The organism is Oxalobacteraceae sp. CFBP 8761 (assembly GCA_014841595.1).
GTDB lineage: Bacteria > Pseudomonadota > Gammaproteobacteria > Burkholderiales > Burkholderiaceae_D > Telluria.
The window spans coordinates 2701056-2758726 of sequence record JACYUE010000001.1; the positions used below are offsets into that span (position 1 = coordinate 2701056).

General features: G+C 65.4%; 53 protein-coding genes and 4 tRNA genes (2 of these 57 cut by a window edge). 32 read left to right on the top strand and 25 right to left on the bottom strand.

Annotation, left to right across the window (positions count from 1 at the left end):
- Positions 1-190, bottom strand: the 5' end (the start) of a protein-coding gene (locus tag IFU00_11685) for a S9 family peptidase (protein ID MBD8542945.1). Its footprint begins 1745 nt before the window's first position; only the first 190 of its 1935 coding nucleotides appear in the window; the start codon lies at positions 188-190; the stop codon falls past the left edge of the window.
- Positions 191-277: 87 nt separating this feature from the next.
- Between IFU00_11685 and IFU00_11690 the strand changes: the two genes are divergently transcribed.
- The 3 genes from IFU00_11690 (at position 278) to IFU00_11700 (ending at position 2950) form a co-directional block, all read left to right on the top strand.
- A complete protein-coding gene (locus IFU00_11690; GenBank protein MBD8542946.1) occupies positions 278-946 on the top strand; it encodes a ribonuclease HI family protein in 669 nt (222 codons plus the stop codon).
- Complete coding sequence (locus tag IFU00_11695; GenBank protein ID MBD8542947.1) at positions 940-1599, top strand: HD domain-containing protein; 660 nt, start codon at positions 940-942, stop codon at positions 1597-1599. Before IFU00_11690 ends, IFU00_11695 begins: the two co-directional genes overlap by 7 nt.
- Positions 1600-1687: 88 nt before the next feature.
- The gene (locus IFU00_11700; protein ID MBD8542948.1) at positions 1688-2950 is read left to right on the top strand and encodes a TCR/Tet family MFS transporter; all 1263 of its coding nucleotides are present in this window, start codon (positions 1688-1690) and stop codon (positions 2948-2950) included.
- A gap of 263 nt (positions 2951-3213) precedes the next feature.
- Here the strand turns inward: IFU00_11700 and IFU00_11705 are convergent, their stop codons facing one another.
- A complete protein-coding gene (locus IFU00_11705; protein MBD8542949.1) occupies positions 3214-3786 on the bottom strand; it encodes a TonB-dependent receptor in 573 nt (190 codons plus the stop codon).
- Positions 3696-5369, bottom strand: a complete 1674-nt coding sequence (locus tag IFU00_11710; protein MBD8542950.1) for a TonB-dependent receptor — start codon at positions 5367-5369, stop codon at positions 3696-3698. Before IFU00_11710 ends, IFU00_11705 begins: the two co-directional genes overlap by 91 nt.
- Positions 5370-5676: 307 nt before the next feature.
- Between IFU00_11710 and psd the strand changes: the two genes are divergently transcribed.
- Positions 5677-6495 (top strand): phosphatidylserine decarboxylase, encoded by an 819-nt coding sequence (gene psd / locus IFU00_11715; GenBank protein ID MBD8542951.1) that lies wholly within the window; start codon positions 5677-5679, stop codon positions 6493-6495.
- Positions 6496-6505: 10 nt separating this feature from the next.
- Here the strand turns inward: psd and IFU00_11720 are convergent, their stop codons facing one another.
- Positions 6506-7477, bottom strand: coding sequence for a LysR family transcriptional regulator (locus IFU00_11720; GenBank protein ID MBD8542952.1), 972 nt, complete (start codon positions 7475-7477; stop codon positions 6506-6508).
- 108 nt (positions 7478-7585) lie between these two features.
- On the opposite strand from IFU00_11720, the gene IFU00_11725 reads away from it, so the two are divergent.
- The 9 genes from IFU00_11725 (at position 7586) to IFU00_11765 (ending at position 16489) form a co-directional block, all read left to right on the top strand.
- Positions 7586-8182, top strand: a complete 597-nt coding sequence (locus tag IFU00_11725; GenBank protein MBD8542953.1) for an NAD(P)H-dependent oxidoreductase — start codon at positions 7586-7588, stop codon at positions 8180-8182.
- 51 nt (positions 8183-8233) lie between these two features.
- On the top strand, positions 8234-9115 hold the full coding sequence (locus IFU00_11730) for a pirin family protein (GenBank protein ID MBD8542954.1): 882 nt from the start codon (positions 8234-8236) through the stop codon (positions 9113-9115).
- A gap of 81 nt (positions 9116-9196) precedes the next feature.
- Positions 9197-9667 carry a hypothetical protein gene (locus IFU00_11735; GenBank protein MBD8542955.1) on the top strand — a complete coding sequence of 157 codons (471 nt, stop codon included), beginning with the start codon at positions 9197-9199 and terminating at the stop codon, positions 9665-9667.
- Positions 9668-9742: 75 nt separating this feature from the next.
- Positions 9743-10717, top strand: coding sequence for a succinylglutamate desuccinylase/aspartoacylase family protein (locus IFU00_11740; GenBank protein ID MBD8542956.1), 975 nt, complete (start codon positions 9743-9745; stop codon positions 10715-10717).
- 173 nt (positions 10718-10890) lie between these two features.
- Positions 10891-11187, top strand: a complete 297-nt coding sequence (locus IFU00_11745) for a helix-turn-helix transcriptional regulator (GenBank protein MBD8542957.1) — start codon at positions 10891-10893, stop codon at positions 11185-11187.
- Between the two features lie 9 nt (positions 11188-11196).
- A complete protein-coding gene (locus IFU00_11750; protein ID MBD8542958.1) occupies positions 11197-12258 on the top strand; it encodes an alkene reductase in 1062 nt (353 codons plus the stop codon).
- A gap of 269 nt (positions 12259-12527) precedes the next feature.
- On the top strand, positions 12528-15158 hold the full coding sequence (pepN, locus tag IFU00_11755; GenBank protein ID MBD8542959.1) for an aminopeptidase N: 2631 nt from the start codon (positions 12528-12530) through the stop codon (positions 15156-15158).
- Positions 15159-15165: 7 nt separating this feature from the next.
- Entirely contained in the window at positions 15166-15942 is a 777-nt protein-coding gene (locus IFU00_11760; GenBank protein ID MBD8542960.1) for a hypothetical protein, read from the top strand.
- Between the two features lie 94 nt (positions 15943-16036).
- Entirely contained in the window at positions 16037-16489 is a 453-nt protein-coding gene (locus tag IFU00_11765; GenBank protein MBD8542961.1) for an acyl-CoA thioesterase, read from the top strand.
- Here IFU00_11765 and arsC read toward each other — a convergent pair.
- On the bottom strand, positions 16473-16820 hold the full coding sequence (gene arsC, locus IFU00_11770; GenBank protein ID MBD8542962.1) for an arsenate reductase (glutaredoxin): 348 nt from the start codon (positions 16818-16820) through the stop codon (positions 16473-16475). The two genes, IFU00_11765 and arsC, sit on opposite strands and share 17 nt — an antisense overlap.
- Positions 16821-17011: 191 nt before the next feature.
- Between arsC and IFU00_11775 the strand changes: the two genes are divergently transcribed.
- Positions 17012-17644 (top strand): 1-acyl-sn-glycerol-3-phosphate acyltransferase, encoded by a 633-nt coding sequence (locus IFU00_11775; GenBank protein MBD8542963.1) that lies wholly within the window; start codon positions 17012-17014, stop codon positions 17642-17644.
- 11 nt (positions 17645-17655) lie between these two features.
- Here IFU00_11775 and sulP read toward each other — a convergent pair whose 3' ends face one another.
- The 10 genes from sulP to IFU00_11825 all read right to left on the bottom strand — a co-directional run bounded on the left by sulP (position 17656) and on the right by IFU00_11825 (position 26645).
- Positions 17656-19314, bottom strand: a complete 1659-nt coding sequence (sulP, locus tag IFU00_11780) for a sulfate permease (GenBank protein ID MBD8542964.1) — start codon at positions 19312-19314, stop codon at positions 17656-17658.
- An 87-nt stretch (positions 19315-19401) separates the two neighbouring features.
- Positions 19402-19980, bottom strand: a complete 579-nt coding sequence (locus IFU00_11785; protein ID MBD8542965.1) for a HupE/UreJ family protein — start codon at positions 19978-19980, stop codon at positions 19402-19404.
- Between the two features lie 16 nt (positions 19981-19996).
- Positions 19997-20620, bottom strand: coding sequence for an urease accessory protein UreG (gene ureG / locus IFU00_11790; protein ID MBD8542966.1), 624 nt, complete (start codon positions 20618-20620; stop codon positions 19997-19999).
- Positions 20621-20643: 23 nt separating this feature from the next.
- Positions 20644-21309, bottom strand: a complete 666-nt coding sequence (locus IFU00_11795) for an urease accessory protein UreF (GenBank protein MBD8542967.1) — start codon at positions 21307-21309, stop codon at positions 20644-20646.
- A complete protein-coding gene (ureE, locus tag IFU00_11800; protein MBD8542968.1) occupies positions 21306-21839 on the bottom strand; it encodes an urease accessory protein UreE in 534 nt (177 codons plus the stop codon). The genes IFU00_11795 and ureE overlap by 4 nt, the downstream gene beginning before the upstream one ends.
- Positions 21840-21848: 9 nt before the next feature.
- The gene (gene ureC, locus IFU00_11805; protein MBD8542969.1) at positions 21849-23549 is read right to left on the bottom strand and encodes an urease subunit alpha; all 1701 of its coding nucleotides are present in this window, start codon (positions 23547-23549) and stop codon (positions 21849-21851) included.
- Entirely contained in the window at positions 23549-23887 is a 339-nt protein-coding gene (locus IFU00_11810; GenBank protein MBD8542970.1) for an urease subunit beta, read from the bottom strand. Before IFU00_11810 ends, ureC begins: the two co-directional genes overlap by 1 nt.
- Positions 23888-23899: 12 nt before the next feature.
- On the bottom strand, positions 23900-24202 hold the full coding sequence (locus IFU00_11815; GenBank protein MBD8542971.1) for an urease subunit gamma: 303 nt from the start codon (positions 24200-24202) through the stop codon (positions 23900-23902).
- A gap of 27 nt (positions 24203-24229) precedes the next feature.
- Complete coding sequence (locus IFU00_11820) at positions 24230-25069, bottom strand: urease accessory protein UreD (protein MBD8542972.1); 840 nt, start codon at positions 25067-25069, stop codon at positions 24230-24232.
- A gap of 103 nt (positions 25070-25172) precedes the next feature.
- The gene (locus IFU00_11825; GenBank protein MBD8542973.1) at positions 25173-26645 is read right to left on the bottom strand and encodes a diguanylate cyclase; all 1473 of its coding nucleotides are present in this window, start codon (positions 26643-26645) and stop codon (positions 25173-25175) included.
- Between the two features lie 177 nt (positions 26646-26822).
- On the opposite strand from IFU00_11825, the gene IFU00_11830 reads away from it, so the two are divergent.
- The 3 genes from IFU00_11830 to IFU00_11840 are packed head-to-tail and all read left to right on the top strand — an operon-like array spanning position 26823 to position 29086.
- Positions 26823-27788, top strand: a complete 966-nt coding sequence (locus tag IFU00_11830) for an SDR family oxidoreductase (GenBank protein MBD8542974.1) — start codon at positions 26823-26825, stop codon at positions 27786-27788.
- A 24-nt stretch (positions 27789-27812) separates the two neighbouring features.
- Positions 27813-28850: a Ku protein gene (locus IFU00_11835; GenBank protein ID MBD8542975.1), complete on the top strand. Its 1038-nt coding sequence runs from the start codon at positions 27813-27815 to the stop codon at positions 28848-28850.
- Between the two features lie 2 nt (positions 28851-28852).
- Complete coding sequence (locus IFU00_11840; GenBank protein ID MBD8542976.1) at positions 28853-29086, top strand: hypothetical protein; 234 nt, start codon at positions 28853-28855, stop codon at positions 29084-29086.
- 22 nt (positions 29087-29108) lie between these two features.
- Here IFU00_11840 and ligD read toward each other — a convergent pair whose 3' ends face one another.
- Positions 29109-31679: a DNA ligase D gene (ligD, locus tag IFU00_11845; protein MBD8542977.1), complete on the bottom strand. Its 2571-nt coding sequence runs from the start codon at positions 31677-31679 to the stop codon at positions 29109-29111.
- 122 nt (positions 31680-31801) lie between these two features.
- Between ligD and IFU00_11850 the strand changes: the two genes are divergently transcribed.
- Positions 31802-32743 (top strand): D-2-hydroxyacid dehydrogenase, encoded by a 942-nt coding sequence (locus IFU00_11850; protein ID MBD8542978.1) that lies wholly within the window; start codon positions 31802-31804, stop codon positions 32741-32743.
- Here IFU00_11850 and IFU00_11855 read toward each other — a convergent pair.
- The gene (locus tag IFU00_11855) at positions 32740-36630 is read right to left on the bottom strand and encodes an SMP-30/gluconolactonase/LRE family protein (GenBank protein ID MBD8542979.1); all 3891 of its coding nucleotides are present in this window, start codon (positions 36628-36630) and stop codon (positions 32740-32742) included. The two genes, IFU00_11850 and IFU00_11855, sit on opposite strands and share 4 nt — an antisense overlap.
- A 103-nt stretch (positions 36631-36733) precedes the next feature.
- Between IFU00_11855 and IFU00_11860 the strand changes: the two genes are divergently transcribed.
- From IFU00_11860 to IFU00_11885, 6 genes are all read left to right on the top strand, one after another.
- Positions 36734-36810, top strand: a tRNA-Arg gene (locus IFU00_11860).
- Positions 36811-37001: 191 nt separating this feature from the next.
- Positions 37002-37078, top strand: a tRNA-Arg gene (locus IFU00_11865).
- An 89-nt stretch (positions 37079-37167) separates the two neighbouring features.
- A complete protein-coding gene (locus IFU00_11870) occupies positions 37168-37797 on the top strand; it encodes an NUDIX hydrolase (GenBank protein ID MBD8542980.1) in 630 nt (209 codons plus the stop codon).
- 80 nt (positions 37798-37877) lie between these two features.
- A tRNA-Arg gene (locus tag IFU00_11875) sits at positions 37878-37954 on the top strand.
- 162 nt (positions 37955-38116) lie between these two features.
- Positions 38117-38193 (top strand) — tRNA-Arg (locus IFU00_11880).
- A gap of 153 nt (positions 38194-38346) precedes the next feature.
- Positions 38347-39315 (top strand): IS1595 family transposase, encoded by a 969-nt coding sequence (locus IFU00_11885; GenBank protein MBD8542981.1) that lies wholly within the window; start codon positions 38347-38349, stop codon positions 39313-39315.
- Between the two features lie 87 nt (positions 39316-39402).
- On the opposite strand, the gene IFU00_11890 is transcribed toward IFU00_11885, so the two are convergent.
- Genes IFU00_11890 through IFU00_11900 form a run of 3 tightly spaced genes read right to left on the bottom strand, consistent with a single transcriptional unit; the run spans position 39403 to position 43821 of the window.
- Complete coding sequence (locus IFU00_11890) at positions 39403-41295, bottom strand: response regulator (GenBank protein ID MBD8542982.1); 1893 nt, start codon at positions 41293-41295, stop codon at positions 39403-39405.
- On the bottom strand, positions 41295-41882 hold the full coding sequence (locus tag IFU00_11895; protein MBD8542983.1) for a YfiR family protein: 588 nt from the start codon (positions 41880-41882) through the stop codon (positions 41295-41297). The genes IFU00_11890 and IFU00_11895 overlap by 1 nt, the downstream gene beginning before the upstream one ends.
- 16 nt (positions 41883-41898) lie before the next feature.
- A complete protein-coding gene (locus tag IFU00_11900) occupies positions 41899-43821 on the bottom strand; it encodes a TonB-dependent receptor (protein MBD8542984.1) in 1923 nt (640 codons plus the stop codon).
- Positions 43822-44113: 292 nt separating this feature from the next.
- Here IFU00_11900 and IFU00_11905 point away from each other — a divergent pair, with 292 nt between their 5' ends.
- The 3 genes from IFU00_11905 (at position 44114) to IFU00_11915 (ending at position 49270) form a co-directional block, all read left to right on the top strand.
- Complete coding sequence (locus tag IFU00_11905; protein MBD8542985.1) at positions 44114-44947, top strand: response regulator; 834 nt, start codon at positions 44114-44116, stop codon at positions 44945-44947.
- 161 nt (positions 44948-45108) lie between these two features.
- Positions 45109-48135, top strand: a complete 3027-nt coding sequence (locus tag IFU00_11910) for a response regulator (GenBank protein ID MBD8542986.1) — start codon at positions 45109-45111, stop codon at positions 48133-48135.
- A 130-nt stretch (positions 48136-48265) separates the two neighbouring features.
- Positions 48266-49270, top strand: a complete 1005-nt coding sequence (locus tag IFU00_11915; GenBank protein MBD8542987.1) for a diguanylate cyclase — start codon at positions 48266-48268, stop codon at positions 49268-49270.
- 145 nt (positions 49271-49415) lie between these two features.
- Here the strand turns inward: IFU00_11915 and IFU00_11920 are convergent, their stop codons facing one another.
- Positions 49416-49835 (bottom strand): hypothetical protein, encoded by a 420-nt coding sequence (locus IFU00_11920; GenBank protein ID MBD8542988.1) that lies wholly within the window; start codon positions 49833-49835, stop codon positions 49416-49418.
- Between the two features lie 189 nt (positions 49836-50024).
- The gene (locus IFU00_11925; GenBank protein ID MBD8542989.1) at positions 50025-50504 is read right to left on the bottom strand and encodes a hemerythrin domain-containing protein; all 480 of its coding nucleotides are present in this window, start codon (positions 50502-50504) and stop codon (positions 50025-50027) included.
- A gap of 192 nt (positions 50505-50696) precedes the next feature.
- On the opposite strand from IFU00_11925, the gene IFU00_11930 reads away from it, so the two are divergent.
- The gene (locus IFU00_11930; GenBank protein ID MBD8542990.1) at positions 50697-51416 is read left to right on the top strand and encodes a histidine kinase; all 720 of its coding nucleotides are present in this window, start codon (positions 50697-50699) and stop codon (positions 51414-51416) included.
- Between the two features lie 76 nt (positions 51417-51492).
- Here the strand turns inward: IFU00_11930 and IFU00_11935 are convergent, their stop codons facing one another.
- The 3 genes from IFU00_11935 to IFU00_11945 all read right to left on the bottom strand — a co-directional run bounded on the left by IFU00_11935 (position 51493) and on the right by IFU00_11945 (position 54931).
- Positions 51493-52794: an NAD(P)/FAD-dependent oxidoreductase gene (locus tag IFU00_11935; GenBank protein MBD8542991.1), complete on the bottom strand. Its 1302-nt coding sequence runs from the start codon at positions 52792-52794 to the stop codon at positions 51493-51495.
- A gap of 95 nt (positions 52795-52889) precedes the next feature.
- Positions 52890-53660 carry a response regulator transcription factor gene (locus IFU00_11940; GenBank protein ID MBD8542992.1) on the bottom strand — a complete coding sequence of 257 codons (771 nt, stop codon included), beginning with the start codon at positions 53658-53660 and terminating at the stop codon, positions 52890-52892.
- A complete protein-coding gene (locus tag IFU00_11945; protein ID MBD8542993.1) occupies positions 53657-54931 on the bottom strand; it encodes a histidine kinase in 1275 nt (424 codons plus the stop codon). Before IFU00_11945 ends, IFU00_11940 begins: the two co-directional genes overlap by 4 nt.
- A gap of 230 nt (positions 54932-55161) precedes the next feature.
- On the opposite strand from IFU00_11945, the gene IFU00_11950 reads away from it, so the two are divergent.
- The 4 genes from IFU00_11950 to IFU00_11965 all read left to right on the top strand — a co-directional run.
- Positions 55162-55851, top strand: coding sequence for a hypothetical protein (locus tag IFU00_11950; protein ID MBD8542994.1), 690 nt, complete (start codon positions 55162-55164; stop codon positions 55849-55851).
- Positions 55852-56078: 227 nt separating this feature from the next.
- Positions 56079-56810 carry a glycosyltransferase family 2 protein gene (locus tag IFU00_11955; GenBank protein MBD8542995.1) on the top strand — a complete coding sequence of 244 codons (732 nt, stop codon included), beginning with the start codon at positions 56079-56081 and terminating at the stop codon, positions 56808-56810.
- Entirely contained in the window at positions 56807-57511 is a 705-nt protein-coding gene (locus IFU00_11960; protein ID MBD8542996.1) for a VTT domain-containing protein, read from the top strand. Before IFU00_11955 ends, IFU00_11960 begins: the two co-directional genes overlap by 4 nt.
- A protein-coding gene (locus IFU00_11965; protein MBD8542997.1) for a glycosyltransferase family 39 protein crosses the window boundary here: on the top strand, positions 57483-57671 show its beginning. Its footprint extends 1539 nt past the window's final position; only the first 189 of its 1728 coding nucleotides appear in the window; it begins with the start codon at positions 57483-57485; its stop codon lies beyond the right edge, outside the window. Before IFU00_11960 ends, IFU00_11965 begins: the two co-directional genes overlap by 29 nt.

A 57671-nucleotide genomic window follows, 5' to 3' on the forward strand; every position in this document is an offset into this window, starting at 1 on the left:
CCTTGCTGAACGAGGCGCCGGTCACGGACGTCGTCGCCATGAACTGCTCGATCGTGTAGCGCTTGACGTGCTTGACCTGTTTCAGCGACGCTTTCGCCGCAACCTGTGCGCTGACCTGCAACGGCATCGATACGGCGCCGACCAGCACGGCGAACAGGGACAATCGGACTGCATGACGGGACGGACGCATCGCTTCTCCTCAGGTTGGACAGCACCGATCCAGTGTTTCAAAAGTCTTAACTTCTGTCAACGAATCAAGATCGGTTATGCTCTCGCCATGAACGACCTGAGCCTTCTGCGCGCTGCCGCATTCAAGACCGAACTGGCGGCCAGCGGGCGCCTGATGGCACGCGCCGGCCTGAGCGAGCTTGAGGCCCTCACCCGCACACTCACGCACAGCGCTGGTGTGGCTGGCCTGGCGCACCTGCTGGCCGAACGCGCGGCGCTGCGCCTGCATGCGGCGCAGCAGTCAGACCGACGCGCAGCGCTGGCCAGCGCAGCGCGCACGCGGGGCGCGGGAGCTGGCAAGACGGCATGGCGGGCCTGGTTCGACGGCTCGGCGCGCCCGAATCCCGGTCGCTGCGGCATCGGCGCCGTGCTCGAAGGCCCTGGCGGCGTGCGCGTCGCCATTTCGCACGACGCCGGCTACGGTAACAGCAGCGAAGCGGAGTACCTGGCCCTGATCGCCGTGCTGGACGCCGCCGTCTCGCACGGCGCGCACGATGTGCTGGTGGTCGGCGACAGCCAGGTCGTCATCGACGACGTGAATGGCCCCGCCAGCGCAAGTGCCCCGAGCCTGCGCGACTACCGCGACCGCGCCTGCGCCCTGCTCGCGCGCCTGCCACAGGCGCAATTGCGCTGGATCCCGCGCCACAAGAATATCGAGGCCGATGCGCTCTCGCAGCGCGCCGTGCCGCCTCTTTTACCGGAAACATCAACATGCTAGAACGTACTCCGACCGATTTCGCCGCCTGGCGCACACGACTCATTGCGCTGGCGGCGCAGGATGCCGGCACCGACGGCGCCCACGATGGCGCCCACCTCGACCGCGTCTGGCGCAACGCCCAGGCGCTGCTCGCGCACTACCCGGAAGCCGACCGTCTGGTGGTGCTGGCGGCCAGCTATCTGCACGACCTGGTGAACCTGCCGAAGAACGACCCCGCGCGTAACCAGGCGTCGCGCCAATCGGCCGAACTGGCGCGCGCGTTGCTCGCGCTGCTGGGCTTCCCGCCCGAGAAACTCGATGCGGTCGCCCATGCCATCGAAGCGCACAGCTTTTCGGCGGCGATTCCCGCCACCACGATCGAGGCCAAGATCGTGCAGGATGCCGACCGCCTCGACGGCCTGGGCCTGGTCGGATTGGCGCGCATGTTCTACATCGCGGGGCGCATGGAAAGCGGCCTGGCGCATCCGACCGATCCGCTGGGCGACCAGCGCGCGCACGACGATCGCCGCTATGCACTCGACCACATCGTCGTCAAGCTCGACAAGCTGCCGGACCTGATGCAGACGGAAGCTGCGCGCGCCGTGGGCCGCGAACGCCTCGAACAGCTGATGACGTTCCGCGCGCAGTTCGCGGCCGAGTGGAGCGGTGTCTAGCGGTTGCTATCGGTTGCTATCGGTTGCTATCGGCATGCAGGCGTTGCCGCAATGCTAAGATAGGCGACAGCCAACCGCCGAGGTGTCCATGACCAGTACGACCACCGTGCCGCAAGCGTCCAGCGGCAACCTCAATTTCGTGCTGGTCTGCGTGTTCATCGACATGCTCGGCATTGGCCTGATCGTGCCCGTGCTGCCGCTGCTGGTCGGGCAGTTTGTCGAAGGCGCCGACATGCGCGCCCTCTGGTACGGCGTGCTGGCCACCGTGTTCGGGCTGCTGCAATTTCTGTTCATGCCGGCGCTCGGTGCGCTGAGCGACCGCGTCGGCCGCCGCCCCGTGCTGCTGTATTCAATGGGCGGCATGTGCCTGAACTTTCTCGTCACCGCCTGGGCGCCCAGCCTGGCCTGGTTGTTCCTGGGCCGCGTCATCGGCGGCATGTCGTCGGCCAGCATGTCGGTGGCGTCAGCCTACGCATCCGACATCTCGACCCGCGAAAACCGCGCCAAGAGCTTCGGCAAGATCGGCGCCGCCTTCGGCCTGGGCTTCATCTGCGGCCCCATGCTTGGCGGCGTGCTGGGCGAAACCAACCTGCACCTGCCGTTCTACGTCGCCGCCGCGCTGTCCGGCGCGAACCTCGTGTACGGCTACTTCTTCGTGCCCGAGTCGCTGGCACCCGGCGCCCGCCCGCCCTTCGCGTGGGCGCGCCTGAACCCGTTCACGGCGCTGATGCGCCTCGTGCGGCGCCAGGACATCCGCGGCCTCGTCGTCGCGGTATTCCTGGCCACCTTCGCGCAGATGATGCTGCAATCGACCTGGGTGCTGTACACCACCTTCCGCTTCGACTGGACGCCGCGCGACAACGGCATCGCCCTGTTCTGCGTGGGCCTGACGTCGGTCATCGTGCAGGCCGGGCTGCTGGGCATCCTGATCCGGCGCTTTGGCGAGCCGCGCCTGGCCCTCCTGGGCCTGGGCTCGGGCGCCATGGCGTATGCCGCCTACGGCCTGGCGACCGAAGGCTGGATGATGTACGTCTTCATCATGTGCAACGTCCTCGCCTACGCCGCCGGCCCGGCGCTGCAAGGGCTCGTCTCGAAATCCTCGCCGCCCGACCAGCAGGGCGAGTTGATGGGCTCCCTGCAGTCGATCGGCAGTCTAGCCGTCATCATCACGCCGCTGCTCGGCACAGGCATCCTCAGCGCGGTCAGCCACCTGCCGCAATCGGACTGGCGCGTCGGCAGCAGCTTCTACCTGTGCGCATTCATGCAACTGCTGGCGCTGATCGTCGCGTGGCGCTACTTCCGCCACCATAATATGGACCCGGACCAGGCCAAAAGCCGGGGTCAGGTCTGACATTTGGACACGACCCCAGCATTACAAAGCCGGGGTCAGGTCTGACATTCAGACACGACCTCAGCTTTAAGCAGTTGATTGAATGATGATCGTGCAATTTTGACGTGCCTTGAGATACCAGTGCGAAACTTATTGTCTTTTTCAAGAACAGTGCTGAGCTCGTGTACGAATGTCAGACCTGACCCCCGGCTTTATGCTGAGCTCGTGTCCGAATGTCAGACCTGACCCCCGCTTTTTTTGGCGCTACTTCAGGGATTTCAGCATCAAAACGCCAGCTGATACGTAAGCGTGGCGCGCAGCGGGCCGGCGAAATAGAAGCGGCGTCTTTCCAGGCCTGTCACCGGGTCGGCGTACGACGGCTCGAATCCTTCATTTTCGCGCAGCAGATTGGCCAGCGACAGCCGCAGCAAGCGCTTGGCGTCGATGCGCCATGCGGCGTACGCGTCCAGGTCAGTGCGCGGCGCGGTGTAGTAACCGCGATTGGCCGTCACGCGAACCAGCCCGTCGCGCTTGTGCGCCACGCTGCTGCCAAGCGTCAGCGCGCCCCGGCGGTAATCGATCCCAAAGTTGGCCGACAAGGGCGTTTGCCGTTCGAGACGGTTATCGGGGCCCGGTACCGATTCGACGCGCGACCAGTGACGTGCCACGCCCGCCCGCACGTCGATCTCCGGCGCGTCCGCGAACAGGGACTTGAGCGGAAACTTCGTTTCGAGCTCCGCTGAGCGGGTCTCGGCGCGGCCGTCGTTCACCGGCGTGAAGATCCAGCGGTAACCGTCAAAGTAGATGCGGTTGCTCGTGTAGTCATCGATCCGGCGCAGCGAAGTGGCGATCGACACCATCGCGTTCTCGGCCCAGTAGTGTTCGTAAGCGGCGTCGACGCCCCACGCCAGTTCGGGCCTGAGGTTCGATTGCCCTGGAAGTCGGCTTCGGTGGCGCTGTTGTTCTCAAAGGCTTGCCGACGCGGCAGCAGGTTCCACAACGCCGGCTCCTTGTAGGTGCGCGTGAGTGCGAAGCGCACCTGGTCGCCCTTGCGGCCCGGGATCTTCCATAAGGTCTGCATGACCGGGCTCCAGACGCCGGAGCCCGTGCGGGTCGAGGCAAACGAATTGCCGGATGCGCGCGTGCGGATGCCCTCCCAGCGCAGTCCCAGGTACATCGACCAGTGCGGCGTGATGTCCCACTCGTCCTGGGCGTACATGGCCAACCGGGTCACGCGCGCCTCGAACGTTTCGTCCAGCGCCAGCCCGGACGGAAACGCGCGCACGCGATCCTGTTCGATGCGCGTCTCGTCGCTCCACGTGACGCTGCCGTCCCAGCCAGTGGCAAGCGCGTGACCGCTGCCGAGTTTGCGCATCGCCTTGCCGGTCGAATTGATGCCGCGGTCACGCCGCGCACCATTGATGCGGCCATCGGTCTCGGGATTGCCGGCAGCGTCGCGCCCATCGCGCAATCCCACATTCTCGCTGCGCTCACCCGTCAGGCCAAGCTTGGCTTCGATGCTGGCGCCGGACGGAAAGCCCCTGCTCCAGCGCAGGTCGGTGCGCGCCGTTTCGTCATCGGCGCGGTAGTGCGTGACCAGATCGGGCGCAGGTGGCGGGCCGCCGATCAGCGTGGTGACAAGGGCATGGCCGCGGTTGCGAAACCGGGTCACGTTCACGAACGTCTCGGACGTGATCTTGTCGCCGCCAGCCAGTGTCCACTCCAGGCGCGGCGTCAGGTTCAGGCGTCGCATGCGGCCACGTTCATCGGTCGCCGTCGTGCGCAGCAGGTCGAGGGCGCCGTCGGTTCCCGTGTTCTCCAGCACCATCCCATTGACGCGATCGAACCGTTCGCTCACGCCATCGCCGGCCAGCGACCAGGCGAAGCCCTCGCGCCGGTCGCTCAGTTGCAGGGACGCAGTCGGCCCCTTGAACACATCCGAACCGAGCATGCCCAGCTTGAGCTCGCGCTCCCTGGTCTTGGCCACGTGGCGCAGGACGATGTTGACCGTGCCGGCCACCGCCTGCGTCGACAGGTCTGCCGTCGCGGCGCGCAGCACCTCGATGCGCTCGACCACCTCGGGCGACAGCGTGTCGAAGCTGAAGTTGCCGGGGGCCCGTTCGCCGTTGATCAGTACCTGCGTGTAGCCGGCGCCCAGTCCACGTAGCTGGATCGTCCCGCCCTGGCCACTGCTGCCGTCGATCGTCACCCCGGGTACGCGCCGCAGCGCATCCAGGATCGAGCGGTCGCCGTAGCGCGTGAGTTGGTCGCGCTTGATGATGATGCGGGTGGCGGTGTCGTCGCGACGCGCATCGTAGCCGGCAGCGCTGCCCCGGATGTCCACCTGCGGGATGCCAGGTTCAGTCTGGGCAGCTGCCGGTAGCGGCAGACTTGCAGCGATCAACAGGGACACGGTGTAGTGCGTTGGCAGATTCGTCACGGCGGCTTCTCCAGGTTATTGAACAGACCGGGCCAGAATATGCCACTTCGTAGCAGAGTGTAAACGTAAATATAGAAGTTTTTATTCGACTGCAGCGCATCCCATATTGCTAGCTAATGGAACTTATAAATAACAGGGAAGCGCATGCTTGCACTGTCCGCCATCCCCCGGCGACCTGCGGTACACTCGTCTCAACAGTGTTAAAAGCGGCAACAGAATTTCCGTCTGACATGCCCAGCTATAATGCGCACTTTTCCGCGAAAGGCGATCGACCGTGTCCAGACTCAAAGTCCTGCCCCAATATGTGATGCCGAAGCAGGCAATGACCAACCTCGCCGGCCGCGTTGCCGGCCACCGTGGTGGGTCGATGACGACTGGCCTGATCCGTTGGTTCGTGGGCAAATACGGCGTCGACATGAGCGAAGCAGCCAATCCGGACATCGCCAGCTACCCGAGTTTCAACGAGTTTTTCACCCGCGCCCTGCGCGATGGCGTGCGCCCTTTGGCACAGGCCGATTACGTGTGCCCGGTCGACGGCGCGATCAGCCAGTTCGGCGACATCGATGACCATCAGATTTTCCAGGCCAAGGGCCACAAATTCACCACGGCCGAACTGGTCGGCGGCGACCAGACGCTGGCGGCGCACTTCCAGCACGGCCACTTCGCCAACGTCTACCTGAGCCCGAAGGATTACCACCGCATCCACATGCCCTGCGACGGCCGTCTGACGCGCATGATCTATGTGCCGGGCAAGCTGTTCTCGGTGAACCCGACGACGGCGCGGGGCGTGCCGGGGCTGTTCGCGCGTAACGAGCGCGTCGTGTGCGTGTTCGACAGCGACGAATTCGGGCCATTCGTGATGACGCTCGTGGGCGCGACCATCGTCGGCAGCATGGCGACTGTCTGGCATGGCGTCGTCAATCCGCCGCGCATGGCGCGCATCTGCGACTGGCAGTACGAGCCGGGCCAGGTCACGCTGAAAAAAGGCGATGAGATGGGCCGCTTCCTGCTCGGCTCCACCGTCGTGATGCTGTTCCAGAAAGGCGCGATCCGCTTCAATCCGGCCTGGGCGCCCGAAGGCAAGGTGCGCCTGGGTGACGTGATGGGCAACCGGCCCCTGCGCTGATCGTTCGCGCTCAGGCAACGTCCGGCGCACCCTTCTCCAATGCGGCCTTCGCCCTGAAGGCCGCAGCGATCTGCTCCGGCCCATGGCCGTGGGCCGTACAGGTCTCTTCCATCATCGCCAGGAATGCGCGCGTCTTGGCCGGCATCAGCTTGCGGCTCGGGAACACGGCCCAGCCATTCGCGGTTGGCATCTCCCACTCCGGCAGCACCCGCACCAGTTCCCCCGTCTGCATATACGGTTCGGCAAACAGCGTCGAGCTGAGCGCGATCCCGGCGCCGCGCGCAGCGATGCGCGCCAGCAGGTCGGGTGAATTGGCTGTCAGCCGGCTTGACAGCGCGCGCTGCCAGCGCACTTTCCCGCGAATCAGCGTCCATGGCATCGGGCCGCCGCTGCGGCTCAGGATGCACAGCACGTCGTGCGTGGCCAGGTCGTCCGGATGCTCGGGAATGCCGTGCCGCGCCAGGTAGGCGGGCGATGCGAACAGGCCCGGCTGCTCGAGGATGAACGGGCGCGCGCTGAGCGTGGCGTCGTCCGGCAAATCGCCCATGCGGATGGCAATGTCGAAATTCTCGGCCACCAGGTCGACCCGGCGCGGCGTCAGGTCCATCTCGAGCGTCACGGCCGGGTAGCGCTCGAGAAAGCGCGCGATCACGTGATTCAGGGTGCTATTGGCGAAGTCGCCCGGCGCCGAGATGCGCAGCTTGCCGCTCGGCTCGCCCTGGCGGTGCTGGGCCAGCGCGCCAGCCGCCTCCACTTCGTCGGCCAGGCGCCGCGCGTGCTCATACAGGCTGGCGCCGAATTCCGTCACCACCAGCTTGCGCGTCGTGCGTTGCAGCAGCCGCTCGCCCAGGGTCGTCTCGAGCAGCGCCAGGCGGCGCGACACGGTCGACTTCGGCAAATTGACGCGATCGGCTGCGCGCGTGAAGCTTCCCGCCTCGACGATACGTGCAAACAGCAGCAGGTCATTCGGTTCGACGTCCATGATTGTCCCATCAGCAGAATAATGTTATCCATTTTACGAGCTTTCGCATTGTTTTTGGAAAGACTAAAGTAGACCCATCGCTACTCCAACCACGAAGGGACCACCACCATGAACATCCTGCACATCACCTCGAGCATCCGCGGCGACGCCTCCGAATCGACCCGCGTCACGCAACAGATCGTCGACAAGCTCGTCGCCGCCAACCCGGGCGCGACCGTCGTGCGCCGCGACCTGGGCGCCGCCCCGGTCCCGCTGCTCGACGGCGCCGCACTGGGCGCGCTGTTCACGCCGGGTGACCAGCGCAGCGCGGCGCAACTGGCGCGCGTGGAGCAGGACGACGCGCTGATCCTCGAAGCGCAGGCGGCCGACGTGATCGTGCTGGGTGCGCCGATGTACAACTTCTCGATGCCGGCGCAGCTGAAAAGCTGGTTCGACGCCATCGCCCGCGCTGGCGTGACGTTCCGCTATACCGAGACCGGTCCGGAAGGCCTGCTCAAGAACAAGAAGGTCTACGTGGCTGCAGCGCGCGGTGGTGTCTACGAAGAGGCACAGGATCCGCAAGTGCCGCAGATGCGCGCGCTGCTGGGCTTTTTGGGCCTGGTCGACCAGACCTATATCTACTCGTCGGGCATGGCAATGGGGCCGGACGCCGTCGCTGCGGGCCAGGCAGCGGCCAATGCCGCCGTTGAAGCGGCGCTGGCGTAATACCGGTAAAACCCGGCCGCCATCAGGCGGTCCAACCACCAGGAGAACAGATTGACCACTACCGTCACGCAGCCAGTCACCACGGCGCCCCTCGCAAAAAGCCGTGGCGTCGAGCGCCTCATCAACGGCCAGTTCGTGATGGACGGCGCGGGCGTACGCATCAACCGCATCCTGACTGGTCCCCTGCAGCGCCGCCTGGACCCGTTCCTGATGCTCGATGCCTTCGGCAGCGACAAGCCGGGCGACTACATCGCTGGCTTTCCCGAGCACCCGCACCGGGGCTTCGAGACCATCACCTACATGCTGGCCGGGCGCATGCGTCACCGCGACAGCGCCGGCAACGAAGGCCTGGTCACCGATGGCGGCGTGCAGTGGATGACGGCCGGCCGCGGGGTGATTCACTCCGAGATGCCGGAGCAGAACGCCGGCCTGATGGAAGGCTTCCAGCTCTGGCTCAACCTGCCCGCGAGCGACAAGATGACGGCGCCGTGGTATCGCGACATCCCGCTCGAGGAAGTGCCGCGCCTGACAACGCCTGACGGCGTGACCGTGCAGGTGATCGCCGGCCGCACGCATGGCGTCGAGGGCGCAGTGCAGCGGGCGCATACCGAGCCGCTGTATCTCGACCTCGAGATCCCGGCCGGGGTGACGTTCGAGCAGCCGATTCCGGCCGGACACAATGCGTTCGTCTATGTGTTTCGCGGTGAAGCCGTCATCGACGGAAAAGGCGTGCCGCAAACGCGCATGGCGATCCTCGACAATGCCGCCGGCGCCGACGGCGTGCGGATCAAGGCGATCGCACCCACGCGCCTGCTGGTACTGGCCGGCCGCCCTTTGAGCGAACCCATTGCGCAGTACGGACCGTTCGTGATGAATACCCAGGCCGAGCTGCATCAGGCGGTCGAGGATTTTCGGGCCGGGCGTTTCGCATAAGCGCGTTGTCAGCGGCCACCCTACGTACCTGGCAGGCATGCGCTACACTCTCGGGATGACACAAGCGCAACACAGCCTGCCATGGCACTGCTAGACACCCTGGGCGACCTGCTCGCCCGCGCCAGCTATGCGCTGGGGCTGGAAAACGCCGACCGCTTCCCGCGCGGGCACGCTTCCCCGTACACCCGCTGGAACAAGGCGTACTTCGACATCCCGTCCGACCTCAAGGCTGAGCGGATGGAAACCATCATCTGCGCGGCCATCACCAACACGCCCTATGTGTTCGGCGAGATCCGCAATCCGACGCCGCGCATGCAGCGCGCGTTACTTGCCATCATCGAAGCGCGCCTGCGCCGCGCCGACGCGCCGGCCGATCTGGTGGCGCTGCTGATCAGGGCATACCGTCAGCCGCACACACCCGACATCGTGCCGGGCCTGCGCGCGACGATCGCGGCCAATGCGCAGTTCGATGCAAATATCCAGGCGCATGCGGTGCTGGCGTATCTGGGCGATGCGCCGGCGGGGTTTGGCGTGATCGAGGCGCGGGGCTGATGCAGCCAGCATGCGTCAATGCTGGCATTTACCGATAAAATACCGCCACCCATTTTCTCTTCACTCACACCGCCCATGACTTCGCCCCGCCAGTTCCAGTTCAAATCGATCAACTACACCGGCCTGCAGCCAGGCCCGCGCGTCATCATCATGGGCGCGACCCACGGCAACGAGGTATGCGGCACCAAAGCCATCCGGCGCGTGATGGACGAGATCGACAGCGGCGCGCTGCACATTGCTGCCGGCAGCGTGACATTCGTGCCAATCGTCAATCCGCTGGCGTACCAGCAGGTCACGCGCAATGGCGACCGCAACCTGAACCGCGACCTGTTCCCGAAAGCCAATCCACAGGATTTCGAAGACCAGATCGCGAACTGGCTGTGCCCCCTGCTCGGCCAGCACGACGTGCTGCTCGATATCCATTCGTTTGCCGCCACGGGCGAGCCGTTCGTGATGGTTGGTCCGCTCGACAATGACGGCACGCTGCAGCCGTTCCGCCACGCCGAAAAAGAACGCGCGTGGGCGCGCCGCCTGGGCGTGCGTCGCTTTGTCGATGGCTGGCTGGCGACCTATGGCGACGGCGTGCAGCGCCGCAGCCGCAGTGCCGACGAACTGGAAACGGTGTTGCGTTATGGCGTGGGCACCACCGAATACATGCGCAGCACGGGTGGCTACGCGCTGACGCTCGAAGCCGGCCAGCACGACGATCCGGCCGCGCCCGATGTGGCATACCGCGCGATCATGAATACGCTGGCGCACCTGGGTTTGATTGCGGCGCCCGACCCGGTGCCCGTGGATTTCGATGCCATGGAAGCGCTGTCGATGGTGGTCGTGCACGACAAGCTGCACGCGGATGACGCGTTCGTGCGTCCCTGGAAAAGCTTCGATCCGGTTGAAGAAGGTGAACTGATCGGCACCCGCGCCGACGGCACGCCCGTCACCGCCGAATTCGGCGGCCGTATCCTGTTCCCGGCCGCCAGCGCTGCCGCCAACACCGAGTGGTATTACCTCACCCGCACAAACCCGCTGTTCGGACGCGAACAGGGCTGAGCTTCACGATGCCGCTGATGATCAGCGCGTTCGGCAACAGTCGCAGCGCGCCGGTCCAGATGGCGTAGGCAGCACCCGGCAGCAAAAATCGGACCCCCGCCAGCAGACTTTTTTTGAATATCGTAAGATGACGATATTCGGATCGAAAGATCCCGATATAAAGGAACCACCCGATGGATATCGACGCGATCCACAAGGCCCTGGCCAACCCGGTGCGGCGCCAGATCCTGCACTGGCTGAAAGATCCGCAGTTGCACTTCAGCGAGCAGGAACACCCGCTCGAGATGGGTGTGTGCTGCAAGCTGATCGACCAGCGCACCGGCCTGTCGCAATCGACCGTGTCGGCGCACCTGGCCACGCTGCAGCGCACGGGCCTGGTGGGCACGCGCCGGGTCGGCCAGTGGGTTTTTTATCATCGCAACGAGGAAGCCATTGCGGCCTTCCTCGCCCAATTGAACGACGCAATTTAGGAAAACCAGATGACTACCATGTTTGATCCGATCAAGGTCGGCGCCCTCGAATGGCCAAACCGCATTGTCATGGCGCCGCTGACCCGCTCGCGCGCCGATGCCGGCCGTGTCCCCAATGCCCTGATGGCCGAATACTATGTGCAGCGCGCTTCGGCGGGCCTGATCCTGTCCGAAGCCACGTCGGTCACCCCGATGGGTGTCGGTTACGCCGACACGCCAGGCATCTGGTCCGATGAGCAGGTCGAAGGCTGGAAGCTCGTGACTGACGCCGTGCACGCTGCCGGCGGCCGCATCTTTCTGCAGCTGTGGCACGTCGGCCGCATCTCCGACCCGTCGTTCCTGGACGGCCAACTGCCGGTGGCGCCATCGGCGATCAAGCCAGACGGCCACGTGAGCCTGCTGCGCCCGAAGCGTGAATATGTCACCCCGCGCGCGCTGGACATCGAAGAAATTCCGGGCATCGTATCGGCCTACCGCAAGGGCGCCGAGAATGCCAAGCTGGCCGGCTTCGACGGCGTGGAAATCCACGGCGCCAATGGCTACCTGCTCGACCAGTTTCTGCAAGACTCGACCAACCAGCGCACCGACGCGTACGGCGGTTCGATCGAGAACCGCGCGCGCCTGCTGCTGGAAGTAACCGATGCCTGCATCGACGTCTGGGGCGCCGACCGCGTCGGCATGCACCTGGCGCCGGCACGCGACTCGCACGATATGGGCGACTCGACGCCGGCTGAGACCTTCGGCTACGTCGCGCGTGAACTGGGTCGCCGCAAGATCGCGTTCATCTTCACCCGCGAAGGCCAGAGCCCGGATGAACTGGGCCCGATGATCAAGAAAGAATTCGGCGGCGTCTGGATCGCGAACCAGCAGCTGAGCAAGGAAAAGGCCGAGGAACTGATCGCCAGCGGCACGGCCGATGCCGTCTCGTGGGGCCAGCTGTACATCGCCAACCCGGACCTGGTGGAACGCCTGCAGCTGAACGCACCGCTCAACAAGCCGAACCCGGACACGTTCTACTATCCGGGCGCGACCGGCTACACCGATTATCCGGCGCTGCCGGCCACGGTGTAAGCATCCCTTTCTCCGCGCCCTCGCCCGCTATCGCCGGCGAGGGGCGGCGCTTCTTCGAACAGGACCTGCGGGTCCTGTTTTTTTTCGTATTGACGCTTGAATGGAGCATATGTATGCCATATGCATGCGTGGAAAAAGGATCATCATAATGAGTGTCCAGCCACGAACGTTAGTGATATTCTTGCGCGATTGTTAGATTGTTACTGCGCGCACGTGTCGATGCGCCTACCGAGAGAGGATTTTCAGTGAACGTTCCAGCACACCGCGCCATGGCGCTTGCCATCGCTTCCGCCATCTCCTTCAGCGGCGCCGTCCACGCTGCGCCGGCGGCTCAGGGCGCGCGCGCCGAGACGCCATTCCTGTCGCAGGTCGACGCCTTTGCCCGCTCCGCGCGTGTATCGAACGTGGACTATGTGCTGGACTTCACGCTGACCGGCAAGGAAACCTTTGCCGGCACCACGACCGTCACGTTCGACCTGAAGGATGCCGACGCGCCGGTCACGCTCGACCTGAAGGACGCCACCGTCAAATCGGTCAGCGTCAACGGCAAGCCCGTCGCCACGCGCTACAACAAGTGGTTCGTCACGCTCGACGCGGCCAGCCTGGCCAAGGGCCGCAATACGGTCGTCATCGATTACGAGCGCCTGCACAGCACCAATGGCGAAGGCCTGCACCGCATGGTCGATCCGGCCGATGGCCGCGTCTACACCTATTCGCACTTCGAGCCGGTCGCCGCCCAGCAGATGTTCGCCGTGTTCGACCAGCCCGACCTGAAGGCCAGCTACACGGTGTCGGTTACCGCGCCGCGCGACTGGCACGTGGTCACGACCACGCGCGAGACGAAGATCGACGAGCGTGGCGCGAACCGCCACTGGACCTTCAAGACCACCAAGCGACTCAGCCCGTACAACTTCTCGCTGCACGCCGGCCCGTACCAGGTCTGGGAAGACAACAGCGGCAAGTACCCGATGCGCCTGTTCGCGCGCCAGTCGCTGGCCAAGCTGGTGGTCCCGGCAGACTGGTTCCGCCAGACCAAGGCCGGCCTCGGCTTCTTCGAAGAATACTTCGGCGTCCCGTATCCGTTCGAGAAGTACGACCAGCTGATCGTGCCGGACTTCCTGTACGGCGCGATGGAAAACGCCGGCGCGATCACGTTCGCCGAAGCGCGCTATGGCGTGGCCAATATGACGGCCGAGCAGAAGCAATCGCTGACCGAAGTGATCATGCACGAGATGGCGCACCAGTGGTTCGGCAATCTGGTGACCATGAAGTGGTGGAACGGCCTGTGGCTGAACGAAAGCTTCGCATCCTTCATGGGCGTGCTGGCGACGGTCGAATCGACCGAGTTCAAGGATTCGTGGCAGAAGTTCTACCAGAGCGGCAAGCAGCGCGCCTATATCCAGGACCAGACCGCCAGCACGCATCCGATCGAAGTGCCGGTGCCGTCGTCGAGCAACGCCTTCGACAATATCGATGCGATCACCTATTCGAAAGGCGGCTCGACGCTCAAGCAGCTGCGCCACCTGCTGGGCGAAGACGTGTTCCGCAAGGGCGTGCACAACTACCTGGTCAAGTACTCGTGGAAGAACGCGACGCTCGACGATTTCATCGGCAGCCTGGGCGAAGCAGCAGGCCGCGACCTGTCCGGCTGGACCAAACAATGGCTGTACAACGCCGGCGTGAACACCATCGCCGCGAACTACAGCTGCAGCGGCGGCAAGATCCGCAACTTCACGCTGACGCAGACCGCGCCATCGAAAGAGCTGCCGACGCTGCGCGAACAGCGCGTGCAGATCGGCGCCTTCAAGATCGACGGCGGCAAGCTGACGCTCGTGAAAAACGTTCCCGTCACCTACACGGGCGCCAAGACCGCGGTGCCGGACATGAACGGCACGGCGTGCCCGGATCTGGTCTACCCGAACTACCAGGACTGGGGCTATGCCAAGGTCAAGCTGGACAAGCGCTCGTTCGCCACCGCGCGCACCAGCCTGGCCAAGGTCGACGATCCGCTGCTGCGCGCGATGCTGTGGCAGAGCCTGTGGGATGGCGTGCGCGACGCCGAAATGCCACTGAATGACTTCCTCACCGTGGCGCTGAACAATGCGCCGCTCGAGAAGGATTACACGCTGCTGGGCGACGTGCTGGGCAAGGTCAGCGAGTCGAAGGCCTACCTCAATGCGATGAACCTGGATAACGCCTACACGCGCCAGACCACGCTGGCACTGGAAAAAATGGCGTGGGACGGCGTACTTGCCAACAAGGGCAACGCCGACTTCCAGCGCCGCTGGTTCAACCAGTACGTGAGCGTTGCCAGCAGCCCGGACGCGCTGGCGCGCCTGGCCGGCATCCTCGATGGCAAGGTCGACGCCGCGGGCGTGCCGGTGGGTCAGCCACAGCGCTGGTCGATCATCGCGCGCCTGAACCGGTACAACCACCCGGGCGCGTTCGACCTGATCGCGCAGGAGTCCGCACGTGACAAGTCGGACGCCGGCCAGATCGCGGCCGTGGCAGCCACGGTCGTGCGCCCTGACGCCGCCGTCAAGGCGGACTGGGTCAAGCAGATCGAAGACCAGAAGACGGCGTTGCCGTTCTCGCGTATCCGCACCGCGATGGGCAGCATCTTCCCGGCTGAACAGGGCGCGCTCAATGAGCGCGATGCCGATGCGCGCCTGGCACGCCTGCCGCAGGTGGACAAGACGGGCGGCCCGGTCTTCATGCGCGCGTATGCCGGCACGATGATCCCGGCGACCTGCACGCCGAAAAGCGTGGCGCGCCTGAGCCGCGCGGCAGCCACGATGACTGACCTGTCGGCGTTCACGCGCCGCACGCTGCTCGACACGCTGCAGGACGATCAGCGCTGCGTGGCGATCAAGGCAAAGCTGAACGCACCAAAAGGCTGATCGCCACATGCTGGCTGCCGGGGTCCTGACGCCGCGCCGCAGGCCCGGCTGGCCGCTTGCGGTCACGCTGGGTCTGCACCTGCTGCTGGGCTGGTGGTGGTTGCAGGCGACCGGCGTACGGGTGCTGCCGGCGGTTGTGTCGGCGCCCCGTGAATTCATCGTGGTAGCGGTGTTGGCGCCTGCGCCTTCCCGTCCTTCCACTGCCCCCGCTGCACCCGCTGCACCCGCTGCCGCAGCGTCACCACGACCGTGCGCAACGCAGGCAATTCCTGCGCGCGCCGTTCCTGCCGCGCCGACAGTGGCGCCACAACCGCTCACGCCAGCGCCTGCTGACACTGCGCCGCCTGCGGCCACGAGCGAACCTGCTGCAGATCCCTTCCCCACCCCGTCCGCCTCAGCACAAGACACCACCGCCCCAGGCGACGACAGCCTGGCCAGCCGCGGCAAACGCACGGCGGGCGCGATCGACCACGAGCTGCGCAAGGGGAAACTGGCGCCGCTCGATCCGGGCGACAGCAAATGGCAGCGCTTCGCGGAGGCCGTCGGCAATGCCCGCGTGGACACCTCGCGCACGCTGATATCGGAAAGTTATACGGCGCCGGACGGGGTTGTCGTGTACCGCTTCCGCCTGGGCGGGCGCACCTGGTGTCGCACCGGCGGCGACATCAGGCCGAGCCCGTTCGGCGCCCAGGCTGGCGGCGCAGCGCTGTTCGACAAGGCCGGTGGTGGCGGCTTCGCTGGCACGGTCCGATGCCCGACCCGGGTAGTGTTCAAACCCGACTGAGCCACTGACAGGCCGCACAGTCGCCGTCCACCGTCACGCTGCCCTGCCGTAAAATGGCCGCTTGCGGCGCTCTGCCGCTTACGGAGACAACACATTGGACTGGGATTATCCGCAACCGTTCATCCTGGCGGTGACGCCGCAGGCCGGCGACATCGATGGCCTGAACCACACCAACAATGCCGTGTACGTGCGCTGGTGCGAGCAGGCCGGCTGGGCGCACTCCGACAGCCTCGGCCTGTCACTCGACGACTACCGGCGCCTCGACCGGGCGATGGCGATCCGGCGCGGCGAATACGATTACCTGCTGCCGACGTTCGTCGGCGAAGCGCTGCGCCTGGCCACCTGGCTCGTTGGCGGCGACGGCAAGCTGTCGATGGAACGGCGCTTCCAGCTCGTGCGCGACAGCGATGGTGCCACGGTGCTGCGCGGGCGCTGGGACCTGGTCTGCATCGAACTCTCGAGCGGCCGGCCGCGCCGCATGCCCGCCGAATTCCTGGACACGTACATGCCGGTGATCGTGGGCGGCCTGCCTACAGGATCTCGCTGACGCGCGTGAATGGCCGGCACAGTCGCACACCCTTGGGTGTCACGACAAATGGCCGCTCGATCAGAATCGGATGCGCGACCATCGCGTCCAGCAGCGCAGCGTCGCTGGTGCCCGGCTGGTCCAGCCCCAATTCGGTGAAGACCGCTTCCTTGCTGCGCACGGCCTCCCGCACCGTGATGCCTGCATCGGCAATCAAGCGGGTCAGCGTGTCACGTGTCGGCGGGTTGGCCAGATAGTCGATGATCTGCGGTTCATGACAGGCGTCGCGGATGGCGGCCAGCGTGTTGCGCGACGTGCCGCAGCGGGCATTGTGATAAATCGTGATAGCCATGGTCATAGCAATGGTGTTTTTCTATTCATGGTGTGGTGAATCGGACAACGACATGATAACCACAGCGCATACCCGTCACCACTATTTTGCTTGTTCCCCCTTCCGGGCCGGGCTAGAATCGCACGCTTGATTTTATCGAGCGTAAGAACTGCAGCCGTTGCAGATGACTGACGCCACCCTCCGGAGACCCGATGACCGACTACTTGCTGCGCCCTGCAGCCCTGCCCACCCTGCGCCAGCGCGCGGCGCTGCGTGTACTGCAGTGCTTCGGCTGGAAGGTGTTCTTCAAACCGTTGCCAGGGCCGCACGGTGTTTGCGTCATCTATCCGCATACGTCGAACTGGGATTTCCCGATCGGCCTGCTGGCCACGTGGGCCATGGGCACGCAGTTCAAGTGGCTGGCCAAGGACACGCTGTTCCGGGGACCGATGGGCCGCCTGATGCGCCACTGGGGCGGCGTCCCGGTCGACCGCCGCGCGCCGATGGGCGCGACGCGCCAGCTGGCTGACACCATGCTCGCCGCGCCATCGTTCTGGATCGGCATCACGCCGGAAGGCACGCGCGCCTATCGTCCCAACTGGAAAAGCGGCTTCTACCACCTCGCTGTCACGGCCAATGTGCCGATGGTGCTGGTGCGTTTTGACTATGGCAAGAAAGAGCTGAGCCTGGTCGACACGATGACACCGACCGGTGACGTCGAGCGCGACATGGACGCCATCCGCGCCGTCTACGTCGGCAGCCAGGCGCTGTACCCGGAGAATGCTGCGCCGATCGTGCTGGCGCCGCCACGCGACGAGCAATCCGCGCAGCGCAAGCGGGCCTGAACGCCGCGGGCTCAGTCCCGCGGCGGCGAACCCGCCAGCTGGTCCCACGCAATGGCGGCGCTCAGGAACACCTGGCCATCGAGTTTGCCCAACAAGTCGCTTTCCTTGAGCCGGTCCATGACCGGCCCCTTCACTTCCGCCAGGTGCAGCAGCACCCCGCGCTGGCGTAGCGAACTGATCAGCTCTTCGAGCCCGAACAGCGCCGACGTGTCGATCGCATTCACGGCCGACAGCACCAGCACCAGATGGCGCGTCCCCGGATGGGCGACGAGTTCTTCGTCGATGCGCTCGTTGACCGCATCCACATTGCCGAAGAACAGGCCGGCATCGACCCGCAGCATCAACAGCCCCGGCGTCGTCTCGGCCGAATAGCGCTCCACGTTGCGGAAGTGTTCGGTGCCATGGATGCGGCCCAGCACCGCGATATGCGGCCGGCTGGCGCGCCAGATCAGCACGACCATCGACAGCGCCACGCCCACCAGCACGCCGGCTTCGACGCCCAGCAGCAGCACCCCGCCGGCGGTAGCCAGCAGCGCCAGCGCATCGGCGCGGTCGTAGCGCCAGGCGGTGCGCAGCGTCGACAGGTCGAGCATCCCGAGCACCGCAACGATGATTGTTGCGGCCAGTGTGGGCAGCGGCAGCAGTGCGAGCCAGCCGGTGGGCAGCACGAGCGCCAGCGCCAGCAGGCCGGCGGTGATCATGCTGGCCAGTTGCGTGTTGGCGCCGGCCGCGAAATTGACGGCCGAACGCGACAGACTGCCGGTGACGGGAAAGCCGCCGGTCAGCGCGCTGCCGACGTTGGCCGCGCCCAGGCCCACCAGTTCGCGGTTGCTGACCAGTTTTTCGCCGCCCCGCTTGAGCGCCAGCGCCTGCGCGCCCGACATGCTGATCAGGAACACCATGAAGCCAATCAAGAGCGCCGGTTGGAGCAGCGCTTGCCAGTGCTGCGACGACGTCGCCAGGTTCAGCCCCGGCAAACCGGTCGGCACGGCGCCCGTCGTCGCCACCCCCATCTGCACAAGACCCAGCTGCTGCACGAGCGCCATCGCGCCCAGCACGACGGCAATCGGCGCCAGCTTGGACCCGACGTCGGCCGCCGCTGCCGGCACGCGCAGCCGGCGCAGCAGCGGCGCCAGGTGACTGCGCGCGGCCAACAGCAGCACGAGCGAACCGACGCCCAGCAGGATGCTTGGCCAGTGCGGCGTCATGCCGATCTCGATGGGGCCGCCCACCAGCGTGCGCAACTGCCCCCACGCGATGACGATCGCCGAGCCGATGGTGAAGCCGCTCATCACGGGTCGCGAAAAGAAGTTGGCGAGAAAGCCGATGCGCAGCAGCCCGCACAGCAGCAGGACCAGGCCGGACAACAGGGCCAGTTGCGCGGCCAGCACGCCATACAGCGCCGTGCCCGGCGTGGCCAGTGGCGCCAGCGTGGACGCCGTCATCAGGGAAATGATCGCCATCGGCCCGACCGATTGCGTGGTGCTGGTACCGAACAGCGCATACAGCAAGGGCGGGACGATGCTGGCATAGATGCCGACCGCCGGCGGCAGGCCCGCCACCAGGGCGTAGGCCATGCCCTGCGGGATCATCATCATCGCCACCACGATGCCGGCGCTGATATCGCCCGGCAGCGCGGCGCGCCGGTACGGGCGCAACCACTCAAGCATGGAAAGTCCTGGCCGGGACGGCCGGAGGTGAAAAGAACGCTAGCGTAGCATGATTACCAGCCCAGGCCGAGCCTCAGGACGCATACTTCAACGGGCCAGCGCCACCAGCCAGATGCCCGCCGCGCCGATGGCCGCAGCCAGTGGCCGGCGCAGGCGCTCGCCCGGAATCGCGCCCAGCAGCATCAGCCCGGCGCTGGCCAGGATGAAGCCGGCGCCGCTGGCCATGCCGGTCAGTTCATTCCCGTGCGCGAGTCCATGCACGAACGCGCAGGCGCCGACGGTAAGTACCGCCATTTGCCGCTGCTGCAGTCGTGGCGCATATGCCGCCAACCCGCCCAGCAGCAGCACGGTCGCCGCGATCGACAGTTCGAGAGCCGGCAACGCGACGCCGCCGCTGCTGGCCGCACCCAGCGCCATCATCACGAGGAACGTCGGTGCGAGCAGGTAGCGGTGCTGCTGGCGGCTCCAGAGGCCAACCGCGAGCAGCGCCAGCAGATGGTCGACGCCCGTCACCGGGTGCAGCAGGCCAGCCACGAAGCCACTGTCGGGCGCGTGTCCGGGATGCGCGGCCGCCGGCAGCGCCAGTGTCAGGGCGGTCACGGCCACGCCCGCGCGGGCCTGGTGGTGGCGGATGGTGTGGTGCAGCGCGCGCAAACTTGTCGTCATGGTTATCTCCCTGGTGTTATTGGTGGACTGCGTCGAGCAGGCCCTGCTCGCGGATGAACGCCACCACGTCCTGCACGCCTTCGCCCGTGCGCAGATTGGTAAACACGAAGGGCCGCTCGCCACGCTGGCGCCGTGCATCGCTCGCCATCACCGCCAGGTCCGCCCCGACGTGCGGCGCCAGATCGGTCTTGTTGATGATCAGGAGGTCCGAGCGCGTGATGCCCGGCCCGCCCTTGCGCGGGATCTTTTCGCCGCCGGCGACGTCGATCACGTACAGCGTCAGGTCGGACAGCTCCGGACTGAAGGTCGCGGCCAGATTGTCGCCACCCGATTCGACCAGCACCAGCTCCAGGTGCGGAAAATCGGCCTGCAGGCGCGCGATGGCTTCCAGGTTGATCGACGCGTCTTCGCGGATCGCCGTGTGCGGGCAGCCGCCCGTCTCCACGCCCATCAGGCGCTCGGGCGCGAGCGCGCCGGCGCGCAGCAGGATGTCCATGTCTTCGCGCGTGTAGATATCGTTGGTGATCACGGCCATGTCGTACGCGTCGCGCATGTGGCGGCACAGCAGCTCGCACAGCGCGGTCTTGCCCGAGCCAACCGGCCCGCCGATCCCGACCCGCAGCGGATTGGATGTTGTCATGCTTGCTCCTTCATCAACAATGATCACGACCGGTACAAGCGGCCATGCTGCACTTCGTGGCGCATCGACAGCATCGACAGGCCAGGTGCCCAGTTCGACAATTCGTCGTCCGGCAAACGCCGCGCCAGTTCAACGGCGCGCTCGATCTCGGGCCGCAGCGACAGCAGCAGGCGCTGGCCGGCCACCTGCCCCAGCGGCACCGACTTGACGCACACCAGCACCTGGTTTTCAACCCACGCAAACACCATCGCCAGCAGCGCTTCTTCATGCGGAATATCGAGTCCGTCCACCGCGCAGGCAAACGCCAGCGGCAGCGTGACGTCCTCGCCGAGCGCGCGCGTGTCGGCCACGCCCAGCTCCGCGATCAGGCGACTCAGCGAATAGCCCATCTGGACCGATTCGGCGCGCAGTTCGGCCGTGTCGCGCGACGCCAGGAAGCACCCGCCCCAGTGCGCAATCGTCTCGTCATCGCGCGCGGCAAATGCTTTCAAAAGACGCCACAACACGGGCGCATCCCAACGCGCCACGACGTCATCGAGGTAGCGCACGATCCACGCGCGAGCGCTGTCGGCGTCCGTGACCAGGCCTTCTTCGAGCGCCGCTTCGAGGCCCTGCGAATAGCTGTAGCCGCCGATCGGCAAGGCCGGGCTGGCAAACTGCAGCAGGTGCAACAGGCTGGCGGCGTTCATGTCGGATCCGGTGCTATTGGCGCAACGTCCGACGGCCGGTGAATCTTCTGGCGCAGCGGCACCGGCGCCAGCAAGCCGCCCGGCCCCTGCTCATGATGGTGACCGTGGCCGCCGCCATACGCGCCCGCCTCCGGCTCGAATCTGGCCAGTTCTTCACTGACGTCGGCACCCAGCCCCGCGACCATCTCGCGCAGCACCGGATCGACACGGATGCGCAGCCAGCCGGGGCCCACCTGCGTCTGCGTGTGACGGTTCCCCAGGTGAAAGGCGCAGCGGGCCAGCAGCGTCGCGTCGCTGCAGCGCACGACATACGTCGGCTCCAGCGCGGCCTCGACGCGTACGACACGCCCGCCTTCGCCCAGCAGCAGGTCGCCATCGCGCAGCACCGTGCCGCGCACGAGGAACAGCGCGACCTCTTCGCCCGAGGCCAGGCGTGCGCGCTGGCGGCAGCGCTCCCGTTGTTCGAACGGCAGCACCAGCGTGTCGTGCACGACGTCGGCAACAAGGATGCGGGTATGCAGTGAAATCATGGATGGCCTCTAGAACAGAAAGTAACGCTGCGCCAGCGGCAGCATGCTGGCCGCTTCGCACACGAGCAGGCGGCCGTCGGCCCGCACTTCATAGGTTTCGGGATCGACTTCCATGTGCGGCGTGGCGCCGTTGTGGATCATGTCGCGCTTGCGCAGGCCGCGCGTGCCGCGCACGGCGATCGTCGTCTTGGTCAGTCCCAGCGTGCGCGCGATGCCGGCCTCGAACGCGCTTTGTGAAACAAACGTGAACGACTTGCGCAGGCCGCCGCCAAACGCGCCGAACATGGGCCGGTAATGCACCGGCTGCGGCGTCGGGATCGAGGCATTCGGGTCGCCCATCAGGCTCGCCGCGATCATCCCGCCCTTGACGACCATCGACGGCTTGACGCCAAAGAAGGCGGGCCGCCACAGCACGATGTCGGCGATCTTTCCCACCTCGAGCGAGCCGACGACGTGCGCGATGCCGTGCGTGATGGCGGGATTGATCGTGTACTTGGCGATGTAGCGCTTGACGCGGGCATTGTCGTTGCGTGACGAGTCGCCGTCCAAAGCGCCGCGCTGCACCTTCATCTTGTGCGCCGTCTGCCAGGTGCGCATGATCGTCTCGCCCACGCGCCCCATCGCCTGCGAGTCCGACGACATCATCGAGATCGCGCCCAGGTCGTGCAGGATGTCCTCGGCGGCGATCGTCTCGCGCCGGATGCGCGATTCTGCAAACGCCACGTCCTCGGCAATCGCCGGGTCGAGGTGGTGGCAGACCATCAGCATGTCCAGGTGCTCGTCGAGCGTATTGACCGTGAACGGGCGCGTGGGATTGGTCGACGACGGCAGCACGTTGTCGTAGCCCACGGCCGCGATGATGTCCGGCGCATGGCCACCGCCGGCACCCTCGGTGTGGAAGGTGTGGATCGTGCGGCCCTTGAACGCCGCCACGGTCGACTCCAGAAAGCCTGCCTCGTTGAGCGTGTCGGAATGCAGCGCCACCTGCACGTCCAGCCGTTCGGCCACCGACAGGCAATTGTCGATCGCGGCGGGCGTGCTGCCCCAGTCTTCGTGCAGCTTCAGGCCCACGGCGCCGGCATGGACCTGCTCTTCGAGCGGGCCGGGCTGGCTGACGTTGCCCTTGCCAAAAAAGCCCAGATTCATCGGGAACGCGTCGGCCGCCTGCAGCATCGAATGAATGTGCCAGGCGCCCGGCGTGCAGGTCGTGGCGGCCGTGCCGACGGCGGGCCCGGTGCCGCCGCCCAGCATCGTCGTGATGCCCGAGTACAGCGCTTCATCGATCTGCTGCGGGCAGATGAAATGGATGTGCGTGTCGACACCACCGGCCGTGACGATCATGCCTTCGCCGGCGATGATCTCGGTGGCACCGCCGATGGCCATCGTGACATTCGGCTGGATATCCGGGTTGCCGGCCTTGCCGATGGCGGCAATCAGGCCATCCTTGATCCCGATGTCGGCCTTGACGATGCCCCAGTGGTCGATGATGACGGCGTTGGTGATGACGGTGTCCATCACGCCCTCGCGCAGACGCTGCGACTGGCCCATGCCGTCGCGGATCACTTTGCCGCCGCCGAACTTGACCTCTTCGCCGTAGGTCGCGAAGTCGCGTTCGATCTCGATCACGAGGTCGGTGTCGGCCAGGCGGATCCGGTCGCCCGTGGTCGGGCCATACATGTCGGCGTAGGCCTGGCGGCTGAGCGTGACCATCATGCCTCCCCTGGTGTGAAAGGTACGACCGCAGGCAACGGCCCCGACACGCGGCCCTGGAAACCATGCACGATCCGCTCGCCCGCCAGGTCGACCAGTTCCACCGTGCGGCGCTGGCCTGGCTCGAAGCGCACGGCGGTGCCGGCCGCGATGTTCAGCCGCATGCCGAGCGTGCTGTCGCGCTCGAACTGCAACGCGGGATTGACTTCATAAAAATGATAATGCGAGCCGACCTGCACCGGCCGGTCGCCCGCATTGGCCACAACCACGGTCAGCGTGCGCCGACCGACGTTGAGTTCGATATCGCCGTCGTCAAGAAAGTATTCGCCTGGGATCACGCTGGGCTCCGGCTAAGGAATCGGATGGTGGACGGTCACGAGCTTGGTCCCGTCCGGGAACGTGGCCTCGACCTGAATATCGGGGATCATTTCTGGCACGCCCTCCATCACGTCGCCGCGCGCGAGGATCGTCGTGCCTTCGCTCATCAGCTCGGCCACGCTGCGGCCATCGCGCGCGCCTTCCATGATCGCGGCCGTGATCAGGGCCACGGCTTCCGGGTAATTCAGCTTGAGGCCGCGCGCACGCCGGCGTTCGGCGAGCAACGCAGCAGTAAAGATCAGCAGCTTGTCTTTTTCGCGGGGCGTCAGGTCCATGGGCGGTTCCGTATCAAGTGAGCCAGTCTAGGTAAGCCAGATGCGCGGCGGGCACGCCGGGCGGTCGAGCAGATGGGGGCGCAGCAAAGCCCACACCTGCGCCATGACGGCGCGCGCCGCCTCGCCGTCGTCGCCGAGATAACGCACAACGAACACCGACTTCACCTGGCTCGACGCCAGCTGCGGGTCGAGCGCGCGCACGTGCGCCTGCAGCGCGGCGGGCACGGGCCGGCCGACAGCAAGCAAGGTCGCGCACACCGCATGGCCGCGCATGCCGAGGGGGCTGGCGATGCCATCCGGGGTCAGGATGCCCTGCTCCCACCACAGCAGACGACCCTCCTGGCGAATGCGCGTGCGCTGGCGGATCCGTCCGCGCGTAAACGCTTCGCCGGCGGCCACGCGGCCGAAGCACAGGACTTCGCTGCCGATATAGGTGCTGCCGGCAGCGAGATCGACCTCGTGGTCGAGGTCGACGCTGGCTGCGTCATAGAAGATGGTTTCCTGCGGCAGCCATTCGATGGCGGCGCCCGCGCCAACCCGCAGGCGTACCGCCTGCTGCGACACGCGGCCGTTGGCGCGGTACCACTTGGCCGCGCCGGGACTGGTGGCCAGCACGCTGCAAGCGGGGCCGGCGTCGACGTCGATCTCGAGCCGGTCGCCCCCGACCACGCCACCTGGCGGGTGCACGACGATCACGTGGCAGGCGCCGGGGCCTTCCGGATACAGCGCCTTCTGCACACGCAGCGGGCCGCGGTGCGTGCGGCGCACGAGGCGTGTCGTGTCGCCATCGCGCACGAAGCCCAGCGCCAGACTGGCTTGCCAGGCGGGGAAGACCGTGGATGGATCGGAAGGGGTGCAATCGCGCATGCTTGATGAAACAGCACGATGCGTGCCAGCGTCTTGACGTGGCGTGGGACGTCTATTTTGCAAGCGACGCGCACCGCAAAGGTGCGCGTCGCACCCGAACGCGTCAGGACATCGCCAGCTCGATGCAGTTGCGACCGGCGCGCTTGGCACGCGCCAATGCGGCGTGGGTACGCACCGCCATCGAGTCGCCGCTCTCGCCCTCGCCCAACTGGGCCACGCCGAGGCTGACCGTGACGTGGTCACACCCGGGTATTTCGACCTGCTCGATCGCCGCGCGCAGCTTCTCGGCCATCTTCAGCGCGTCAATCGCGCTTGTGTGCGACGCGATCACCTGGAATTCTTCGCCGCCCGAGCGCACCAGCACGTCGCTCGCGCGCAGCAGCGCACTTGCCGTGTCGGCCACCGTACGCAGCACCAGGTCGCCCACCGGGTGGCCGAAGGTGTCGTTGATCTGGCTGAAGCGGTCGATGTCGAAGACGATCAGCGCCAGCGGCAGCCGGTAGCGGCGTGCGCGCTTGATTTCCTGTTCCAGCAAGCCTTCGCCGTGGCGGCGGTTGGCCAGGTCGGTCAGGGCATCGGTCGTGGCAAGATGCGTGATGCGGGCCAGCAGCGCCTCGTTCTCGCGCGTGATCTCGGCCATGCGCAGGCCATGCGCGGCCAGCCCGGCGACGTCGTCCAGTGCCTGCAACTGCGCTGACGAAAAAGGCCGTGCGTCGCCGAACAGCAGGCACAGGGAGCCCATGGGCCCGCCCGGACCCGGCGCGGGGATCGGCACCCCGACAACCATGCGCGCGCCAAAGGTATCAAGGCGCGCCGCCAGCGCCGGCTCGCCGGCCTTGTCGAGCGTATCGAGCAGCGTGAATTCCCCTGTTGCCGCCGCCAGCAGGCCGGGGAACGCATGGCGCAGTGGCGATTGCAGCAAGCGGCCATCGTGCGCGAGCAGCGCCGACAGGTGCAGGCCGTCCACGCCCTGCTCGGCCTCGAGATGCAGGTCGCCATCGCGATGCTGAAACAGCGCCGCATGCACGACGCCGGGCCAGCCGGCCAGCGCTGCGCACAGGCGCTCGGCAAAGCGTACGCTGTCGTCGGCATCGATCAATGCCTGCTGACAGACAGTACGCAGTGCCAGCAGCGTGCGCAGCTCGGCTTCCGATGGGGTGGACGCGCCAGGCGCCACCACACTGAATCCGGTGCGCATGCGCGCCGCCAGCAGCGCGCGGGTCTGCTGCGCGCGCAGCGGGCCGATGGCGTAGTCGAGCGGACCGAACGCCATCAGCGCCGGCAGCCAGCGCGCGTTCGTGAAAGGACACAGCACCAGCACCGGTGCGCCGGCGCGCTCGGCGACCAGGGCGCCCAGCGCTGCCAGGTCGATGGCGAGGTCGCAGCGTTCGAGGTCCAGCACGAGCAGGTCGGCCGGTTCGCGCGCCAGCAGCGCGCGCGCCTGCTCGGCCCCTGCCGCCACGCGCAGATTGGCGAACATGCCGTCGCAGCCGTGCTGGAAATCGGCGCGGCGCTGGCCGACGGGATTGACGAAGACGCAGGTAAAGTCTTCGTGCGCGCCGTCTTCTTGATGCATGGTGATTCTCCAGAGGTAGGTCCAGCCGCACCCTGTCGGCATGGCTGCAAGGCAAGTTTGCCATAAGCGGGCGTGCCAAGCATAGCAATTGTCGTCCTGTGTGTGGGAGCGCACCGTCGCACCATGGTGCGCGCCGAATACTCTTGCGAACGAAACCACACTCACGGGAGAACCACCATGGCACATCAAGACGACGTGGCAGCAAAGCAGCGCGCCATTCAGCAAGAACAGGACGCGCGCGACGCCAGGAAGAATGAATCCGAGAGTAAAGAAGCCGTCCAGACCGGCGTCGACCAGCCGGCGCCGCCGATGCCGGCGCAGCACCTGGCCAAGCCGGGCCTCGAAGCCGATATGGAAAGCAAACCGAAGTTCATGGCCGAGGGCTACAAGGGTAGCGGCAAGCTCGATGGCATGGCTGCGATCGTTACCGGCGCCGACTCGGGCATCGGGCGCGCGGTCGCGGTGCTGTTCGCACGCGAAGGCGCCGATGTCGCCGTCATGTATCTGAACGAAGATGTCGATGCGGCAGAAACCAAGCGCTGGATCGAGGCCGAAGGCCGCCGCTGCATCACGATCGCGGGCGACGTCAAGGATCCGGCATTCTGCAACGACGCGGTGCAGCAGGTGGTCGCTGCGTTTGGCCGGCTGGATGTCCTGGTCAATAACGCCGCATTCCAGGAACACGCCGATTCGATCCTCGATATCACCGAAGAGCGTTTTGAAGAGACCTTCCGCACCAATATCTTCGGCTACTTCCACATGGCCAAGGCCGTCGTGCCGCACCTCAAGCGCGGCGCGTCGATCATCAATACGGGCTCGGTCACCGGTCTGAAAGGCTCGGCCAAGCTGATCGACTATTCGTCGACCAAGGGTGCAATCCACGCATTCACGATGTCGCTGGCCGGTAGCCTGCTCGACCAGGGCATCCGCGTAAACGCGGTGGCGCCAGGCCCCGTCTGGACGCCGCTGAACCCGGCCGACAAGGGCCCGGACGACATCACCGAATTCGGCGCCAGCACCGACTACCGGCGCCCGGCCCAGCCTGAAGAACTGTCGCCGGCCTACGTGTTCCTGGCCTCGCCCGTGTGCTCGGGCTACATCACGGGCATCGTGTTGCCGGTGACCGGCGTCGTCGGCGAATAACAGACCCAGAGCGAGGAGCAGGCAATGGCACGCAGCATGTGGAAGGGCGCGATCAGTTTCGGACTGGTCCACATTCCGGTCGATATGTATCCCGCGGTCGAAACCAAGGGGCTCGACCTGACGATGCTCGACCGGCGTGATTTTTCGCCGGTCGGGTTCAAACGCTACAACAAGGGCAATGGCAAGGAAGTCGTGTGGGACGACATCGTCAAGGGCTATGAGTACGAGGATGGCGAGTACGTCGTGCTGTCGGACGAAGACCTGCGCCGGGCCAATCCGGAAGCGACGCAGACGATCGACATCCAGGCCTTCGTCGACGCTGGCGATGTGCCGCTGATCTACTACGACCAGCCGTATTACCTGGCGCCCGGCAAGGGCGGCGCGAAAGTCTATGCGCTCTTGCGCGAGACGCTGCGCGAAGCGGGCAAGATCGGCATCGCGCACGTGGTCATCCGCGTCAAGCAGCATCTGGCGGCGCTGATCTGCGTGGGCGACACGATCGTGCTCAATACGCTGCGCTACCCGGACGAGATGCGCGACGCGGGTGAACTCAAGATCCCGTCGCCCAATTCGAAAACGGCGTCCGTCACCGTCAAGGAACTCAAGATGGCGATGGCCCTGGTCGAGGGCATGAGCGAAGACTGGGCGCCGGCGCAATACCACGACAGTTACCGCGAAGATGTGCTGGCCCTGGTCAAGAAGAAGATCAAGGCCAAGCAGACCAAAACGATCACCCAGCCCGAGCCCGAGAAGGAAAAGCGCACCACCGGCAAGGTCATCGACCTGGTTGCCCTGCTCCAGGCCAGCCTTGGCAAGAAGCCGGCCAAGGCAGCGCTGGCCGCGCTTGACGACGATGACGACGACGACGATCCGCCGCCACGCAAGTCGCGCAAACCGGTCGACGACGAGGATAGCGGGGACGACCAGCCGCCTCCACGTGCGCGCAAGGCGGCTACGTCAGGGGCCCGTGCCACTGCCACCAAGGCAGCGGCCAAGCCAGCAGCGAAGAAGGCGGCGGCCAAGTCCGCAACCAAGGCGCCTGCGCGCAAGAAGGCGGCGTGAGGATGGACGGATTCATCGACTTTCTCCAATGGCCTGCAATGGCCGTCAGCCTGATTGCCGCCTACCTGGTCGGCGCCAAGCGCGCCGAGCGCCGCATCCTGGGCTTCTGGACGTTCATCTTCAGTAACGTGCTGTGGATCATCTGGGGCTGGCACGACGAAGCCTGGGCGCTCATTGCGCTGCAGGTCGCGCTGCTGGCCATGAACGTGCGCGGCATCTTCAGGAACGAGGCCTAGCGCACCGAGCTCACCTTCACCCTCAGGGCACGAACCCGAGCTGCTTCATCGCCTTGGTCAGTGTCCTGGCCGCCGTGGCATAGTTCTGCCACGGCGTATTTCCCACATCCAGCCGCTCATGCACATTGGCGATCGTCCACTGGTCGCTCGATGTCAGCGTGTCCAGCTCATCCCAGCCCAGCGGCACTGAAATCCCCAGCCCCGGGCGCGAACGCGCCGACCATGCGGCCACCGTCGTCGCCCCCTGCCCGTTGCGCAGGTAATCGATGAAGATTTTGCCGACCCGGTTTTTCGGCCCGCTCTTGAAGGCAAAACGCTCGGGCAGCGTTTGTGCCATGTGGTGCACGATCGCCTGAGAGAAGCGCTTGACGGTGTCCCAGTCGTGATTACCCTTGATCGGCACCACGACGTGCAAGCCCTTGCCGCCGCTGGTTTTCAGGAACGCCGGCAAACCCAGTTCGTCCAGGAAGGCGTGCATCAGCTGCGCTGCTTCCTGCATCTCGGGCCACTTGATGCCGTCGCCCGGATCGAGGTCGAACACCATCCGGTTCGGTTTCTGGTAACTGCCTTTGAACGCGTTCTGGGTATGGATCTCCACCACGTTCCACTGCGCTGACGACAGGATGCCCGGCGGCGTGGCCACTTCGAGCATGGGCGGATGCTCCGGGTCGAGCGCCTGGTCCAGGTCGCGCAGGCCAGTCATCTTGCGCACGTCGACGTGCTTCTGGAAAAACAGCTCGCCGCCCACGCCCTCGGGCGCACGCACGAGCGACACCGGGCGGCCTTTCAGATGTTCCATCATCAACTCGCCCACCAGCGCGTAATAGCGCACCAGCGCCAGCTTGGTGGCGCCCGACGCCTTGTCGATCACGCGCTCGCCGTTGGTGATCTTCAGCGATGCCGGCAGCTTGCCCTGTGCGGCCACCGGCTCGTCATCTGTGACGTCTTCTACCGGAAGTGCCTGCTCACGGGTGATGTTCCTGGCCGGTTTGTCCTTGCGCAGCCCCTGGAACACGGGATGGCGCACGGCGCCGCCGCTCGTCCAGTCCGAGAAACTCACTTCCGCTACCAGCACCGGCTTGACCCAGTGGTGCGCGCGCCCCGGCACGGCGCGCGGCGGGAACGGGCTCGCGTCGGTGCGCAGCGCCTCGAGTTGTTCCGCGATGCTGGTCAGGGTCGCGTGGTTGAAACCCGAGCCGACGTTGCCGGCATAGCGCAGCACGCCGTCTTCGTCATGGACCCCGAGCAGCAGCGCACCGATGCCGGTGCGCGCGCCTTTCGGGTCGGTGAAGCCGCCGATGACGAATTCCTGGCGCCGGCCGCATTTCAACTTGATCCAGTCGGGCGAACGGCGCGACACATAGCGGGCGTCGCGCCGCTTGCCGATCACGCCTTCGAGACCGATCTTGCAGGCGGCGACGATCAGTTCATCCGGCTTGGCGCCGAATTCGGCAGAGAACCGCACCTTGTCGGATTTGGCCTTCTTGAGCACCTGTTCGAGCACCGTGCGGCGGTCGACCAGCGGCATCTCGCGCAGGTCGTGGCCGTCGAAGTACGGAATGTCGAACAGGAAGTAATCGATGTCGACGGCGCCGTTGCCGTCGAATGCCGCCTGCAGCAGGCCAAAATCGGGCTTGCCATCGTCGTCGTGCACGACGATTTCGCCGTCGTACCAGCCGTCGGGCAGCGCCATGCGCTCCAGCTCTTCCTTCAGGGGCATGAGCTTGTCGGTCCAGTCGTTCGCATTGCGTGTGATGAGACGCACCATGCCCCCCTCGATGCGCGCGAGCATCCGGTAGCCGTCGAACTTGACTTCGAACAGCCAGTTTTCGGGGTCGGGCGGCGGCGCATCGACGAGCGTGGCCAGTTCAGGCGAGAATTTGGCGGGCAGCGGCGACGTGGCGTCTTGCGTCGCCGCGCGCTTTGCCGGTGCCTTCTTTGCTGCCGTTTTTTTGGCGGGTGCTTTTTTGGCGGGTGCCTTCTTTGCAGGCGCCGCCTTCACGTCCTCGCGCAGCGCTTCGACCTTCTGCGCCGCCCGCTTCGGCATCGGCAATGCCTTCACGCTGTCGGGCAGTTCATCGACCAGCGAGAATTCGGCTGCCGGGCGCGCGTAATCGTCCTTCTCCTTGATCAGCAACCATGGCGGCTGTTTTTCGCCACGGCCCTTCATCCGTACCAGCGTCCAGCGGCCGTGCATCTTGTGACCGTACAGCGCGAACTTGATGCTGCCTTTGGCAAAGCCAGCGCGCGGGTCTTCCAGCGGCTCCCAGGTGCCCTTGTCCCAGATGATCACCTTGCCGGCGCCGTACTGCTTGGCCGGGATCGTGCCTTCGAAGTCCGAGTACGAGATCGGGTGGTCCTCGACCTCCACGGCCATCCGCTTGTCGTGCGTGTCGTAGCTGGGGCCTTTTGGCACGGCCCAGCTTTTCATCGTGCCGTCGAGCTCGAGCCGGAAATCGTAGTGCAGGCGGCTGGCCCAGTGCTTCTGGATCACGAAGGTAAGCACGTCCTGCCCCGCCTTCCCGCCGTCGGCCGGCTCGGTCGTGATATCGAAATTGCGTTTGGCTTTATAGGCTTTGAGCGCGTCCGTCATGGCAATCCCTGGGAAATTCGATCGTGCCAGCGTAGTCCCGTGGCGCGCCGCGGACTGTACGGCAACTCACGCTGACAGGGGCTGTTATGATTACTGCAAGCCGCCAACCGCGAAGGGACACCATGCAGCGAATCGTTTTTCTCGACCGTGACAGCCTGCGCGCCAACGTACGCATACCCGCCTTCGAGCATACCTGGCAAGACCATGCCGCCACCGCGGTCGATGACGTCGTGGCACGCCTGGCCGGCGCCACCGTCGCCATCACCAACAAGGTGCCGTTGCGGGCCGACGCCATCGCGCGACTGCCCGACCTGAAGATGGTCGCCGTCGCCGCGACCGGCACCGACAACGTTGATCTGGCAGCCTGCCGCGCGGCCGGCATCGTGGTGGCCAATATCCGCAATTATTCGCTGGTATCGGTGCCCGAGCACTGCTTCACCTTGATTCTGGCGCTGCGCCGCAATCTGCGCGCCTACGCGGCCGACGTCGAGGCGGGCAAGTGGGAAACCTCGAGCCGCTTTTGCCTGCTCGACCACCCGATCGGCGACCTGGCCGGCACGCGCCTGGGCATCGTCGGCTACGGCGCGCTGGGCCGGCAAGTGGCCAGCATCGCGCGCGCTTTCGGCATGGAGGTCGTCGCCACCTCGCGCTCGCCGATCACCGATACGGACGTCACGGCGCTGCCGCTGGACGAGTTGCTGGCGACGTCGCAGGTGGTGAGCCTGCACGTACCGCTGACTGACGCGACGCGCCACATGATCGGCGCGCGCGAACTCGCTCTGATGCAGCCCGGCGCGCTCCTGATCAACACGGCGCGCGGCGGCCTGGTCGACGAGGCGGCGCTGGCGAACGTGCTGATGGAAGGCCGCATCGCCGCCGGCTTCGATGTCCTGAGCGAAGAGCCGCCCGGTTCGAACAATCCGCTGCTGCGCCTGCGCCTGCCGCACTTTCTGCTCACGCCGCACATCGCGTGGGCCAGCTTTGGCGCAATGCAGACGCTGGCCGACATGCTGGTCGATAATATCGAAGCGTGGCATGCCGGCACGCCAACCAACGTCGTTTAAACAGCGGCGCTGACCGTGGCCGCCAGGGCCTCGGGCGCTTTCTGCGGCAGTTCGAGCAGGAAGGCCGTCCCGGCGTCCGGCAGGCTCACGACGCGGATCGTCCCACCCATCAGCGTCGTGACGATGTTGTAGACGATGTTCAGTCCCAGACCGGTGCCACCCTGGCCCATGCGCGTCGTGAAGAACGGATCGAAGATCCGGCCCAGGTAGGCCGGGTCGATGCCGCGGCCGTCGTCGCGGAACGTGAGCGTGACCTGGCCGTCGGTTTCCAGCGCCGTCAGCGTCATCACGCCGCCCGGGCCGTCGAACGCGTGCAGCATTGCGTTGTTGACGAAGTTGATGATCACCTGGCCCAGCGGGCCAGGAAAACTGTCCATGACAATCCCGGCCGGCACATCGATGTCGAGCCGGTGCCCGCTCAGGCGCACCGTATTCATCAGGGTCGCGCCGATTTCATGGCAGGCCTGGGCCAGGTCGAACCGGCGCCGCTGGGCACTGGCCTGGTCGACCGAGACCTGGCGGAAGCTGCTCACCAGTTCGGCCGCATTGTGCAGGCTGCGCACGATCAGCTGCGACGCGTCGCGCGCCGCGCCCATGTAATCGGCCAGGTCGGACCGCTTGAGCGTGGTGGCCTCGAACTGCGCCGCCACCGCGTGCGTGCGTTCCTGCAGCGTGCTGGCCATGAGAAGGCTGTTGCCGATCGGCGTATTGAGTTCGTGCGCCACGCCGGCCACGAGCGAACCCAGTGACGCCAGCCGCTCCTGCGCCGCCAGTTGCACCTGGGTTTCCTTCAGGCGCGCGTAGGCTTCGGCATTGTCCATGGCCACGCCGACATAGGCCGCCAGCGTACCGAGCATGTCGAGGTGGACCTGGCCGTAGGCGCTTGCCTCCAGGCTTTGCACCGTCAGTGCGCCCAGCACGCGCTCACCCGCCGTCACCGGCACGCATAGCAACGAGCCCGGCATCGGGAGTGCAGCCGCCGGTGCGGCCAGCGCCACTGCAGCAGCCAGGTCAGGCGCGTCGGGCAGGCAGGCCCGCAGTTCGGCGTCGACATCCGTCAGCAAGAATGCGCGGTTCTCGTTCACGCAGCGCGCCAGCAGGTGCCCGGCCGGATCGAAGGCCAGCTCGCGCGGCGCCTCGCGCCGGCCGAACGCCATCGCGAACGGCAGCTCGAGCACGCCGCGCTCGCGCTGGCGCAGCGCGACGGCAAACAACGGTGCATCCATCAGCGCCTTGACGTGCTGGTACAGCGTCAGCATGATCGCCTCGTGGTCGAGGTTCGTGGTCAGCATGCGCCCCATCTCCGACAGCAGCGCGATGTTGCGGTGTGCACGCTCGACCGATTCCTTCTGACGTTCGACCTCGCGCTTGCCGCGCTCGGCCGCTTCTTTCTGCAGCAGCAGCTCGCCGGTGCGGGCGTCGACTTCGCGCGCGAGCAAGCCCTGGCGCGTCACGAGCGCGCCAATGCGCAGCCGGTAGGCGAGGTACGACAGCGTCACCACGAGCGCCACGGCCAGCGTGCGGAACCACCATGTCTTCCAGTATGGCGGCGTGACCGTGATCGCGAGCGTGGCTGCCTCCTTGCTCCAGACGCCATCCTTGTTGCTGGCCCGGACCCGGAACACGTATTGGCCGGGATCGAGATTGGTATAGGTGGCAAAGCGCCGCCCCGCGCCGGTATTGACCCAGTTGGCGTCGAAGCCTTCGAGCTGGTAGGCGTACAGGTTGCCCATCGGGTCGGCGTAGTGCAGCGCCGCGAACTCGAGCGAGATCACGGTGTCGCGGTGCGACAGCGTGATCTCCCGTTGCGCCGCCAGGTTGTGGATGCCGCGCGAGCGGTTCAATACCTGCAGGTCGGTGATGGCAACGGTTGGCGGGAAGGGATTGTCATGCACGTCGGCCGGGTTGAATGACGTGACGCCGCTCACGCCGCCAAAGTGCAGCTGCCCGTCGGCGCCGCGCCGGCCGGCGCCGACGAAATAGGCACCGTCGATCAAGCCATCCTTGGCGTTATAACTCTTGGTCTGGCCGGTGACCGGGTCGACGCGCGTGATGCCGGCGGTCGTGCTGGCCCAGATGATGCCGGCGTTGTCTTCGAGGATGGCGCCGATCGACTGCGCATCCTGGCTGCTGAAAGGATAGTAGCGAAACGAGGTGCGTCCGCCAGCCTGCACCATCCGGTGCAGGCCCCCTGCGGTGCCGACCCACAGGTGGCCGTCCTTGGACTCGAGCAGATGATACACACGACTGTGGCGCAGGCTCGCGCCATCGTGCTGGTCATGGCGAAAGCGGCTGAACGTGCCGCTGGCGGGGTCAAAGCGCTCCAGGCCCGATTCGGTGCCGATCCACAGCACCCCGCGCCGGTCTTCGACCAGGGCAAAGCCATAGTTGTCGCCCAGGCTCGTGGCGTCACCCGGCACATTGCGCCAGTGGCGCACGGTGGTGGCACCAGGCGCGACTGCCGACAGGCCATCGCGCGTCATGACCCACAGCGTGCCGTCGCGGCCCTCGCGCAGCGCCTGTATATGATTGGCGCCCGGACTCTGGCCCAATTCGACACGCCCCATGCGCCCGCGCGCGTCGCGCCACGCCAGGCCGGTGGGGGTGCCGATCCAGAGCCGCCCCCCGGCCTGCGCCAGCGCAGTGACGACCGTGCCCGTGAACGCATCGGTGCCGAAGCGCCGGGTCGTGCGCGTGGCCGGGTCGAGCAGCATCAGGCCATCGCCGCTGGTGCCCAGCCACAGGCGCCCGGCCGGGTCGTCGACAATGGCCCGCACCCTGGCGCGCCCCATCCCTTCCGTCTCGCCAAAGCGCGCAAAGCCCCCGCTGGCAAGATCGGTGCGATTGATCCCGCCAAAATACGTGCCGACCCACAGCGTACCGGTGCGGTCGACCAGCAGCGCCGAGACCATGTTGTCGGACAGGCTGTGCCGATCCTGTGGCAGATGGCGGTAGCCGGTGAACCGGCCGCTGGACGGATCGAGCCACTTCAGGCCATCGGCCGAGGTACCGACCCATAGCTGCGCACCGCTGTCGTGGTACAGCGTGCGGATGCGCGCATCGCGCATCCCGTCCGCAGCGCCGATCTGACGCCGCTGCGGCACATCGCCGTCGATGCGCCAGGCCTCGAGGCCCGCCGCGGTACCGATCCACAGCGTCTCGCGCGGTCCCATCGACAGCGCCAGCACGGCATTGCGTTCGGCGTCATCGGGCGGCGCCATCGTGAAGCGCGTGACCTGGCCGCTCGCCGGGTCGAGCCGGTCCAGGCCTGCGGCGGTGCCAACCCACAGCGCCCCGCGCCCGTCGAATGCGAGTGCATTGACGCGGTTGTCGCGCAGGCTCGCCGGGTTGTCCGGATCGGATACATGGTTGTGCTGCTGGCCCGTGTGCGGGTCGAAGCGCACCACGCCGTCATTGGTCGCGAGCCACAGCGCGCCATCGGGCCCCGGCACGATCGCCACCACCGAACGCTTGACGGTGCGGCCCGGCTGGGTGAGCGCAAACCGCTCGAACCGGCCGGTCGCCGGATCGTGCCGTGCCAGCCCACCTTTCGTGCCGAACCAGAGGCGCCCATCCGGATCTTCGTACGAAGCCGAGATGAAGTTGTCGGGGATGCTGGCAGGATCGTTGGCGTCGTTGCGGTAGATGACGATCCGGTAGCCGTCGTAGCGATGCAGGCCGGCCTGGGTGCCGAACCAGATGAATCCCTGGCGGTCCTGCAAAATGCTCATGACCGAGTGCTGGGACAAGCCTTCTTCGACCGACAGGCGCTCGAAGCGCAGGTTGCGCTGGTTGGCGTCGGCCGGCAACGCCAGCGCCAGCAGCAGGAAGAAGGTGAAACGAAACAGGCCGCTACAGGCAGCCCAGGTAAAACCTGGCATGGTCATCCGATCGATTTGCGCTGCAACCAATCTACCAGAGGTCTTTGTTGCCGTGAAATAATTTGAGTCTTCCAGAAATAAAATGCCGCTGCTATAATGCGTGCCTCGGGCGGCTGTAGCTCAGCTGGATAGAGTACTTGGCTACGAACCAAGGGGTCGTGGGTTCGATTCCTGCCAGCCGCACCAGAAGATACGAAAGGCCAGATCGCGAGATCTGGCTTTTTTCTTGGTCGCTGTATTTGTTGCAGACTGATGGACATGGCTGGCGGAATATGGCTTCCACCAGCGCCCTCCTGACCTGGCAGATGAATCAGCATCACATGCGCATAATCACCCTTTGCCAAGATGCTCACTGCCCGCTATAATGCTCGCATTGGGCGGCTGTAGCTCAGCTGGATAGAGTACTTGGCTACGAACCAAGGGGTCGTGGGTTCGATTCCTGCCAGCCGCACCAAACCTTTTCAAGATAAGGGCACTTCGCAAGAAGTGCCCTTATTGCATTTGGGCTCGTGTTACACGCTACTCCCAACAAACTTCCCGACGATGACCACCTTCCATCCTCAACCCGATGAGCACGGTGCGCCGGTACGTCTCGCGCACCCTTCGACGCCAACGGCCATCGCTACCTGGGATGACCCGGCAAGCATCGCCACCGTGATTCCGCTCGGCGCCCTGCCCCCATCGCTGAACGATGTGCCGTTTGCACCATGGCTCGACATTCCGGCCACCAACGCCGACTGGCAAACGGTCCCTGGCCAGGCCGTCATCGACGAGCCGCCCTTTGTCGTGCCAAAGGGGTTTGCGCCCGCTGCAGGCGTCGTGATCGTGGAAGACGATGGCCGCGTGTGGGCCGTCGCGCCCTCGAACGCCTTCGGTGGTTACGACGCCACCTTCCCCAAGGGCCGTGTCGACCCGGACATCAGCCTGCAGGCAACCGCCATCCGCGAAGCATTCGAGGAATCGGGCCTGCGCGTGCAGATCGTCCGGCACCTGATCGACTGCCGGCGCACGCAGACGCTCACGCGCTACTACCTGGCGCGGCGCCTGGGCGGCAATCCGGCGCTGATGGGCTGGGAAAGCCAGGCCGTGCACCTGGTGCCGATGGCACTGCTGGAGACAATGCTGGGCAATCCCAACGATGCGGTCATCATCGATACGCTGCGACGAATCTGATGTTGCGTCGACGCCGGCAAAACAATCTCCCGATACGTGTTTGCCAAGATCGCCACACACCGCTATAATGCGTGCCTCGGGCGGCTGTAGCTCAGCTGGATAGAGTACTTGGCTACGAACCAAGGGGTCGTGGGTTCGATTCCTGCCAGCCGCACCAAAGTTTCAAAGAGAATGGCTCAGAAGAAATTCTGAGCCATTTTTCTTTTGCGTGACAGTTTCTGCTGCTTCTAGATGACCGAAGACATTACCTATACGCGAGCACATTGAAACACGGCAGACTTTGCCAATCCGATACATGCTGCTATAATGCGTGCTTCGGGCGGCTGTAGCTCAGCTGGATAGAGTACTTGGCTACGAACCAAGGGGTCGTGGGTTCGATTCCTGCCAGCCGCACCAAAGTTTCAAGAGAATGGCTCAGAAGAAATTCTGAGCCATTTTTCTTTGCGTCCTGGTTTTTTTACGTGGCGCAGTCAGCGTTAAATAGAGACTAGCTTGAACTGACGAGCAGCCCAGTGGTCCAACCCCTGTCCACAGCGTCAAGAGTCGATCATGAAAGCGCCGCGTTTCAAGGGCTGGTTTGCAAAACTGCCTTCGCTGAATCAGCCGCAGCGCCGGCAGGTGCTTGATGCCCTGCACCCTGCAGCCGGGCTTGATCAGGTAGTCGCACTCATCAGTGAATCCAGAGCGCCAGGCCGCTGCTGCCCCAGATGCGGCAACGAGCGTTGCTACCGGCACGGGTTCGCCAACGACTTGCAGCGCTATCGCTGCTGCGCTTGCGGCCGCACTTTTAACGACCTGACCGGTACCCCGCTGGCGCGGCTGAGGCTCAAGGCCAAATGGCTCGCTTATTCTCAGACGCTGCTCGATTCACTCCCCGTACGCAAGGCGGCAGACCGGGTCAGCGTACACCGCAACACGGCCTTTCGATGGCGCCACCGTTTCCTGCATTGGGTCAAGCTCGACCGGCCCGCAGTCCTCAATGGCATTGTCGAGGCCGACGAAACATTTCTGCTCGAATCACAAAAAGGTTCACGCACACTTGACCGGGCACCGCGCCATCGCGGCGGCCGCGCTGCCAAACCGGGCATTTCCAGCGAACTGGACTGCATCCTGGTCGCGCGCGACCGCGAAGGGCGCACGGTCGATGCCGTGACTGGCCGCGGTGCACTCACGTCTGCGCAACTCGATCGTAACTTGCTGCCCAGGCTCGACAAGCAGGCGTTGCTGGTCAGTGATAGCCATGCCGCCTACCGCGCCTTTGCACGCAAGCACAGGATCGCGCACGAGACGGTCAACCTGCGCGCCGGTGTGCGTGCGAGGCGACTGGGCAATCTTGCTATCCATGTGCAGAACGTGAATGCCTACCATCAGCGTTTCAAGACCTGGCTACAGGGCTTTCGCGGCGTGGCGTCGCGCTACCTGCCCAATTACCTAGGCTGGCGCTGGGCGTTGGATGGACAGCGAATTATTTTGCCGGAACAATTGTTCCGCATTGCTATCAGCGTCATCAACAGATAACACTGACTGCGCCTTTTAGGTTGCGACAACATCACCGCGTCATCCGGAGGACAGGCTTGCCCTGCCCCGCCAGACGACGCATCACGCTCAGGTACGCAGCTTCTTGATGATGCTGCGGCTACCCAGAATCTCTTCGATCTGCTCGAAGCGCACCGGCTTGACCATGTGGTGGTCAAAGCCGGACTCGAACGCCAGCTGGCGGTCTTTCTCCTGGCCCCACCCCGTGACGGCAATCAGCACGGTCAGCGCGCCAGTGGGCAGCTTGCGGATCCCGCGCGCCAAGTCGTAACCGGACATGTGCGGCAGACCGATATCCAAAAAGGCGTAATCCGGGCAGAATCGCGCGGCCGCGGCCAGCGCATCGGGCCCGTTGTGCGTGATGACCACGCTGTGCCCCATGGCCGTGAGCAGCGCGCCGATGCTGTTGACGAAGTCGACGTTGTCGTCGGCCAGCAGGATGCGGTAGCTTTCGGCGCTGATGAAGGCGGCCGGGGTCGGCTTGGTGGGCGGCTCCGGTTCGACGACGATCGGCAGGCGCACCACGAAGCGGCTGCCATGGCCGAGGCCTTCGCTGTGCGCGGTGATCGTGCCCCCATGCAGTTCGACGAGCTTGCGCGCCAGCGACAGGCCCACGCCCAGGCCGGCATTGCTGCGCTCGAGCGTCGAGTCGACCTGAACGAACATGTCGAACACCGAGTCGAGCATCTCCGGCGCCAGGCCGATGCCGGTATCGGCCACTTCGAGGATCAGGGTGTTCTCGTCCACTTCGCCCTTCAGCACGACGCGCCCGCCCCGGTTGGTGTACTTGGCCGCATTGTTGAGCAGGTTCGACAGCACCTGGGCCAGGCGCGTCGCGTCGCCGTGCAGAAACACGGGGCGATCGGGCAATTCGAGCACCAGTTCGTGGCCGTGCAGCTCGATGTACGAGCGCACCACTTCGAGCGCATCGTTGACGACGGCCTTGAGTTCCACGCGGCCCATCTTGATCGTGAACTTGCCGGTATTGATGCGCGAGACGTCCAGCAGGTCGTCCACCAGCCGCACCATCTGGCGCAGCTGGCGTTCCATGATGTCGGTCGCGCGCTGTGTGGCCTGGGCATCGCCGCTGCGAATGCGCAGGATATCCAGGCCTGTGCGGATCGGCGCCAGCGGATTGCGCAGTTCGTGCGCCAGCGTCGCCAGGAATTCGTCCTTGCGGCGGTCGGCCAGGATCAGCGCGCCCTCGGCCTTCTGGCGCACGTCCATTTCATGCTCGAGCGTGCGGTTGGCGGTCTGCAGCGCGTCCGAGCGGCGGCCGATCTCGGCCAGCATGTCGTTGAAGGCTTCGACCAGCACGCCGATCTCGCCCTTCTGGTGGCCCGGCACGCGCAGGCTGAAGTCGCGCCGCAGCATGACCTGGCGCGCGATATCGGTCACCGCTTCGAGCGGCCGTGTGATCGAGGCCTGCAGGCGCGAGGCCACGATGGCGGCGATCACGAGCGCGCCCAGCAGCACGCCGCCCAGGATCGCGCCATAGCTCAGGGCCCGGTCCAGCACGCCGTAGCGCGAACGCAGGTAGACGGTGCCGACCCGCTCGCCGTTTTCGACGATGTCGTGGTACAGGACGACTTCGCCGCGCTCGATGCGGTAGCCCGCCGGCTCGGGTTGCTCGGGCAGATTGGCCTTGACGCCGGTGCGCACGTAGGTGGCAAAGCGCGTGCCATTCGCAGTAAACACGGCCGCGGCCACGATCTGCGGGCGTACCCGCAACAGGGTCAGGCTCTGCGCCACGTCGGCCGGGTCGTTGAACGAGACCGCCGGTGCGGTCACGCTGGCGACGATGTCGGCCTGGGTGGTGAGGTCGTCGATCCAGTAGCGCTGGAAGGTGCGCAGGTCGAGCAACAGCATGGCGATACCCGCGCACAGCAACGCCACTGCGGTGGTGGACACCGCCATGAGGATCAATTTGCTGCGCACGGAGCCGGTATCGTGCATAGACATCAGGTGGCTCCTTTTTGCACACGGTTCGCTACCGTCAGCAGGCGCGAACTGAGCTTTACATTCTTCTTTTCGGCCGCGTCAAGCGAGACGTCGAAACGAACCCGATCGTCGATGATCGTGAAGTTGATGACGCTGCCACTGCGCAGTCCGCCTTCGCATTCGGTCACGGTCAGCTGCGCATTGGCGGCGCGCAGCAGGCGTGCGGCGCGCGCATCATCCTGGCCGGCGACAAACAACACGTGCAGCGGCTGTGCCAGATCCTGCTCGCGCAGCGCGCGCACCGTGATCATGCGCCCGGCCACCAGACGGCCCGCGGCAATCCGGGTCAGCTCGGCCGCCATGTCGTCGGCACCGACCACGCCAATGCTCACCGGCGTCGTCGCATCGGCGAACGAGCCGGCCGGGAAATCGGCGTAGCCCAAAAACTTGTACAGGAAAGCGGCCTTGACGCGGCGTTCGAGTACGGGCGCAGTCTCGACCACGATCGCGTGCGCAGGCAGGCCAAGGCTGAGGCCGGCCAGCAGCGGCAGCATCAAGGCCAGGCACGCCCTGCGGCGCTTCGGACAAGCTGGTTGATTGATAGTCATGAAATCCATTCGCACGTCAAAAACGCAGCGTGGCGCTGGCAAACACCGTGCGCTCGAGCAACTGGCGGCTGCCTGCCGCGACGAATTCGGCGTGGCGGGCATGCAACAGGTTGCGTCCGGCAAGGGCGAGCTCGAGATCGGGACGCACTTGCCACGCGATCCGCGCGTCGAGCTCATGATAACTTGGCACGGCCAGCTGCGGCAGCCGTGCGACGTAACGAAGTGAAAAATCCGCCCAGACGCGTTCGCTCAGATCGTGCGCGCTGCGCAAGGTCCAGGTCAGGTTGGGGTCATTGCCACCCAGGAAGGACAACCCCGTGGTGTCGCGACTGGCCGGCTCGCGACCCACGTCGACGTCCTGCAGCACGCCGCCGGCGTGCAGGCGCCAGCCGCGCGCGGCCTGCCAGCTGGCCCAGAATTCGATGCCACGCAAATTGCCCTTGCCCAGGCTGTTGATGACGTACGGTAACCTTACGCCGGGTGTTGCCGGCTCGAGCGAGCGCAGCCGCTCGAAGTCGGTATAGAACAGCGTGGCCGAATACGACAGCGTCGGCATGGGTTGGGCGCGGAACCCCAGTTCGGCCACACGCGCCGTTTCCGCGAGCGTGTCGGCGCCGCCGGCAATCAAAAACTGGCGCGGCGAGGCCGGATTAATGACAAACAGATCACGGTCGATGCGCGACGGTGCACGCACCGTGCGCGACAGGGCCGCCCACAGCGTCGCATGGTCGTTCGCGTCCCAAGCGAGCCGCAGATTGGGCAGCAACTCGCTGCCCGTATAGACATTGTGTTCGACGCGCATCCCGGCCACGGCGCGCAGCGCCGGCGTCAGGGCCAACTCATCCTGGACGAACAGGTGCGACCAGCGCAGATTGCGGCGCGCCGGCGTGAAACGCAACACGGGCCCGCCGTCGATCCGGTCACGGCTGTTGCGGTACCCGCCGCCCCAGGTGACGCCATGCGCACCGAAGCGCACCAGATGCTGGGCTTCGACGTCGACCGTGTCGATCTGCTGCATCCCAACGCCCGGCTTGCTGCGGCGCGTGTGATCGAGCCAGGCATGCATGCGCAACTTGCCGGCGTCGGCAAGATCGCGCTGGACCTCTGCCCGCAGATTGGCGCCGGACATCGTCCCGCTCGATAACAGGGACGTGTTGCGCAAGCGCCCGTCATACACGTCTCCGCTGAGCGTTACATCGTGCTCGCTGCCTTCCCAGTCGAGACGAAAACCGGCCTGCTCGCGCGCCATGCGATTGTCGGCGCCTTCAGCCGGCCCGCTCCGATCGGCCTCGATCCGGGCTTGTCTGGCGTACACGCGCCAGTGCGGTCCGTTCTCGAACTGCCCGCCGTAGCGCACACCGGCGCCACGCTCGTCCGGCCCCGCATACGCCGTGACCACGCCGCCGTGGGTCTCGGCCGCGCTGCGTGTGATGATATTGATCACCCCGTTGACGGCATTCGTACCCCACACCGTACCGCCCGGCCCGCTGACCACCTCGATGCGCGCGACGTCTTCCAGCGCCACATCCTGCATTTCCCAGACCACGCCGGAAAACAGCGGCGAATACACGCTGCGGCCATCGATCATGACAAGCAGCTTGTTGGCCTGGGTCGACAGGAATCCGCGGGCGCTGATCGCGTATTCATGGGTATTCACACGGGCGACCTGGAGATTCGGCGCCAGCCGCAGCACTTCGGGCAGCGTGGTCGCGCCCGAGCGTGCGATGTCCGTGGCGCTGATCACGAATACCGACGCCGCTGCGCGCGCCAGCGGCTCGCTCTGGCGCGATACGGACGTCACGGCGATATCGGATAATTGTTCGAGCGAGTAATCTGCCCACGGCAGCGCGCCCGAATCGTCCTGCGCGCTTGCATCAAGGGAATATGCGGTCGACAACAGTGCGGCAAAGGCGCAAACATACAACGAAGAAGGTGGCATAGTTGCCATCGTAGAACATTTTCTCGCCCGCACCAAGTGCGCACACACCACAACGCAGTTCTTGACAACGTTCCCGGGATATTGATTAAAGCAATGACAGGTATTGGAAATATAAATTGGACTGATTTGACGCAATGCAGCATGATTGCACTGTCTCCTCTATTCTCCTCCTAGGAAATAGATTTAGCCCGCTTCCTACGAAGCGGGCTTTTTTTTGCGCGCACGGTTGCCCGAGCAGGTGCATCCTGTTTGGTGTAGGATGCCGCCAATATTTTCGTTTTTACAACAATCCATGCCCGACCTCGACCTTTCCGCCCGGAGCACCGCTTCCTACGACTGGAGCACGACCGCCCTGGGCGATGCCGCCCGCTGGCCGTTGCCGCTGCGGTTGTGCAGCGATCTGCTGCTCAATTCGCCGCTCCCGACCCTGCTGGTATGGGGACCGGAAACGGTCCTCGTGTTCAATGAGGCCTACGCAGCCCTGGCCGGCCCTGGCTATGGTCGTGTACCCGGTGGCTCGGTCCCGCCGGTCATGCCGCCGCCACTGGCTGCTGCCGGTGCGGCGCTGGCCGCAGCCTGGCGTGGTGAGGCCGGCGTGCTGGCCGACACCGCCCTGACCTTCCGCCGCCTCGACGGCAACGCAGACAACCGTTTTGACCTGCGCCTGTCCCCGGTGCGCGACGAAACCGGGACCGTGCGCGGCGTGCAGATTGCGCTGGCTCCTGCCACCGTGCAGCCGGCCCAGGAAGCGGTCGATGACGCTGGCCTGCGCATCCTGGTCGTCGAAGACAATGTCGACTCGCAATACCTGGTGTGCGAGATGCTCAAGGCCTTCGGTCACGAAGCCGATGGCGTGGCGCATCCCGACGATGCCCTGGCGCTGCTGGCGAGCCAGCGCTACGACGTGCTGTTTTCCGACGTCAGCCTGCCCGGCATGTCCGGCGTCGAACTGGTGCAGCGCGCCATCAGCGACGACCCGGCGCTGTCGATCATCTTCGCGTCGGGCTACGGCGATACGCTGCTGCGGCACCTCGAGTTCCCGTACCAGTCGCTGCAGAAACCCTATGAAATCGACCAGCTGCAGGATGCGCTGGCCAAGGTAGTGCGTCAGCCGGGCCGACGCTGACCGACGGGCGAAACGGTCCGCATTCACAAAGTGTGAGTCGGACCCGCCCGGCTGGTCTACAATGAAACGCATCCTGCCCGGCTTCGGGCGCATGGCAACCCCGGCATGAACTCTTCATCACAACACGTCCGCCCCATCGCGCGCTTCCTCCGGAGGCCGGCATGAGCATTGCCCGCGACGTGTCCGGCCAGGATCTGGTCGCCGCGCAAGAGGCGCTCCAGCGCGCCACCGAGCGCATGGAAAACATGCTCGAAAGCCTCACGGATGGCTTTTGTGCGGTGGACCGCGACTGGAACATCACCTATATCAATGGCCGCGCCCTGCAAATGGTCGAGCCGCTCAACAAGCGGCGTGGCGACCTGGTCGGGGCCAGGCTGTGGGATGAGTTCGAGGACCTGCACGGCACGACGGTCGCCCTTGATTGCGTGCGCGCAATGGAGCAGCGCGTTACCGTCAATCGCGAATTCTATTACCGCCGCCTGAATGCCTGGCTCGACATGCGGGTCTATCCGTCCCCCGAAGGCCTGACCCTGTACTTCCAGGACATCACGGCGCGCAAGCTCGACCAGCAGGCGCTCATCGACAACAACAACCGCCTGCAACTGGCGATCGCGGCCGGGCGCCTGGGCGACTGGCGCTGGGATGCGGCTACCGATCGCGTCACGTTCGGTGAGCGCGCGGCCGAGATCCTCGGCTTGCCCGCCGATGTTGCGCTGGCGTGGCCGAGCCTGCGCGAGCGGCTGCAACCCGAAGACCGCAAGGTCGTGCGGCGCGCCGTGCTGGCCGCCTTCTCGCAGGGCACTGACCTCGATCTCGAATGCCGGCTGCTCCCGCGCGGCAATCTGGCTGGCGGCGCCGCGCACTGCGTTGCCCTGGTCGGTCGGCCCGATTACGCCAGCGCCGTCGACGGCGGCGGCGTGCTGGGCATGACGGGCATGGCCCAGGACATCAGCGCCCGCCGCGCGGCCGACGACCACCTGCGCCAGAGCGAAGAAGAATTGCGCGCACTGGCCAACACCATTCCCCAACTGGCGTGGATGGCCGATCCGGACGGCTCGATCGTCTGGTTCAACGAGCGCTGGTACGAATACACGGGCATCACGCCCGAAGAATCGACCGGCTGGGGCTGGAAAAAAGTGTACGACCCGGCGGTGTTGCCTGCCGTGCTCGAACATTGGGATGAATCGGTGCGCACCGGCACGGCGTTCGAGATGGAATTTCCGATCCGCGGCGCCGACGGGAATTTCCGCTGGTTCCTGACGCGGGTCGAAGCCGTGCATGACCGCGACGGCCGCGTGGTGCGCTGGTTCGGCACGAATACCGACGTCGACCAGGTCAAGCGCGCCGAGCAGGCGCTGCGCGACGAATCGCACGTGCTCGAACTGCTCAACAGCACGGGCAGCATGCTGGCCTCGACGCGCGATCTGCGCGCCGTGATGCAGGCCGCCACCGATGTCGCCGGCGGCGTCTGCGGCGCGCGCTTTGCCGCTTTCGTCCACTATGGCCCGGATGGCGAAGGCACGCTGTATTCGCTGCACACGCTGTCGGGCACCGCGTCGGCCCAGTTCCAGGACTTCGCCGAACCGGGCGCCAGCGCACTGTTCGGCCCTGGCCTGCGCACGACAAGCCTGCAGCGCGTGGCCGACCTGACAGCCGATCCGGTCCAGGCCAGCAGCGCGCTGCACTTCGGCTTGCCGAGCGGCCAACCGTCGGTGCGCAGCTACCTGACCGTGCCAGTCATGGCGCGCTCGGGCGAACTGCTCGGCACGCTGTTCTTCGGGCACCCTGAACCCAACGTGTTTACCGAACGCAGTGAACGCATCGTCAGCGGCATCGCGGCGCAGGCTGCGATCGCGGTCGACAACATCCGCCTGTATGAAGTGGCCAGCCGCGCGGCTGAAGAACGCAAGGTGCTGCTCGAGAACGAGCGCGAAGCACGCGCCGAAGCCGAGCGCACCAGCCAGATGAAGGATGAATTTTTGGCCACGCTGTCGCACGAACTGCGCACGCCGCTGTCAGCCATTCTCGGCTGGTCGCAGGTGCTGCGGCGCGGCAGCCGCGATGGCGCCGACCTGCAGCGCGGTCTGTCGACGATCGAGCGCAATGCGCGCGCCCAGGCGCAGCTGATCGAAGACCTGCTCGACATGAGCCGCATCACGTCCGGCAAAGTGCTGCTCGACATGCAGACGCTGGCCCCGGGCAGCTTCATCGACGCGGCCATCGAAACGGTGCGCCCGGCAGCCGACGCCAAGGGCATCCGCATCGAGCGGCGCTATCCCGAAGGCGTCGCCATCCCGTCCGTCGCCGGCGACCCGGGGCGGCTCCAGCAAGTGGTCTGGAATCTGCTGTCGAATGCGATCAAGTTCACACCCCGCGACGGACTGGTCACGATCGAACTGGGGTATCACGATGACCAGGTGGCCATCACGATCCGCGATACCGGCTCGGGCATCGCGCCCGAATTCATCACGCACGTGTTCGAGCGTTTCCGCCAGGGTGATGCCTCGATGACACGCAGCCATGGCGGCCTGGGCCTGGGCTTGTCGATCGTGAAACACCTGATCGAACAGCATGGCGGTACCGTGCGCGCCGACAGTGCGGGCCCTGGCCAGGGCGCGAGCTTCACGATCGAACTGCCGGCGGCGCTGTCGAGCATGCCACGCTCGTCGCGGCCAGCCGGCAGCGACGCCGGCTCGCTGCCGGACATGGCGCAAGCCACCTTGCCTGCCGCCCCGGAGGCGGCGCCCGAGGCCGTGGTGCGCGACATGCGCGGCATGTCGGTGCTGGTAGTGGACGATGACCGCGACGCGCGCGAGCTGATCGCCCGCATCCTGTCCGATTGCCATGCCAAGGTGCGACTGGCCGGCAGCGCACAGGACGCCATGGCGCAGCTGCGCGCGAGCCCGCCCGACCTGTTGATCAGCGACCTCGGCATGCCCGATGTGAATGGCCTCGAGTTTCTCGCCTGGGTCCGGGCCCTGCCGCGCGACGCCGGCGGCCTGATTCCGGCCATCGCGCTGACGGCGTTTGCACGCTCCGAAGACCGCCTGAAGGCGCTCGAGGCCGGCTTCTCGGCCCATGTGTCCAAACCGGTCGAACAGAGCGAATTGATGGCGGCAATCGGCATGGTCAGCACGCCCCCCGCTGTCCCGATGCTCGCCGAAAACGGTCGCGGCCCTAGTCGATGATGTTCCTACCTTCTGACGCGGCGCTGTCCTACAAGAAATTTTATGGTCCTTGATACACTAATTAGAGGTAAGGTATCGTTAGATTCCACCCCGAAATGGGGCGCCGCCCAGTTTCGATAAAGAGATAAGCATGCCGAGCAGACAAGACATTTTGAACGCCAAAGTCCTGGTGGTAGACGATTCGCCCGACAATATCGAGCTGATGGAAGAGATATTGCGCGAAGAAGGCTACACCTGCGTCAGCTCGACCATGCTGCCGGAGCAGGTATGCCCGCTCCATCGCGAACACAATTACGATCTGATTCTGCTCGACCTGCAAATGCCAGGTCTGAATGGTTTCCAGGTCATGAAGGGCCTCAAGGAAATTGAACAGGGTGGGTATCTGCCGGTTCTGGCTCTGACGGCCCAGCCAAGTTTCAAGATTGCAGCGCTCGAAGCCGGCGCCCGCGACTTCATCAGCAAGCCATTCGACCTGCTCGAGGTGCACAAGCGCATCCACAACATGCTCGAGGTACGCCTGCTCTACAAAGAGCTGGCCCAGTACTCGAAGGCCCAGCAAGAACTCGCACTGCACGATGCCCTCACCGGCCTGCCGAACCGTCGCCTGCTGGAAGACCGCATCGAAACGGCGTTGCAGCACGCCAACCGTACCCATGCCAAGGCCGCGATCATGTATCTCGACCTGGATGGTTTCAAGGCGATCAACGATACCTATGGTCACGCGTATGGCGACGAGATCCTGAAAGCCGTGTCGCAACGATTGCTCGCCAGCTCACGCAAGGAAGACACCGTTGCCCGCCTTGGTGGCGATGAATTCATGGTCGTGCTGGGCGATATCCATGGTCTGGTCGACGCGCAGGGCCCGGCGGCCAAGCTGGTTGAATCCCTGTCCGAGCCATTCTTCATCAACGACCTGACGCTGCGCCTGTCCACGTCGATCGGCATCAGTATCTATCCGGACGATGCCGAATCGGTCGACGCCCTGATCAATATCGCCGATTACGCGCTGTACGAAGCCAAGCGCGCTGGCAAGAACCGTTTCTGCTCGCCGGCGGCCAATCGCCAGGCGGCGTCCAAAACCACCGGTGCGCCGGTGCCAGCGCCAACGCCCGAGCTGGCGACACCACATCGCTGACACGTCACCTGCTTTCAGCTGACTAAGAACCGGGGCTCTCGCGCAAGCGAGCGCCCCGGTTTGCTTTTGCATCGGCTGCGCCAATAAAAAAACAGGCCACGGAACCTGCGTTCCGTGACCTGCTCCATCCTGCCCTGCCGTGTGCTTAACGCTTTTCGGCTGGCGGGCAATCGCGAATGGTGCTCGTTTCTTCGATCGAACGAGCATTCTGGTGATCGCGGCCTGCGTCGACCATCTCGGGCGGTACTTCGATGCGGGTGATACCGGCGTCGACCGAAATCGGATCGCTGGCCGGGAACGTCATTTCGACAGCGTCATCGAGCAAGGTCTCTTCGGCCTTGTCCTTGCTCGACTGCATTTCGCTGCCGGCCAGTGCCTTGATCGCGACAGCGAAGCTGACCGCCTGCAGGCTCGCCAGATCGCCGATGGTCTTCACGCCCAGCGTATCGGCCAATGCATTGGCCTGCTGCTCGCCGATGCCGCGCAGTGCCGACAATGGCGCGTCGGCCAGCTCACGGAAACTCTTGCCACGGAACTGCTCATTTACGATCGTATCGATATTCATGGTGTGTCCTCTCTTATATAACGCCCCCGTCCTCGATGGAACCGGCTAGCTTTCACTATCGCATACCAGCAATAGCACGTATGTGCGGCAGCGAACCTCTTGACTGCCCGCATGGCCGAATTCTTGGCTAAATGGCACAAACGTAAAAAAGCCGGCCCCGGGGAGGCCGGCCAGTCTGCTAACGACGGTTTACACCGTAGCGAGAATTTCGTCGCGACGGGCGGCCATCTCAGCGCCCATGGCTTCCAGGTCGAGGTCGAGCTTGCGCACTTTCGGGAACATTTCTTCCTCTTCCTCTTCGACGTGGTGCGACACGTATTCGCCCAGCACCTTGACCTTGGCATCGTAGTAATCGTCCTCCGGCTCCCCCTCTTGCACTTGTGCGATCAGGTCCTTGGCCGACGCGTGTTCGACGAAGGCTTCGTCGAGCATGTCTTCCATTTCCTTGGACGTTTCACGCAGCGCCGGGTAGAAGATTTCTTCCTCGATCGACGTGTGCATGATCAGGGCTTCGCAGATCTCATTGGCCAGCTTTTTCTTGCTGACATTGGCGCGCTCACCGAGTTCTTCGTACTTGTCGAACATGTCTTTCACTTCGTCATGCTGGCTTTTCAACAGTTCCAGCGCATCCTGCGGGCCGCTCGTCTTTTTGGTCGTTGCTTTGGTCATGGTGTTACCCCCGTATTGTTGGTTGAATGATGACTCGTTGGCCACATTGCCAGAGTGCGCCTGACGCACCATCCACACTGTTCGCGACTTCACACTCGGTGAGAACATAACGAACCGCTCTTGCGGCACCCAATGCGCGACGGATAAATGACAATTGTTGTATGATTTGGGAAACATTTAATTGAGACCCTGATGACTGAACCGGTCCCACCGCATCCCGACCCGGAGCTGGAACGCCTGGTCGCGGCGCGCACTGCTGAACTCTCCGACATGGTGTCCTGGCTGGCCAACAGCTGGGATCAGGAGCGTCGCCAGCTTGCGCGCCAGTTGCACGACAGTCTGGGTTCGTCGATGACGGCCCTGACGATGCACCTCGCCCTGCTTACCCAGCGCCTGCCGGCCGAAGACAAAGCACTGCGCGACCGCGCCGCGCAAATGAAGCTTCTGCTCGGAGGCGTCATCGAGACCAACCGCCAGATGCAGCTCGCGCTGTGGAACGACAAGCTCGAATTTCTGGGGTTGCGCACCGCGCTGGCCGAGCTGGTGCCCGAATTCGGCGCCGAGCATGGCATCCAGGCGCAAGCCAGCCTGCCCGAAGAAGACGGCGCCTGGTCGCGCGAGCATGCCGTGCTGCTGCTGCGCTGCGCCGAGGAAGGTTTGCGCAACGCCGCGGCGCACGCGCAGGCCACGCGCGTGGACGTGATCCTGGATGACGATGGCGAGATGGCCATGCTGACGGTGCGCGACGATGGCGTCGGTCCCGGCGCCGATCCGCTGGCCGCCGGTGAACGCCATGGCCTGCGCCTGCTGCGCGAACGCGCCCGCACGCTCGGTGGCAACCTGATCCTGGTGCGCACCGAGCAAGGCGGCGCCATGCTGCAAATGACGCTGCCGCGCGAATTGCCGGCCTAGACAGCGGCAGGGTATTTAAAAACAACAACGGCGGCCACTGGCCGCCGTTGTTGTTTGTCGCCTGATGACGATCCCGTCAGTGCAGCTTGACCAGCGGCGTGCTGCGCCGGATCAGGAAGCGCGCCACTGCCAGCAAGCCCGTGCGGGTAATGCCCATCACGGCGCGGTGGTGCATCAGGTGCAGGCTGGCGTACATCAGGCGCGCGATGCCGCCCTGCACGAACCAGCTCGCGCCGCGAAGCGAACCCATCAGGCTACCGACACTGGTGTTCTGACCAACCGACACGAGCGAACCGTAGTCGCGGTATTCGTAGGGCTCGGTCAAGGCCGGCTGGCCCTTGTCCATGCGCAGGAAGGTCGTGACGAGATAATCGGCCTGCTGGTGCGCTGCCTGCGCGCGTGGCGGCACCGGCAAGCCGTTGCCGTCGATGCAGACCGCGCAGTCGCCCAGCGACCAGATGGCTTGCGTACCCTTGACGCGCAGATGCGAATCGACATCCAGACCGCCGCCGCGTGCAGTCTGCAGGCCCAGCTTGCCGAGCATCTCTGGAGCGCGGATACCCGCCGCCCACACGCACAGGTCGGCCGGGTACACGTTGCCATTGGCGTCGAGCACCTTGTCGCTCTCGATCGCCGTGACGCGGCAATCGCTGACGACGCGGATGCCGCGCTTGTTCAGCAGGCCCAGCGCCGCATTCGACACGCGCTCGGGAAGCGGCGCCAGGATGCGCGGCGCGCCTTCGAGAATGGTGATGCGCACGTCGCGCTTGACGTCCATCCGTGCAAAACCGTAGCGCGCATACGCGCCCGACGCTTCGCGCAGTTCGGCGGCCAGCTCGACGCCGGTGGCGCCGCCACCGATGATGACGACGTCCAGGCCCGTTTCACGACCCTCTTCGCGCTGCTGCTCGACCGCCAGCATCAGGCGCAGCATGCGCAGGCGGAAGCGTTCGGCGTCTTCGGTGGCATTCAGCGAAATCGAGTGTTCCTGCGCGCCCGGCACACCGAAGTAGTTCGAGGTGCTGCCGATCGCGATCACGAGCGACGTGTACGCCAGGCGACGCGCCGGCAGCACTTCGTCGTGTTCGGTGGCCGAATACACGGCCCCGATCTCGATCGCCTGGCCGGCCTCGTCCAGCCCGGTCATTGGACCGAGCACGAAATTGAATCCATTGTCGTGCGCGAGCATCGCGTACGACAGACCTTCCTGGTGGATGTCCAGGGTGCCCGCCGCGACTTCATGCAGCGACGGTTTCCAGATGTGGTACAGGCGGCTGTCGACCAGCGTCACCTTTGTCGGGCCGAGTTTACGGCCCAGTTTGCATGCCAGCTCCAGACCGCCAGCGCCGCCACCCACGATCACGATATCGCTACGCAAGCTTGCCTCCTTCTTGATGCCCCAACCGGCAACAACGCCGGCCTGATGGCCATCTGAGATTTTACTACGGCAACGTCGCGCGCGCTGACCTGTCCCTACATGTGACGAAAGAGCGCCATGAACGGCTGACTGACTGTCAGCGTCTCGGGCCGGTTGCGCAGGCGGATGACGCCCTTGCCGCTGTCGTCGCGCGTGACGCCCGCCACGGCCCGCAGATTGACGATCGTCGAGCGGTGCACCTGCCGGAACATGGCCGGGTCGAGCACTTCGAGCAGGTCACGGATGGGCTTGCGCAGCAGCGATTCGCCCTCGGCCGTCATGACCACCGTGTATTTGGAATCTGACTGGAAATACGCCACGTCGTCGACCAGGATCAGGCGCGTCTCGACGCCGCGGCTGGCCGTCAGCCAGACCAGCGGCTGGGCGCGCGGTGCCGGCGGCGCAACGCTCTGCAAGCGCGCCAGCAGCGCCGCCAGCTGTGTCGTATCCGCCACACCGCGCGCCAACCGATCGCGCAGCCGGGCCACGGTCGCGGCCAGGCGTTCGCGCCCGACCGGCTTGAGCAGGTAATCGACGGCACCCCGATCAAAGGCGTCGAGCGCGTACTGATCATACGCAGTCACGAACACGATCTCGGTGCGCAACCCCGCCGCCAGCACGCTCGAGGCTACCTCGAGACCCGACAGCCCCGGCATGCGGATGTCGAGGAACGCAACCTCGGGCCGGTAGCTGGCAATGGCGTCGAGCGCGCTGCCGCCATCGTCGCAGGCGGCGACGATCTCGAGGTCCGGCCATACCTCGCTCAGCAGCTTGACCAGCTCTTCCTGCAGCAGCAGTTCATCTTCGGCAATCACGCAACGGGTCATGGTTGTACTCCAGACCGCACCCCTGCGCCCTGCAGCGCCAGCGGCACCGTGATGGTAGCGGCGACGCCGCTCGGGAAATTGGCCACGATGGCAAAGCTCGCCATGCTGCCGTAGCCGAGCCGCAGGCGCTCGCGCACATTGCGCAGGCCGATGCCGGTGCCGGCCGTCTCGAGCGAGAAGCCGCGGCCGTCGTCGGCCACCGTGACGGCCGCGGCATTGTCGATAGCGCGCGCCAGAATCCAGACGGTGCCGCCGCCCGGCTTGGGTTCGAGCCCGTGCTTGATGGCGTTCTCGACCAGCGTCTGCAGCATCATCGGCGGAAACACGAGCCGGCGCAGTTCGTCCGGCACGTCGACCTGCAGCGCCAGACGCGGCCCCATGCGGATGGCCAGGATGTCGAGGTAGGCACGCGCCCGTTCCAGCTCTTCGCCCAGCGTCGACGGCGCATCCTCAGTACGCGGCAGCGAGTGGCGCAGGTACTGGATCAGGTTACCCAGCATGGCGTCGGCGCGCGCCGGATCGGTGCGCGTGAGCACCTGGGCGCTGGCCAGCGTGTTGTATAAAAAATGCGGCTCGACCTGGGCGTGCAGCAGGTTCAGGCGCGCTACCGTCAATTCCTTCTCGGTCGCGCTCTCGCGCACGGCCTGTGTTTCGAGGCGGCGCCGCTCGGCGATGCGGCGCGTGATGGCGCGCACGATGGCGTCGGCGTTTTCCAGGTTGCTGCCCTGGTCGACCAGGAACCAGTCGATCCAGGCCGGGTCTTCCGGTTCGCAGATCAAGGTCACGCTGCCGGCCGCGTCGCCATTCGGTGTGATCGTCGCGCGGATCTGGTTGCGCCAGGTCGACAGGCGGGCCAGCGCCGCGCCGGCCGATGCATTGCCACCATACAGATCGGTGCGCTCGACCTTGGCGCGCACCTGCAGACTGTCGCGGGCGCTGTCGACGGCGGTCACGCCCGGCAGTTCGCGGATGGCGGCGTCGATCATGTCGAATGCTTCACCGGCCTCGAACGGGATCTCGATCTGGCGCCGCTGGCGGTTTGCCAGCGTGGCCGCATTCACGGTGCCGGCCAGCAGCCGCACGCGGCGGGTGTGCGAGAACGCGATCAGCAGCACCCAGCCGACCAGCGCAAACCCGAGCAGCGCCACATACCCCTCGATATTCAGATCGATATCGTGCAGAACGGTGTCGCTGATGAAGATACACAGCGCCAGGTACACCGCGCTCCAGGCAAGGACCAGGCGACCGTGGTGGAAAAAACTCGACATCATGATGGGCTTTCAAGCGTTGAAGAATGGCGCCAGCATAGGCACGCCATGGTTCGCAAGACAGCATTATGCGACGAAGCCACGGCTGGGCCGACGAAACCGGCCTTGGCGGCATTCCCCGTCGGGTGCGGACCAGTGTTGCCAACGCGCCGCATTACAAATTTGCTGAGTATGCCGACGGGCCCTGGCCGTACAATCGCGCCTTTCCGCTTTTTGATAGAGAGGTCGTCGAGATGTCCATCCCACGTAACGTCATTGCCATTGCCGCAACCATTGCCGCCACTGTCGCCGCCGCATCCGCCCACGCCGAGATCGGCGTGGGCGTCACCGCCACCCTGGGCACGACCGGCGCGGGCGTCCATCTGGTCGTGCCGATGGAACGCACGCTCAATGGCCGTTTCGGCATCAATTACTACAAGCACGACTTCGACAAGCGTTCGGGCAGCATCGATTATGACGGCGACGCCAAGCTGCAAACGTTCGACGCCCTGTTCGACTGGTATGCATTCGCCGACACGCCGTTGCGCCTCACCGCCGGCGTGGTCTACAACGGCAATGAAGTGACGGCCAAGGCGCGGCCGAACAGCAACGGGCGCTACCTCATCAATGGTCAGAGCTACAGTGCGGCAGACGTCGGCACGCTCGATGGCAACGTCGACTTCCGCAAGGCGGCGCCCTACTTCGGCATCGGCTGGGGCAATGCCCTCACGCCGAACAAGCGCTGGAACGTCAGCGCCGATCTCGGCGCCTTCTACCAGGGCAAGGGCCAGGTCGACCTGATCAGCCGCGGCTGCCGCACGTCGCAGGCCGTGTGCGCCGTGCTGGTCCGTGACGTCGCCGTCGAAGAAGCGCGCCTGACGAACGAACTGGCCGACCACAAGTTCTTCCCCGTGCTGCGCGCCAGCGTGTCATACAGCTTCTGACGCTCTCGCGACAGCCTTCCCGACCCAGGGCGCTTGCCATCAACTATTCCTTTCCAATGTGATCACGAACTCGTACACTGGCCTGTATTGACAGCTCATCCGTAACCAGCAACATCAGACGTCGTTATCCAGAATTCTTGCAGAACATGGTGCGCAGTATGTGTGCTGCGCTCTTTTTGGAGAGGTTGCGCGATATGGCTGACGAAGCGAACGACGAGCATACGTGGCTGGTGTCGGTCCTGATTCCGGCAAAGGATGAGGCCGGCAATATCGGCTATCTGGTGGACGAAATCCACCACGCCCTGGCCGGGCATCTGACGCACGAGGTCGTGCTGGTGGACGATGGCAGCAGCGACGACACGGGCGCCGTATTCCTGCAGCATTGCCTGCGATGGGGCATGCCGGCGCGGCTGATCCGCCACGCAACCAGTGCCGGCCAGAGCACGGCCCTGTGGACCGCCGCACGGCACGCCACCGGGCGTTTTCTCGTCACCATCGACGGTGACTGCCAGAACGACCCGGCCGATATTCCGGCGCTGGTGGCACAGGGACTCACCCTGAGCGAAACCCACCGGCATTTTTGCATTGCCGGCTATCGCACCGACCGGCGCGACACGCGCTGGAAAAAAATCCAGTCGCGCATTGCCAACGCCGTACGCCGCCGCATCCTGGACGACGGGGTGCCCGATACCGGCTGCGGCCTGAAGCTCGTGCCGCGCGCCACCTGGCTGTGTCTGCCTTATTTCGACCACATGCACCGGTTCGTGCCGGCGCTGGTCAAGCGCCTGGGCGGCGTGATCGCCATCGTGCCGGTGCGCCATCGCCACCGCACGGCCGGCGTGTCGAAATACACGGCCTGGAACCGGCTGTGGGTGGGCATCGTCGACATGTGGGGCGTCAGCTGGCTGATCCACCGCAGCAAGCTGCCGCTGATCGACCGCATGGAAGTGCGGCATTGAAACCCGCACTGGCCCTGCTGGTCAAACCGCTGCTGCTGACGGGCGTACTGACGCTCGGCTTCGTGTCGCTGCATTTCCAGTGGTGGGGGTCATTTACCGAACTGGATCTGCTCAACCGCCTGTTCGAGCGGCACTGGGCCGTCGCCTGGCCCGTGCTCGCGGTTACCGGCATCGTCTACACGGCGCTTGGCGGTCCGCGCCAGGTGCTCGCCTTCGCCTGCGGCTGCGTCATCGGTGGCGTGCCGGGCGCGTTGCTGAGCACTCTTTTGACCGGCTTCGGCGCCCTGCTGGCAATTTGCTGCGTGCGCCACATCGGCACTGCCTGGGCCAGTACCCGCTACGGCGACTGGGTCGCCATCATCCGCCAACTGCTGGCCCGCGACACCTGGCTGTGGATCTGCACGCTGCGGCTGATGCCGGTCGGCAGCAACCTGGCGACCAATATCGCCGTGGGACTGGCCCGGCTGAGCATGCCGGCGGTGTTCTGGGGCAGTCTGCTGGGCTACCTGCCGCAAATGCTGCTGTTCAGCTTTGCGGGCGCAGGCCTGGCCTTGCACGACGAACAGCAGCTTTGGCTCGGTCTGCTGACGCTGGCGCTGTCCACGGCGCTCGCGCTGTACCTCTACCATCATGGCTTCAAGCAGCGTTTGCAGCACATCCGGGGACAAATGCATGCCACGCCCGCACACCGGCAACCTTGATCAGGCGCCAAGCTGGTGGCCGTGGCTCGTCGGACTGACGCTCATTGCGCTGTTCGCGGGCATCGGGCTGCGGGCGCCCTGGCCAGCCGATGAGCCCCGCTTTGCCCAGGTCGCACGCGAAATGGTGGAATCGGGCCAGTGGCTGTTTCCCACGCGGGGC

Bases quoted from the DNA above. Each gene is read 5' to 3' on its own strand.
- IFU00_11850 (MBD8542978.1), top strand. From the start codon at position 31,802: ATGCAGCGAATCGTTTTTCTCGACCGTGACAGCCTGCGCGCCAACGTA.
- IFU00_11825 (MBD8542973.1), bottom strand. From the start codon at position 26,645: ATGCATCAAGAAGACGGCGCGCACGAAGACTTTACCTGCGTCTTCGTC.
- IFU00_11690 (MBD8542946.1), top strand. From the start codon at position 278: ATGAACGACCTGAGCCTTCTGCGCGCTGCCGCATTCAAGACCGAACTG.
- ureE (MBD8542968.1), bottom strand. From the start codon at position 21,839: ATGATTTCACTGCATACCCGCATCCTTGTTGCCGACGTCGTGCACGAC.
- IFU00_11925 (MBD8542989.1), bottom strand. From the start codon at position 50,504: ATGACCAAAGCAACGACCAAAAAGACGAGCGGCCCGCAGGATGCGCTG.
- IFU00_11950 (MBD8542994.1), top strand. From the start codon at position 55,162: ATGTCCATCCCACGTAACGTCATTGCCATTGCCGCAACCATTGCCGCC.
- IFU00_11820 (MBD8542972.1), bottom strand. From the start codon at position 25,069: ATGCGCGATTGCACCCCTTCCGATCCATCCACGGTCTTCCCCGCCTGG.
- IFU00_11735 (MBD8542955.1), top strand. From the start codon at position 9,197: ATGGCACTGCTAGACACCCTGGGCGACCTGCTCGCCCGCGCCAGCTAT.
- IFU00_11835 (MBD8542975.1), top strand. From the start codon at position 27,813: ATGGCACGCAGCATGTGGAAGGGCGCGATCAGTTTCGGACTGGTCCAC.
- IFU00_11720 (MBD8542952.1), bottom strand. From the start codon at position 7,477: ATGGACGTCGAACCGAATGACCTGCTGCTGTTTGCACGTATCGTCGAG.
- IFU00_11855 (MBD8542979.1), bottom strand. From the start codon at position 36,630: ATGACCATGCCAGGTTTTACCTGGGCTGCCTGTAGCGGCCTGTTTCGT.
- IFU00_11795 (MBD8542967.1), bottom strand. From the start codon at position 21,309: ATGAACGCCGCCAGCCTGTTGCACCTGCTGCAGTTTGCCAGCCCGGCC.
- IFU00_11725 (MBD8542953.1), top strand. From the start codon at position 7,586: ATGAACATCCTGCACATCACCTCGAGCATCCGCGGCGACGCCTCCGAA.
- pepN (MBD8542959.1), top strand. From the start codon at position 12,528: ATGGCGCTTGCCATCGCTTCCGCCATCTCCTTCAGCGGCGCCGTCCAC.
- IFU00_11910 (MBD8542986.1), top strand. From the start codon at position 45,109: ATGAGCATTGCCCGCGACGTGTCCGGCCAGGATCTGGTCGCCGCGCAA.
- IFU00_11695 (MBD8542947.1), top strand. From the start codon at position 940: ATGCTAGAACGTACTCCGACCGATTTCGCCGCCTGGCGCACACGACTC.
- IFU00_11700 (MBD8542948.1), top strand. From the start codon at position 1,688: ATGACCAGTACGACCACCGTGCCGCAAGCGTCCAGCGGCAACCTCAAT.
- IFU00_11945 (MBD8542993.1), bottom strand. From the start codon at position 54,931: ATGATGTCGAGTTTTTTCCACCACGGTCGCCTGGTCCTTGCCTGGAGC.
- ureC (MBD8542969.1), bottom strand. From the start codon at position 23,549: ATGGTCACGCTCAGCCGCCAGGCCTACGCCGACATGTATGGCCCGACC.
- IFU00_11940 (MBD8542992.1), bottom strand. From the start codon at position 53,660: ATGACCCGTTGCGTGATTGCCGAAGATGAACTGCTGCTGCAGGAAGAG.
- IFU00_11750 (MBD8542958.1), top strand. From the start codon at position 11,197: ATGACTACCATGTTTGATCCGATCAAGGTCGGCGCCCTCGAATGGCCA.
- IFU00_11930 (MBD8542990.1), top strand. From the start codon at position 50,697: ATGACTGAACCGGTCCCACCGCATCCCGACCCGGAGCTGGAACGCCTG.
- IFU00_11900 (MBD8542984.1), bottom strand. From the start codon at position 43,821: ATGCCACCTTCTTCGTTGTATGTTTGCGCCTTTGCCGCACTGTTGTCG.
- IFU00_11840 (MBD8542976.1), top strand. From the start codon at position 28,853: ATGGACGGATTCATCGACTTTCTCCAATGGCCTGCAATGGCCGTCAGC.
- IFU00_11905 (MBD8542985.1), top strand. From the start codon at position 44,114: ATGCCCGACCTCGACCTTTCCGCCCGGAGCACCGCTTCCTACGACTGG.
- IFU00_11895 (MBD8542983.1), bottom strand. From the start codon at position 41,882: ATGACTATCAATCAACCAGCTTGTCCGAAGCGCCGCAGGGCGTGCCTG.
- sulP (MBD8542964.1), bottom strand. From the start codon at position 19,314: ATGCTTGAGTGGTTGCGCCCGTACCGGCGCGCCGCGCTGCCGGGCGAT.
- IFU00_11885 (MBD8542981.1), top strand. From the start codon at position 38,347: ATGAAAGCGCCGCGTTTCAAGGGCTGGTTTGCAAAACTGCCTTCGCTG.
- IFU00_11915 (MBD8542987.1), top strand. From the start codon at position 48,266: ATGCCGAGCAGACAAGACATTTTGAACGCCAAAGTCCTGGTGGTAGAC.
- IFU00_11775 (MBD8542963.1), top strand. From the start codon at position 17,012: ATGACCGACTACTTGCTGCGCCCTGCAGCCCTGCCCACCCTGCGCCAG.
- IFU00_11815 (MBD8542971.1), bottom strand. From the start codon at position 24,202: ATGGACCTGACGCCCCGCGAAAAAGACAAGCTGCTGATCTTTACTGCT.
- IFU00_11740 (MBD8542956.1), top strand. From the start codon at position 9,743: ATGACTTCGCCCCGCCAGTTCCAGTTCAAATCGATCAACTACACCGGC.
- arsC (MBD8542962.1), bottom strand. From the start codon at position 16,820: ATGGCTATCACGATTTATCACAATGCCCGCTGCGGCACGTCGCGCAAC.
- IFU00_11890 (MBD8542982.1), bottom strand. From the start codon at position 41,295: ATGTCTATGCACGATACCGGCTCCGTGCGCAGCAAATTGATCCTCATG.
- psd (MBD8542951.1), top strand. From the start codon at position 5,677: ATGCCGAAGCAGGCAATGACCAACCTCGCCGGCCGCGTTGCCGGCCAC.
- IFU00_11745 (MBD8542957.1), top strand. From the start codon at position 10,891: ATGGATATCGACGCGATCCACAAGGCCCTGGCCAACCCGGTGCGGCGC.
- IFU00_11785 (MBD8542965.1), bottom strand. From the start codon at position 19,980: ATGACGACAAGTTTGCGCGCGCTGCACCACACCATCCGCCACCACCAG.
- IFU00_11830 (MBD8542974.1), top strand. From the start codon at position 26,823: ATGGCACATCAAGACGACGTGGCAGCAAAGCAGCGCGCCATTCAGCAA.
- ligD (MBD8542977.1), bottom strand. From the start codon at position 31,679: ATGACGGACGCGCTCAAAGCCTATAAAGCCAAACGCAATTTCGATATC.
- IFU00_11920 (MBD8542988.1), bottom strand. From the start codon at position 49,835: ATGAATATCGATACGATCGTAAATGAGCAGTTCCGTGGCAAGAGTTTC.
- ureG (MBD8542966.1), bottom strand. From the start codon at position 20,620: ATGACAACATCCAATCCGCTGCGGGTCGGGATCGGCGGGCCGGTTGGC.
- IFU00_11870 (MBD8542980.1), top strand. From the start codon at position 37,168: ATGACCACCTTCCATCCTCAACCCGATGAGCACGGTGCGCCGGTACGT.
- IFU00_11760 (MBD8542960.1), top strand. From the start codon at position 15,166: ATGCTGGCTGCCGGGGTCCTGACGCCGCGCCGCAGGCCCGGCTGGCCG.